At 66.3% G+C, this 54883-nt stretch carries 62 protein-coding genes, 1 tRNA gene and 2 pseudogenes (2 of these 65 running past the window's edge); 32 read left to right on the top strand and 33 right to left on the bottom strand.

The features are described 5' to 3' along the window. The 4 genes in view from DA075_RS07990 to DA075_RS07975 are tightly spaced (at most 20 nt apart) and all read left to right on the top strand, a layout consistent with a single transcriptional unit that may run on beyond the window. Window positions 1–1688, top strand: the 3' portion of a protein-coding gene (locus DA075_RS07990) for a cytochrome c oxidase subunit I (RefSeq protein ID WP_099952748.1). 79 nt of this gene lie to the left of the window's left edge; the window shows 1688 of its 1767 coding nt (coding positions 80–1767); the start codon falls outside the window, past its left edge; its stop codon occupies window positions 1686–1688. Beyond that, the gene (locus tag DA075_RS07985; protein ID WP_099952747.1) at window positions 1685–2389 is read left to right on the top strand and encodes a cytochrome c oxidase subunit 3 family protein; all 705 of its coding nucleotides are present in this window, start codon (window positions 1685–1687) and stop codon (window positions 2387–2389) included. The genes DA075_RS07990 and DA075_RS07985 overlap by 4 nt, the downstream gene beginning before the upstream one ends. Before the next feature lie 20 nt (window positions 2390–2409). Beyond that, entirely contained in the window at window positions 2410–3132 is a 723-nt protein-coding gene (locus DA075_RS07980; RefSeq protein WP_099952746.1) for a heme-copper oxidase subunit III family protein, read from the top strand. Window positions 3133–3141: 9 nt separating this feature from the next. After that, a complete protein-coding gene (locus DA075_RS07975) occupies window positions 3142–3474 on the top strand; it encodes a cytochrome C oxidase subunit IV family protein (RefSeq protein WP_099952745.1) in 333 nt (110 codons plus the stop codon). 49 nt (window positions 3475–3523) lie between these two features. Here the strand turns inward: DA075_RS07975 and DA075_RS07970 are convergent. Continuing rightward, a pseudogene (locus DA075_RS07970) lies at window positions 3524–3938 on the bottom strand (IS5 family transposase); the annotation flags it as partial. Between the two features lie 86 nt (window positions 3939–4024). Between DA075_RS07970 and DA075_RS07965 the strand changes: the two are divergent. The 5 genes from DA075_RS07965 (at window position 4025) to DA075_RS07945 (ending at window position 6810) form a co-directional block, all read left to right on the top strand. Next, window positions 4025–4900 carry a tyrosine-type recombinase/integrase gene (locus DA075_RS07965; protein WP_099952744.1) on the top strand — a complete coding sequence of 292 codons (876 nt, stop codon included), beginning with the start codon at window positions 4025–4027 and terminating at the stop codon, window positions 4898–4900. Window positions 4901–5122: 222 nt separating this feature from the next. Beyond that, window positions 5123–5521: a hypothetical protein gene (locus tag DA075_RS07960; protein WP_099956485.1), complete on the top strand. Its 399-nt coding sequence runs from the start codon at window positions 5123–5125 to the stop codon at window positions 5519–5521. A gap of 52 nt (window positions 5522–5573) precedes the next feature. Continuing rightward, the gene (locus DA075_RS07955; protein ID WP_099952743.1) at window positions 5574–5777 is read left to right on the top strand and encodes a hypothetical protein; all 204 of its coding nucleotides are present in this window, start codon (window positions 5574–5576) and stop codon (window positions 5775–5777) included. Continuing rightward, window positions 5774–6568 carry a MucR family transcriptional regulator gene (locus DA075_RS07950; protein WP_099952742.1) on the top strand — a complete coding sequence of 265 codons (795 nt, stop codon included), beginning with the start codon at window positions 5774–5776 and terminating at the stop codon, window positions 6566–6568. The genes DA075_RS07955 and DA075_RS07950 overlap by 4 nt, the downstream gene beginning before the upstream one ends. Further along, complete coding sequence (locus DA075_RS07945; RefSeq protein WP_099952741.1) at window positions 6565–6810, top strand: hypothetical protein; 246 nt, start codon at window positions 6565–6567, stop codon at window positions 6808–6810. Before DA075_RS07950 ends, DA075_RS07945 begins: the two co-directional genes overlap by 4 nt. 30 nt (window positions 6811–6840) lie before the next feature. On the opposite strand, the pseudogene DA075_RS38495 reads toward DA075_RS07945, so the two are convergent. Then, window positions 6841–6951: pseudogene (locus DA075_RS38495) on the bottom strand (DUF6894 family protein); the annotation flags it as partial. Here DA075_RS38495 and DA075_RS07940 point away from each other — a divergent pair. Together DA075_RS07940 and DA075_RS36495 are read left to right on the top strand one after the other, a co-directional pair. Further along, window positions 6901–7095, top strand: a complete 195-nt coding sequence (locus tag DA075_RS07940) for a hypothetical protein (RefSeq protein ID WP_099952740.1) — start codon at window positions 6901–6903, stop codon at window positions 7093–7095. The pseudogene DA075_RS38495 and the gene DA075_RS07940 overlap by 51 nt on opposite strands. Before the next feature lie 273 nt (window positions 7096–7368). Beyond that, complete coding sequence (locus DA075_RS36495; RefSeq protein ID WP_164712254.1) at window positions 7369–7506, top strand: hypothetical protein; 138 nt, start codon at window positions 7369–7371, stop codon at window positions 7504–7506. 248 nt (window positions 7507–7754) lie between these two features. On the opposite strand, the gene DA075_RS07935 is transcribed toward DA075_RS36495, so the two are convergent. From DA075_RS07935 to DA075_RS07925, 3 genes are all read right to left on the bottom strand, one after another. Further along, window positions 7755–9629 (bottom strand): AIPR family protein, encoded by a 1875-nt coding sequence (locus tag DA075_RS07935; protein WP_164712251.1) that lies wholly within the window; start codon window positions 9627–9629, stop codon window positions 7755–7757. 67 nt (window positions 9630–9696) lie between these two features. After that, window positions 9697–10992: a Y-family DNA polymerase gene (locus DA075_RS07930; RefSeq protein WP_099952739.1), complete on the bottom strand. Its 1296-nt coding sequence runs from the start codon at window positions 10990–10992 to the stop codon at window positions 9697–9699. Beyond that, window positions 10989–11453, bottom strand: a complete 465-nt coding sequence (locus DA075_RS07925) for a LexA family protein (RefSeq protein ID WP_174800073.1) — start codon at window positions 11451–11453, stop codon at window positions 10989–10991. Before DA075_RS07925 ends, DA075_RS07930 begins: the two co-directional genes overlap by 4 nt. A gap of 109 nt (window positions 11454–11562) precedes the next feature. Here DA075_RS07925 and DA075_RS07920 point away from each other — a divergent pair, with 109 nt between their 5' ends. From DA075_RS07920 to DA075_RS36490, 3 genes are all read left to right on the top strand, one after another. Next, window positions 11563–11817, top strand: coding sequence for a hypothetical protein (locus DA075_RS07920; RefSeq protein ID WP_099952738.1), 255 nt, complete (start codon window positions 11563–11565; stop codon window positions 11815–11817). 157 nt (window positions 11818–11974) lie between these two features. After that, window positions 11975–12166, top strand: coding sequence for a hypothetical protein (locus tag DA075_RS07915; protein WP_099952737.1), 192 nt, complete (start codon window positions 11975–11977; stop codon window positions 12164–12166). A gap of 92 nt (window positions 12167–12258) precedes the next feature. Further along, window positions 12259–12417 carry a hypothetical protein gene (locus DA075_RS36490; protein WP_164712249.1) on the top strand — a complete coding sequence of 53 codons (159 nt, stop codon included), beginning with the start codon at window positions 12259–12261 and terminating at the stop codon, window positions 12415–12417. Window positions 12418–12474: 57 nt separating this feature from the next. Here the strand turns inward: DA075_RS36490 and DA075_RS07910 are convergent, their stop codons facing one another. Further along, window positions 12475–14160: a methyl-accepting chemotaxis protein gene (locus DA075_RS07910; protein ID WP_099952736.1), complete on the bottom strand. Its 1686-nt coding sequence runs from the start codon at window positions 14158–14160 to the stop codon at window positions 12475–12477. Between the two features lie 540 nt (window positions 14161–14700). Here DA075_RS07910 and DA075_RS07905 point away from each other — a divergent pair. Further along, a complete protein-coding gene (locus DA075_RS07905) occupies window positions 14701–15177 on the top strand; it encodes a Ros/MucR family transcriptional regulator (RefSeq protein ID WP_276330926.1) in 477 nt (158 codons plus the stop codon). A gap of 367 nt (window positions 15178–15544) precedes the next feature. After that, window positions 15545–16354, top strand: a complete 810-nt coding sequence (locus DA075_RS07900) for an IS5 family transposase (protein WP_099952734.1) — start codon at window positions 15545–15547, stop codon at window positions 16352–16354. Window positions 16355–17065: 711 nt separating this feature from the next. Here DA075_RS07900 and DA075_RS35825 read toward each other — a convergent pair. Then, window positions 17066–17839 (bottom strand): hypothetical protein, encoded by a 774-nt coding sequence (locus tag DA075_RS35825; protein ID WP_123834198.1) that lies wholly within the window; start codon window positions 17837–17839, stop codon window positions 17066–17068. Between the two features lie 811 nt (window positions 17840–18650). On the opposite strand from DA075_RS35825, the gene DA075_RS07890 reads away from it, so the two are divergent. From DA075_RS07890 to DA075_RS07880, 3 genes are read left to right on the top strand one after another with little or no spacing between them, the layout of a single operon-like run. Beyond that, entirely contained in the window at window positions 18651–19982 is a 1332-nt protein-coding gene (locus DA075_RS07890) for an ABC transporter substrate-binding protein (protein WP_099952732.1), read from the top strand. A gap of 54 nt (window positions 19983–20036) precedes the next feature. After that, window positions 20037–20972: a carbohydrate ABC transporter permease gene (locus tag DA075_RS07885; RefSeq protein WP_099952731.1), complete on the top strand. Its 936-nt coding sequence runs from the start codon at window positions 20037–20039 to the stop codon at window positions 20970–20972. 38 nt (window positions 20973–21010) lie between these two features. After that, window positions 21011–21874: a carbohydrate ABC transporter permease gene (locus tag DA075_RS07880; protein ID WP_338068006.1), complete on the top strand. Its 864-nt coding sequence runs from the start codon at window positions 21011–21013 to the stop codon at window positions 21872–21874. Between the two features lie 314 nt (window positions 21875–22188). Here DA075_RS07880 and DA075_RS07875 read toward each other — a convergent pair whose 3' ends face one another. The 12 genes from DA075_RS07875 to DA075_RS07820 form a co-directional block, all read right to left on the bottom strand. Then, window positions 22189–22518, bottom strand: a complete 330-nt coding sequence (locus DA075_RS07875; RefSeq protein ID WP_099952729.1) for a hypothetical protein — start codon at window positions 22516–22518, stop codon at window positions 22189–22191. 4 nt (window positions 22519–22522) lie between these two features. Continuing rightward, a complete protein-coding gene (locus DA075_RS07870) occupies window positions 22523–22792 on the bottom strand; it encodes a Pam3-gp28 family putative phage holin (protein ID WP_099952728.1) in 270 nt (89 codons plus the stop codon). Between the two features lie 45 nt (window positions 22793–22837). After that, window positions 22838–23413, bottom strand: coding sequence for a glycoside hydrolase family 108 protein (locus tag DA075_RS07865; protein ID WP_099952727.1), 576 nt, complete (start codon window positions 23411–23413; stop codon window positions 22838–22840). A gap of 98 nt (window positions 23414–23511) precedes the next feature. Next, window positions 23512–24132, bottom strand: coding sequence for a hypothetical protein (locus DA075_RS07860; protein ID WP_099952726.1), 621 nt, complete (start codon window positions 24130–24132; stop codon window positions 23512–23514). A 7-nt stretch (window positions 24133–24139) separates the two neighbouring features. Next, window positions 24140–25567 (bottom strand): hyaluronate lyase N-terminal domain-containing protein, encoded by a 1428-nt coding sequence (locus DA075_RS36485; RefSeq protein WP_164712246.1) that lies wholly within the window; start codon window positions 25565–25567, stop codon window positions 24140–24142. Next, a complete protein-coding gene (locus tag DA075_RS07850) occupies window positions 25561–26373 on the bottom strand; it encodes a hypothetical protein (RefSeq protein WP_099952725.1) in 813 nt (270 codons plus the stop codon). Before DA075_RS07850 ends, DA075_RS36485 begins: the two co-directional genes overlap by 7 nt. Window positions 26374–26378: 5 nt before the next feature. Continuing rightward, window positions 26379–26831, bottom strand: a complete 453-nt coding sequence (locus DA075_RS07845) for a hypothetical protein (RefSeq protein WP_099952724.1) — start codon at window positions 26829–26831, stop codon at window positions 26379–26381. Window positions 26832–26842: 11 nt separating this feature from the next. Next, the gene (locus tag DA075_RS07840) at window positions 26843–27148 is read right to left on the bottom strand and encodes a hypothetical protein (protein ID WP_099952723.1); all 306 of its coding nucleotides are present in this window, start codon (window positions 27146–27148) and stop codon (window positions 26843–26845) included. A gap of 54 nt (window positions 27149–27202) precedes the next feature. Further along, window positions 27203–28723, bottom strand: coding sequence for a hypothetical protein (locus DA075_RS07835; protein ID WP_099952722.1), 1521 nt, complete (start codon window positions 28721–28723; stop codon window positions 27203–27205). A 164-nt stretch (window positions 28724–28887) separates the two neighbouring features. Next, complete coding sequence (locus DA075_RS07830; RefSeq protein WP_099952721.1) at window positions 28888–29622, bottom strand: hypothetical protein; 735 nt, start codon at window positions 29620–29622, stop codon at window positions 28888–28890. Between the two features lie 486 nt (window positions 29623–30108). Continuing rightward, window positions 30109–31635, bottom strand: a complete 1527-nt coding sequence (terL, locus tag DA075_RS07825) for a phage terminase large subunit (protein WP_244936534.1) — start codon at window positions 31633–31635, stop codon at window positions 30109–30111. Next, on the bottom strand, window positions 31580–32200 hold the full coding sequence (locus tag DA075_RS07820) for a hypothetical protein (RefSeq protein WP_244936533.1): 621 nt from the start codon (window positions 32198–32200) through the stop codon (window positions 31580–31582). Before DA075_RS07820 ends, terL begins: the two co-directional genes overlap by 56 nt. Window positions 32201–32491: 291 nt before the next feature. On the opposite strand from DA075_RS07820, the gene DA075_RS07815 reads away from it, so the two are divergent. Next, window positions 32492–33100, top strand: a complete 609-nt coding sequence (locus tag DA075_RS07815; protein WP_099952720.1) for a hypothetical protein — start codon at window positions 32492–32494, stop codon at window positions 33098–33100. Window positions 33101–34153: 1053 nt separating this feature from the next. On the opposite strand, the gene DA075_RS35820 is transcribed toward DA075_RS07815, so the two are convergent. The 3 genes from DA075_RS35820 to DA075_RS07810 all read right to left on the bottom strand — a co-directional run bounded on the left by DA075_RS35820 (window position 34154) and on the right by DA075_RS07810 (window position 36800). Next, the gene (locus tag DA075_RS35820) at window positions 34154–35032 is read right to left on the bottom strand and encodes a hypothetical protein (protein ID WP_123834196.1); all 879 of its coding nucleotides are present in this window, start codon (window positions 35030–35032) and stop codon (window positions 34154–34156) included. Window positions 35033–35036: 4 nt separating this feature from the next. Further along, on the bottom strand, window positions 35037–35726 hold the full coding sequence (locus DA075_RS35815) for a hypothetical protein (RefSeq protein WP_123834194.1): 690 nt from the start codon (window positions 35724–35726) through the stop codon (window positions 35037–35039). A gap of 366 nt (window positions 35727–36092) precedes the next feature. Next, window positions 36093–36800, bottom strand: a complete 708-nt coding sequence (locus DA075_RS07810) for a hypothetical protein (protein ID WP_099952719.1) — start codon at window positions 36798–36800, stop codon at window positions 36093–36095. Window positions 36801–36865: 65 nt separating this feature from the next. Here DA075_RS07810 and DA075_RS07805 point away from each other — a divergent pair, with 65 nt between their 5' ends. Next, the gene (locus DA075_RS07805; protein WP_099952718.1) at window positions 36866–37465 is read left to right on the top strand and encodes a tyrosine-type recombinase/integrase; all 600 of its coding nucleotides are present in this window, start codon (window positions 36866–36868) and stop codon (window positions 37463–37465) included. A 99-nt stretch (window positions 37466–37564) separates the two neighbouring features. Here the strand turns inward: DA075_RS07805 and DA075_RS07800 are convergent. Continuing rightward, a tRNA-Gln gene (locus DA075_RS07800) sits at window positions 37565–37638 on the bottom strand. A gap of 480 nt (window positions 37639–38118) precedes the next feature. Between DA075_RS07800 and DA075_RS07795 the strand changes: the two genes are divergently transcribed. Genes DA075_RS07795 through DA075_RS07785 form a run of 4 tightly spaced genes read left to right on the top strand, consistent with a single transcriptional unit; the run spans window position 38119 to window position 39516 of the window. Next, window positions 38119–38652, top strand: a complete 534-nt coding sequence (locus DA075_RS07795; RefSeq protein WP_099952717.1) for a Ros/MucR family transcriptional regulator — start codon at window positions 38119–38121, stop codon at window positions 38650–38652. Between the two features lies 1 nt (window position 38653). After that, a complete protein-coding gene (locus DA075_RS36480) occupies window positions 38654–38800 on the top strand; it encodes a hypothetical protein (protein WP_164712244.1) in 147 nt (48 codons plus the stop codon). Beyond that, window positions 38797–39261, top strand: coding sequence for a lysozyme inhibitor LprI family protein (locus DA075_RS07790; protein WP_244936532.1), 465 nt, complete (start codon window positions 38797–38799; stop codon window positions 39259–39261). Before DA075_RS36480 ends, DA075_RS07790 begins: the two co-directional genes overlap by 4 nt. Before the next feature lie 27 nt (window positions 39262–39288). Next, window positions 39289–39516, top strand: coding sequence for a hypothetical protein (locus tag DA075_RS07785; RefSeq protein WP_099952715.1), 228 nt, complete (start codon window positions 39289–39291; stop codon window positions 39514–39516). A 292-nt stretch (window positions 39517–39808) separates the two neighbouring features. Here the strand turns inward: DA075_RS07785 and DA075_RS07780 are convergent, their stop codons facing one another. The 5 genes from DA075_RS07780 to DA075_RS07760 all read right to left on the bottom strand — a co-directional run bounded on the left by DA075_RS07780 (window position 39809) and on the right by DA075_RS07760 (window position 46121). Further along, on the bottom strand, window positions 39809–40357 hold the full coding sequence (locus DA075_RS07780; protein WP_174800071.1) for a hypothetical protein: 549 nt from the start codon (window positions 40355–40357) through the stop codon (window positions 39809–39811). Between the two features lie 802 nt (window positions 40358–41159). Next, window positions 41160–42575, bottom strand: a complete 1416-nt coding sequence (locus DA075_RS07775; RefSeq protein WP_099952714.1) for an amidase — start codon at window positions 42573–42575, stop codon at window positions 41160–41162. Window positions 42576–42610: 35 nt separating this feature from the next. Beyond that, entirely contained in the window at window positions 42611–43732 is a 1122-nt protein-coding gene (locus DA075_RS07770) for a glycosyltransferase family 2 protein (protein WP_099952713.1), read from the bottom strand. Continuing rightward, window positions 43729–44475 carry a lysophospholipid acyltransferase family protein gene (locus DA075_RS07765; protein WP_099952712.1) on the bottom strand — a complete coding sequence of 249 codons (747 nt, stop codon included), beginning with the start codon at window positions 44473–44475 and terminating at the stop codon, window positions 43729–43731. Before DA075_RS07765 ends, DA075_RS07770 begins: the two co-directional genes overlap by 4 nt. A gap of 113 nt (window positions 44476–44588) precedes the next feature. Continuing rightward, window positions 44589–46121 carry a phytoene desaturase family protein gene (locus DA075_RS07760; RefSeq protein WP_414468054.1) on the bottom strand — a complete coding sequence of 511 codons (1533 nt, stop codon included), beginning with the start codon at window positions 46119–46121 and terminating at the stop codon, window positions 44589–44591. Window positions 46122–46328: 207 nt separating this feature from the next. On the opposite strand from DA075_RS07760, the gene DA075_RS07755 reads away from it, so the two are divergent. From DA075_RS07755 to DA075_RS07740, 4 genes are all read left to right on the top strand, one after another. Next, entirely contained in the window at window positions 46329–46625 is a 297-nt protein-coding gene (locus tag DA075_RS07755) for a hypothetical protein (protein WP_099952710.1), read from the top strand. 183 nt (window positions 46626–46808) lie between these two features. Continuing rightward, entirely contained in the window at window positions 46809–46934 is a 126-nt protein-coding gene (gene ykgO / locus DA075_RS07750; RefSeq protein WP_012334921.1) for a type B 50S ribosomal protein L36, read from the top strand. Window positions 46935–47012: 78 nt separating this feature from the next. Further along, a complete protein-coding gene (locus DA075_RS07745; protein ID WP_099952709.1) occupies window positions 47013–47618 on the top strand; it encodes a tetratricopeptide repeat protein in 606 nt (201 codons plus the stop codon). A gap of 32 nt (window positions 47619–47650) precedes the next feature. Next, window positions 47651–48652, top strand: coding sequence for an alpha/beta fold hydrolase (locus DA075_RS07740; protein WP_420813152.1), 1002 nt, complete (start codon window positions 47651–47653; stop codon window positions 48650–48652). Between the two features lie 93 nt (window positions 48653–48745). Here DA075_RS07740 and DA075_RS07735 read toward each other — a convergent pair whose 3' ends face one another. Continuing rightward, entirely contained in the window at window positions 48746–49342 is a 597-nt protein-coding gene (locus DA075_RS07735; RefSeq protein WP_099952707.1) for a TetR/AcrR family transcriptional regulator, read from the bottom strand. Window positions 49343–49408: 66 nt separating this feature from the next. Between DA075_RS07735 and DA075_RS07730 the strand changes: the two genes are divergently transcribed. Beyond that, entirely contained in the window at window positions 49409–50323 is a 915-nt protein-coding gene (locus tag DA075_RS07730; RefSeq protein WP_099952706.1) for a DMT family transporter, read from the top strand. Window positions 50324–50461: 138 nt separating this feature from the next. Here DA075_RS07730 and pyk read toward each other — a convergent pair whose 3' ends face one another. Then, window positions 50462–51898, bottom strand: a complete 1437-nt coding sequence (gene pyk / locus DA075_RS07725) for a pyruvate kinase (protein WP_099952705.1) — start codon at window positions 51896–51898, stop codon at window positions 50462–50464. Window positions 51899–52063: 165 nt separating this feature from the next. Between pyk and DA075_RS07720 the strand changes: the two genes are divergently transcribed. Then, window positions 52064–52348 (top strand): BrnT family toxin, encoded by a 285-nt coding sequence (locus tag DA075_RS07720; protein WP_099952704.1) that lies wholly within the window; start codon window positions 52064–52066, stop codon window positions 52346–52348. Next, window positions 52326–52640: a BrnA antitoxin family protein gene (locus DA075_RS07715; protein WP_099952703.1), complete on the top strand. Its 315-nt coding sequence runs from the start codon at window positions 52326–52328 to the stop codon at window positions 52638–52640. The genes DA075_RS07720 and DA075_RS07715 overlap by 23 nt, the downstream gene beginning before the upstream one ends. A gap of 353 nt (window positions 52641–52993) precedes the next feature. Here DA075_RS07715 and DA075_RS07710 read toward each other — a convergent pair whose 3' ends face one another. The 3 genes from DA075_RS07710 to DA075_RS07700 form a co-directional block, all read right to left on the bottom strand. Further along, window positions 52994–53452, bottom strand: coding sequence for a DUF1036 domain-containing protein (locus DA075_RS07710; protein WP_164712243.1), 459 nt, complete (start codon window positions 53450–53452; stop codon window positions 52994–52996). Beyond that, window positions 53424–54734: a glycerate kinase type-2 family protein gene (locus DA075_RS07705; RefSeq protein WP_099952702.1), complete on the bottom strand. Its 1311-nt coding sequence runs from the start codon at window positions 54732–54734 to the stop codon at window positions 53424–53426. The genes DA075_RS07710 and DA075_RS07705 overlap by 29 nt, the downstream gene beginning before the upstream one ends. A 73-nt stretch (window positions 54735–54807) precedes the next feature. After that, a protein-coding gene (locus tag DA075_RS07700) for a DMT family transporter (RefSeq protein ID WP_099952701.1) crosses the window boundary here: on the bottom strand, window positions 54808–54883 show its 3' end. It continues 872 nt past the right edge of the window; 76 of the gene's 948 nt are visible here — the last part of the coding sequence; its start codon lies off the right edge, out of view — the gene reads right to left on this strand; it ends in the stop codon at window positions 54808–54810.

Genomic DNA, 54883 nt, shown 5'->3' with positions numbered 1-54883 from the left:
GCTGGCTGACCCGCTACGTCTTCAGCCAGGATGCCAAGGTCATCGCCATCCAGTACTCCGGCACCGCGCTGGCGATCGGCTTCGTCGCGCTCGTCCTGTCCTGGCTGATCCGGCTCCAGCTCGGATTTCCGGGCCTATTTCCGTTCCTCGGACCGGCCGAATACTATCAGATCATCACCATGCACGGGATGATCATGGTGGTTTACCTCCTCACCGCCGTGTTCCTCGGCGGCTTCGGCAATTACCTCATCCCGCTGATGATCGGCGCGCGGGACATGGTGTTTCCCTACGTGAACATGCTGAGCTACTGGATCTATCTGCTCGCCGTGCTGGTGCTGGTGGCGAGCTTCTTCGCGCCGGGCGGGCCGACCGGGGCCGGCTGGACCCTCTATCCGCCGCAGGCCATCCTCTCGGGCACCCCGGGCCAGGAATGGGGCATCGTGCTGATGCTCGCCTCGCTCATCCTGTTCATCATCGGCTTCACCATGGGGGGCGTGAACTACGTGGTGACCGTGCTGCAGGCGCGCGCGCCCGGCATGACGATGATGCGCATGCCCCTGACGATCTGGGGCATCTTCACTGCGACGGTCCTGGCGCTGCTCGCCTTTCCGGCGCTGTTCGTCGGGGCCGTCATGATGCTCCTCGATCGGCTGCTCGGCACGAGCTTCTTCATGCCGATGATCATCGAGGCCGGCCAGCGCCTGCACTACGGCGGCGGCACGCCAATCCTGTTCCAGCACCTGTTCTGGTTCTTCGGCCATCCGGAGGTCTACATCGTCGCGCTTCCCGCGTTCGGCATCGTCTCCGATCTGATCAGCACCCATGCGCGCAAGAACATATTTGGGTATCGCATGATGGTTTGGGCCATCATCGCCATCGGCGGGCTCAGCTTCGTGGTTTGGGCACACCATATGTACGTGAGCGGGATGAACCCGTACTTTGGGTTCTTCTTCGCGACCACGACCTTGGTCATCGCAGTGCCGACCGCTATCAAGGTCTACAACTGGGTGTTGACGCTCTGGCGCGGGGACATCCACCTGACGGTCCCGATGCTGTTCGCGATCGCCTTCATCGTCACCTTCCTGAACGGCGGCCTGACCGGCCTCTTCCTCGGCAACGTGGTGGTCGACGTGCCGTTGTCGGACACGCTGTTCGTCGTCGCCCATTTCCACATGGTCATGGGGGTCGCCCCGATCCTCGTGATCTTCGGCGGGATCTATCACTGGTACCCCAAGGTGACCGGCCGGATGCTCGACGAGCGGCTCGGCCTGTTGCACTTCTGGGTGACGTTCCTGGGCGCCTACCTGATCTTCTTTCCGATGCACTATCTCGGACTGCTCGGCGTTCCGCGGCGGTACTTCGAGATCACGGGGCTCGGCTTCATCCCGGCATCGGCCGCGTCCCTCAATGCCTTCATCAGCGTGGTGGCCTTCGTGGTCGGCGCGGTCCAAGTGGTGTTCGTGGCGAACCTGATCCGCAGCCTCCGCCACGGCGTGCCGGCCGGCGGCAATCCGTGGCACGCCACCACTCTGGAATGGCAAACGCCCGACACGCCGCCGCGGCACGGCAACTGGGGCGCCCGCCTGCCGGTCGTCTATCGCTGGCCCTACGATTACAGCGTGCCGGGGGCGGCGGAGGACTTCGTGCCCCAGAACCAGCCCGTCCACGCCGCGGGGGCTGCGCCGTGAGCCTCGTCCTCGTCTACCTCGCGGGCCTCGGCGCCCTTTCGGGGCGCTGGCTCGCCCGGCAGCACCTCGCCGCCAAGCCCTGGCTCAGCGCGGGCCCTCTCCTCAGCCGGCCGGCGGCTGGGGAAATCGAGCCGACGGCCAGGCTGGGCCTCGGGGCCTTTTTGGCGGTGGTCGGCTTGCTCTTCGCGCTGCTCGTCGCGGCCTACGGCATGCGCGTGCCGCCGGGCAGCGCCGGGGTCCCTCTCGACCCGCGCCTCCTCTGGCTCACAACCGGCTTTCTCGGGCTGGCGAGCTTGCTGCTCCACCGGGCCGAGCGGGCGGCGCGCCGAGGAGCGGAGGCGGACGCGCGCGCGAATCTGCTTGCCGCCGCCGCGGCGAGCCTCGTCTTCCTCGGTGGGCAGGGCCTCGCTTGGCGGTTGATCTGGGAGGCGGGGGCCGGCCGCACGGTCGATGCGGCCGGCTCCTTCTTCGTCCTGATCACGCTGCTGCATGGCTTGCACCTCGCGGGCGGGCTCGCGGCCCTCGCGCGGATCGCCTGCGGCGCGGCGCGGACGGGGTCGCCCGCAGGCCTCGTCCGGAGCATCGGGCTGTGTACCCTCTACTGGGATGCCCTTCTGGTGATCTGGCTCGTGGCCTTCGGCATCCTGTTCCGGACGCCGTGGTCGGGTCTGATCGATGTCCTGTGCCGGCCGCCGGCCTAACAACCTCGGGACGACGCATCATGACAGAGACCGTTCTGCGCCCCCTCCCGACCGCCGATGGTCCGCCGAGCCGATGGCGGCGCTTCTCCGGCGAATGGGCCGCCGACCGCCAGGCCTTCGCGGGGGCCTCGTGGCGCAAGGCCATGATGTGGATCTTCCTGCTCAGCGACACCTTCGTGTTCGGCTGCTTCCTGATCGGCTACATGACCGTGCGCATGTCGACGACGGTGCCCTGGCCGAACCCCAGCGAGGTCTTCGCCCTGGAGATCGGCGGCACCGAGCTGCCCCTGATCCTGATCGCGATCATGACCTTCGTTCTCATCTCGAGCAGCGGCACGATGGCCATGGCGGTCGCCCAAGCCTACAAGCGGAACCGCCGCGCCACGGCGCTGCTGATGCTCGCGACGGCTGTCCTGGGCGCGACCTTCGTCGGCATGCAGGCCTTCGAGTGGACGAAGCTGATCCGCGAGGGCGTCCGGCCCTGGACGAATCCCTGGGGGGCGCACCAGTTCGGTTCGACCTTCTTCATGATCACCGGCTTCCACGGGACCCACGTCACCATCGGGGTCATCGTCCTGGCCATCATCGCCCGCAAGGTCTGGCGGGGCGATTTCGACGTGGGACGGCGCGGTTTCTTCACCAGCCAGCGCGGACGATACGAGAACGTCGAGATCGCAGGCCTCTACTGGCACTTCGTCGATCTCGTCTGGGTTTTTATCTTTGCGTTGTTCTATCTCTGGTAGGAGGACGGTATGCACCCCGTCGCGAGCCAAGGGACCGACCACGGCCACTCGATTCGACTCTACCTGCTCGTCTGGGGCTGGCTGTTCGTGCTGAGTGCTTGCTCCTACCTCGTCGACTATTTTCACGTTCAGGGCGCCCTGCGCTGGTCGCTGATCCTGCTGTTCATGGTCGTCAAGGCGGGACTGATCGTGGCGGTGTTCATGCATCTCGCTTGGGAGCGGCTGGCCCTGATCTACGCGATCCTGGCCCCGCCGATCGCGATCCTAATCTTCGCCGCGATCATGACCGCGGAGGCGAGCTATACACTCCTCACCCGATTGAATGTGCTCGCGGGCCAGTGATCCACTTCGCCAACGCCCGTCCAGTCGACCGTGAGGACGACGATCTCCGGATCCCTTGGCTCCCGATCACGTCGGTGAGGACATGGATCTTGGTGGTCGGGCCCGCTCGCGAGAGGCCGATCGCCTGCTCACGCCCCCCCTTTTGCGCCGTGGGCGGCGCGCTGGGCTTTGACGTCGGTCGCATCGAGGGCAGCCGCTTCGCCCGACCATCCGGCCTTGGCCAGGGCTTCCAGCATGCCGGTCCAGAAGCGGCGGCGCGACAATCTGTTGAAGCGGTTGTAGACGGTGGTGGGGGGACCGTACTCGCACGGAGAGTCTTTCCAGCGGCAGCCGGACTTGATGACGTGCAGGATGCCCGACAGGATGGTGCGGTCGTCCTTGCGACGAGCGCCGGGCTGGTTGGTGGGCATGAACGGCGCGATCGCCTGCCACTGCTCGTCAGACAGCCAGAACAGCTCTGCCATATCCTCCTCCCGGGAGGTGTTTGGAATCACATTTCTCTCATCATTGCCATGCCTTGAACGGTTTTAGACCCTAAGCCTATGACCGGGTGACGGGCACGCGACTCACGCCGCCGCACGCTCTCGGCTCGCCGGAATGGTGGCAGGCCCTGCAGGAAGCCCGGGCACGGATTGCGGGGGAACCGGCGGAGCGGCCCGGCACCTGGGGTGCGCTGGTGACCTCCTACCGGGCGAGCCCTCGCTTCCCAAAGGACCTCGCGCCGCGCACGCGCAAGGACTACCAGGCCGTGCTCGACTACCTGGCGCCGCTCCACGACGTGGTGCTGACGCGCTGGAGCCGCTCCTTCGTGGCCGGCCTGCGCGACAAGGCGCAGACGCAGAAGGGCCGCCGCTTCGCCAACTACGTGCTGTCGGTGGTCTCCGTCGTCTTCGCGCACGGGATCGAGTTCGAGCTGGCCGCCACGAACCCGGTGCGGGATGTGCGCAAGCTGCGCCGCCCGAAGGGCGAGGCGCTGGCCGCCGGGCGCGACAGCTGGAACCGGACGGCCGGCACGCGGACCCGGATCTCGGCGAAATCGGGGAAGGTGGTGGTGGTCAAGGCGCCCGAGGTGGTGGTGGCAGCCCTGCATCGCCTGCCGGCGCACGCCGCCGCGACCTTGCTGGTCAACAGCCGCGGGGAGCCCTGGGCCGAGAACGGCTTTCGCGGCTCGTTCTTCCGGCTGATCCGGACGCTGGAGGCCGCGGGCCGGGTGGCGGACGGCCTCACCTTCCACGGTCTGCGCCACACTGCCGCGACGCAGATGCGCCGGCTCGGCTTCGACACGCGCACGATCGCCGACATGCTCGGTCAGGAGACCGAGGGCATGGCGGCGCATTACTCACGGGAGGCCGACCTCGAGCCGAAGCTGCGCGGCGTGGTGACCAAACTGGATGAGGAGAACAGGAAGCGCGAGGGGAGTGTCTAACCGTGCAGGCAGGTTTGTCTAACCGCTTGCCAACCCGGTTGAAGATCGAGCGCTAAGTTCCTGAAGAATAAGGTGGCTGGGGGACGTGGATTCGAACCACGACTAACGGAGTCAGAGTCCGCCAACAAAATGTTTAAAATCAATCACTTAGGCATTCAAAATAGCGTCTAGATGGTCATTGAACCAACTCCCTTTTTTCGGCTTCCTGTCTAGATGGATGGCATGCCCGAAGCCACGGTCCCACCCGCCGTTCTCGAATGGTCTCGCGGCCTCGCCAGCCTCTCCCCCGGCATGCCTCCCTGTCCCGGCCTCCGCCCCGATGAATGGGCCGAGACGCACCTGCGCTGCCAGGAGTTCGTCGAGCGGTGGGGCATGCAGGCGCACGCCGCGGGCTGGGACACGCTCCGGCTGTTCGGCGTCGGCCCGACGACCGGCACGGTGCGGGGCGATTTTTGCGGGATCCTCATGCCCCTCTCGGTCGACGTGCACGAGGTCACGCCCGAGTGGATTAAGCTCGGGAAGTGGACCGCCTATCGGCATGAGCCGGTGAAGATGCTGGGCATGGTGGCGGTGTGGGAGGTCGGGAAAAAAGCGCTTGCATCGCCCAATAGAGCGTCCTAATTTCAGGACATATGAAGGGAACGGCCCCGCCGGGATGGGTAGGAGACCCGCTATGATCAAGACCGAAGCTGCCACCATCTTCCACTACACCGTCGAGCAGACCGAGACCGGCATCGTCCTCTATGACGGCCCGGCCATGTCGGAAGCCGACGCCCTCGACTGCATGGCGCGAGACGCCGGATACGCGGACTTCGCCAGCATCCCGGCCGAGATCGGCGGCGCCGACACCCTGCGTGTCACCCGGTCCGCGGCGTGACGCTCGACGACCTCAAGCCCTTCCAGACGCGCGAGGCGGTTGAGGACTACCTGTCCGGCGACCGCCTCAAGTGCCTGCTGTGCGGCAAGGCGTTCCGCGGCCTCGGTCACCATCTCCCGCGGGCGCACGGCGTTTCGGTCGAGGCCTACCAGGATGCACTCGGCTTGCCGCGCTCGCGAGGCCTCGTCGGCTCGGACACCCGGGCTCGGTTTTCGGCCTCCGTCACCAAGACGCGAGAGGCGGGCAAGCTGGAAGAGGCACAGCGCTCTCTGGTCGTCGGCGCCCAAGAGGCATCGCGAGCCAGCGCTCGGGTCGAGCGCCGCCCCTACCATAGGGCGATGATGCGAGAGCACGCGCTGGCCCTCAGCGGGCGTGAGACACCGATCACTGATGACGAGGTGACGGCCGTCATCCGGCACGTCGAGGCTGGCGCTACCGCCTACCGAGCGTGCCGAGAGGTCGGAATTTCTCACACAGCCTTCTACGCGGCGATGCGATCGCGTCCTGACCTGCGCTGCGCGTTCGACGCGGTGCGTCAAAACCAGAACACGGGTGACAGCATGAACGAGACGCTGCGTCGGGTCGGTGCCGCCCTGTACGGCACACAATGGCAGAGCGACCTCGCCCGAGCGCTCAACATCTCGGATCGCCAGGTGCGGCGGTGGGCGAGCGGCGAAGGCAGGGTGCCGGCGGGTGTGTGGTCCGACATCGCTGCGCTGTGCGAAGCCAGGATGGTCGAGATCGCCGACGTGCGAGACCGCATCCGGGCCGAGGCGGCTGTCGTATCATGACCGCCGGCGAGGCCTACCGAGCCAAGCTCCTGACCGACGACGCGCTCGACGCAGCGATCGCGGCCTACCTCGCCGACCCATCGCAGCCGGCGATGCTGGAGATCGGCGACAAGCGCCTCGACGTCGCCGCGGCCGTCCTGGCGAACGCCTACAGCACGGAGGTGCTGGCGCAGGACGGTGCAACCGGGCCGCAGCGGCGGAACGCGGTGACGACGGCGATTTTGCTGGCGCCGGTCGGATGAGCCTCAGCGACCAAGGACGAGTCCGCTGAACTACAAGGCGGCGGTGTAGACCGGTTGTCGGATCTCATCGGTGACCAGGATCGAGATCATATGATGATCACCGTCACGTGCGACGTGTCGGAGGGCTATTGCGGGCAGTGTCTGCTTCGCCTGTCGGCAAGCCTCCTCGACGTTAGCGCACTCAGTCCCCTCGTGGTCACGGCTCTACTCTCCGTCGTGGATATAGAAGAAGAAGCGGGGCATGCGACTTCCGATCGCTGGGGCGCCATGATGGTGGCTGTCTGAGATGCCGCGAAAGCAGATCGCTCAACGCGTCGCGCATTTCGATGTCAAAAGATGGAGAGAGGGGCGAACCACAATGTTGCTCGCGAAGTGTGTCTCAGGCGCATCATGAAGGGTCGAGACGAACCTAAGTCGTGCGGTGTATGGTCAAGACGGGCGGCGAGTGGTGAGGAAAAACCTTGTCCGAAGAAGCCCCGTGACGATTCCCACTGGCCGGTTATGATTTCTGCCGGTTGGGCGCCTGACCACGCGGGGCGCGACCCGGGAGAATGCGCGATGTCGATCAGCTACGACGAACTCTGGCCCCCCGGACCAGAAGGTCGCTCTCACGTCCGGCGGGTCTACCGCGGCGGCGAGAGCATCGGCCGTGTGCGCCGGCGGCCTGAGGAGCCGGGCGAGCTGACCGGCGAGTGATTCGCAGCCGAGCGGAAGAAGGGGGACTTCTATGTGCCGATTGAGGGCACACATGCAACCTTTGAATGCGATGGTGACGATGCAGGCTGGCGCGGGCAGGGCCTGATGCACTCCCGCGCCGCCATTTACGAGGCTAAGCAGCCCCCCCGCTATGATTGCAGTATTTTCATAAAGAAAAATACGATCCTCTGCTGAACATTGCTCGATTTATACCATAGATTTTTTCCTCAGTTAAGATTTGTCTGGAACTACATAGCGAATTGAGCTTCAATATCTCGAGACAACGCTCTACATTTAGTAACATTTTTGAACAGACTTGCTACATAGTTATCAGGGAATTTCGCCTCTATGCACGATATCAAAAATTCTATTACTTGCTTGACTGTTTTTTCAACCTCGTCATCTCTTAGGTTTTCTAAGGACGGCTTACCCGAAATTTCCTGTAATCTCTTGTAGGCACCATGAGCAATAAATCTATTCCCATGCGTAATAATGTTGGCGCTCTTTCCGCTTCTGGCTATTTCTTGTGTCGTTATTTGTTTATCAATACGTCTAAAAGCAAGTACTTTGCTCCATATTTCTTCGCTTGTCGTCCTTGAATTGAAAAGAGTTTTGTACGGCGGACGACCAATGTCTTCCCAAAGCTTTCCGATTTCTCTCTTTGCTTGAACCGCGAGATCAACTTCGTGTCGCGTGCATGCCAGTGCAAGCGTTGCCTCAACCAGACCTAACCTTGAAGGGCCAGAATTTTCGATTTCACCTTGCCTAAATTCATAGTCTACTTTATCTATGGCAAATTCACTTCGAAGTCGCTCTTGGTTTTGATCTAACGCAACGAAATTTCTTGCATCAATGCGATTTTGCGTGTTGTTTGTTCTCGTTACTGCAGGTACAAAGCCCTCAGGGGCTCCTTCAGTAGAGACAACTCTGAAAGGGACGCGCGCATTTTGTAGTTGGCCAGCCATTTTTTGGTTTGCGGCGGCCAATGAACCAATAGTCTGAGCTCCATTCACGATTGTTAGTCCATCGCAATCGAATGTACCTGCAGTGCGAGACCCGCCACCAGCCAGTCGCCGTTTAACAGTTGATGCAAGGGCTGTAATTCCATTGTTGTAAAACCAAAACAGTTCAGGGTTCGTAGCTACAGTCTCCTGGATGCCATTATTGACTTGCGTTGAGTCGCCCAGAAACATTCGTATGTTTCTTGAAAAGAGGCGATGGCCGAATTTTCCATGCAAATCAGCAAGATCACTCGCTGCGATTTGCCCATAAAATGCTTTGACTGGCTCTCTTACCTCGCCCCACTCGAACAGAGTTATAGGTGAAGAGATACTTGCGCCTGCAGCTCCTTGCTGTAGCATGGAATATAACTGCGACTGATTTATAACCTGGGACGACAGCAGTTCCCGTGTCTCATCTACTTCATCAATAAAACTATCGATTGCGGATCTGCTTTCTTCAGAAAAATTAGCGGATCCCGAATAAACGACCACAGCAACAACTTTGCTTGCTTGATTTATAGCAATATCAATTTCTTTGCTTCTTTTCTTAACTTTATCATTAAATTCAATAAATCTACTGCTCAATAGATCTTTACATCCTTTGATAAATTTTAGTATATCGCCTAACTCCACCGATCCAGCGTGCTTAGTGTTCCACTTCGATTGCACTACATACAATATCTGTTCATTCTTATCGTAATAAATCGCATCGACGCCATTATCGCCGAACCCATCGGTTATGGATGACCCTGCAGTTACAGGATCAGCTCCAGTGAGATAGGCAATAGCATATGCAGCTACTCCTCTACTTAATTTGTTAATCTCCAGATCTTCACCTACACTTTTTATATCGGAGACATCAATATTTGGTATATATATAGATTTAATATTGTCACAAATTTGTCTATGTTGAATTACCGCCATATGTCTATTCCTTTCTTTCAAGTTACCGTCTGATGGGATGGATTTCTGATCCCGGAAAAAATTGATTCGATCGATTATAAAATTAATCCGTGCAACGATCAAGCCAGCAATCCACACTTGGAATCCGACGTAATTCGCCTCGCTTTGACATGGATCGCCCCCCCCCCGACGCTGTTGCCTTACCGTGTCACGGAACATGAGGATGCGATGGAAAGTGCAAGCTGGCCGATGATTGTGCGCGTAAGATGGAGCTTGTCCTTTGCGCTCACTGCATCGCCGACACATTCGGCACCTCGCTCAACCGCGTCGTGAACCGCGGCGAGCGCATCTCGAACTTCGTCGACCAGGTGCGCTTCTCAACCAGCCCCGCCCGCGCCGGTACCACGGCGCCACGCCCGAACCGGCTGTTGCAGGTGTCCATCGCTGCCATGAGCTTGCCGGACTTCTCCCGGTCGAGAGCGTCGAACAGCGGGCGCGGGGCCTCGTCGAGCGGCACGAGGTCGGTCGTGACGAGCCCGGCCTTGCTGTAGCGCCAGGGCGTCGGCCCCTGCTCCTTCCAGGTCTTCGCCACGCCATGAAGGGCAGCCTGGATGAGGTGGCGGCTGTCGTTCGTCGCTTCGGGCAGGTGCACGACGGTCGAGACCGAGCGCATCGAGTCACCGCGGTCGTGTTCGCTGGTGTGGTAGAAGACCGTCACGGCCGAGACCGCGAGCCCGTCGCGCCGCAGCTTCTCGCCCAGCCGCGTGGCATGCGCCGCCACTGCCTGTTCGAGCACCGTCCGCTCCATGATGCGGGACGAGAACGAGCGGGTCACCGCGCAGCCCTTGCGCCTGGCCGGTACGATCTCGAGCGGCAAGCAGGCGCGGCCGCGCAGCTCATGGATGATCCGCTCGCCCACCACCGTGAGCGACTGGCGGGCCGGCCGGGGATCGAGGTCGCGCAGGTCCGCCACCGTGTCGACGCCCATGGCGGTCAGCCGGGCCAGCGAGGCGCGCCCGATCCCCCAGACCTCCCCGACCGAGATCCCGACCATCCAGGCGGCGCGCTCGGCCTCGTCCGAGAGGTCGCACACGCCGCCGAGCTCTGGGATGGTCTTGGCGATGTAGTTGGCGAGCTTGGCGAGCGTCTTCGTCGGCCCGATGCCGACGCAGGTCGGCAGGCCGGTCCACTGGCGCACCGTGGAGCGGAGATCCCGCGCCAGCGCAACCCGGTCACGCTCGCGCACGTCCGAGAGATCCAGAAAGCTCTCGTCGATGGAGTAGATCTCCACGTCCGGCGCGAACTGCCGGTAGACCGTGTTGGCCCTCGCGCTCATGTCGCCGTAGAGGGCATAGTTTGAGGAGAAGACGCGCACGTTCTTCTGGCGGCACAGGTTGCGGATCTTGAAGAAGGGCTCGCCCATCTTGATCCCAAGCGCCTTGGCCTCGGCGGTCCGCGCGATGGCGCAGCCGTCGTTGTTCGAGAGCACGATCACCGGCACGCCCGTGAGCTTCGGATCGAACACGCGCTCGCAGGAGCAGTAGAAGCTGTTGCCGTCGATCAGCGCGATCGCCCGGCTCATCGCTTGAGGCTCGCCCGAGCCTTCACGTGGTGCCAGCGCACCGAGAGCAGCAGCACGCCCCAGAGCAGGCCTTCCTCGAGATCCTCGACGGCGAAGTCCTGATCCATCTCCGGGTTGTCGAACGTGAGCGCCAGCCGGTTGCCGGTCATCACCAGGCGCTTGAGGCTCATTTCGCCGTTGACCACTGCGACCACAACCGCACCGGAGGAGGGCGAGAGCGAGCGGTCGACCACGGCCAGATCCTCGTCGTGGATGCCGGCGCCCTTCATGCACCAGCCGCGCACGCGCCAGATGAAGGTGGCGGGCGGGTTCGGCACGAGCCAGCGCGGCAGCTCCAGCGCGCCCTCGATGAAGTCCTCGGCCGGGCTCGGGAAGCCAGCGCACAGGGTCGGGAGCATGAACGGAATCCGCACGAGCCCGCCCGCATCCGCCGCCTCTGCACCGACCCGATAGAGACTCACGCGCGCCCTCCGTGTTAGAACACAAAGAGAACAAACAGGCCGGAGGTTCCCGGTCAAGGCCGAGCTTCGAGCCTGTGCGGAGCGGGGACTGCAGGATCAGGAGATCGTGATGGGCATGTGGACGACGTTCATGGTGCAGACGTTCGAGATCCACCGGAAGCGGCTGCGGCCGGGCAACCGGGATGTGGCGCCGACGGAGAATGGAGCGCTCAAACGCGCCGAGGCGATCGCCGGGCGGATGCCGGGAGCAGCGGCCCTGCGCATCGTGGCGGATGACGAGACGGGTGAGCTGGAGAGCGTCGCGATCCTCGGTCAGTTCGGCGAGGTGCCGGAGGACTTCGCGGAGCAGGTGAGCGGCGGGTAGTCGCCTAGAACGCCGCGCCGGCGTCACCACGCTTGATCTGGATGGGTTGCGAAAAATGATGGGCTCAGCGCCCGGCAAGGTTGGGGGGTCGTGGTGCGCGCACGATCGCGGGTTGCTCCAAGCTACCGTATGCTCGGCACCGAACAGGAGGACGAGCTTGTACAAGGTGACAGGAACAGACCCGACCGGCCGCACACTGGCCTTCGCATGCGGCACGGACTTGCAGGCGCTGGATAAAATCCGGGAGCTGATGTCACGAGGCTTCCGCGACATCTCGGTTGCCGATCCGAAAGGGCAGCAGCAGAGCGGGGCTGCGTTCGAGCGAACGATCGGTTCAGAGTACGGCTGAAACCATTTGAGCCCAAAGATGCCCGAGGCGGACCACACCGCGGCCACCCTGCCTGGCCATAGCTGCGCTCCGATCAATCCAGGGCTTCACCCATGCAGAACCTGCGCGCCGCGATCCTGACCGTTGTCGGCATCGCCCTTATCGCCCTCGCCATGGCCGCGGTGGCAGAGCGGGACATGCAGGCGCGCCTGGAGCGCGCCCTGCTGCCCGCGGCTGTGGTTCAGACGGTGAGCAGCGTGTCGGGAGCGTAGTAGCGCTCCACGTCCTGCGCGCTGCCTGTCGTGGCAGACAGCGCGCACGGGTCGGTTTTAGGCGGCCCTGACGGTGGCGAGGAAGCGGGCGACCTCCGCGCCGAGATACTCGGACTGGCGCGAAAGCTCGGAGGCCGAGGCCAGCACTTGGCTCGCCGCCGCCCCAGTCTCCTCCGCCGCGCCCGCCACCCCGGCGATATTGCCCGTCACCTCGCCGGTGCCGGCCGCCGCCTGGCTCACGTTACGCACGATCTCACGGGTTGCCGCGCCCTGCTCCTCCACGGCCGCCGCAATTGAGGTCGCGACCCCAGAGATCTCCTCGATCCGGGCGGTGATCTGGCCGATCGCTCCCGCCGCCTGACCCGTCGAGGCCTGGATCGCCGCGATCTGGCTGGTGATCTCCTCGGTGGCCTTCGCGGTCTGGCCAGCGAGTTCCTTCACTTCGGCGGCCACCACCGCGAAGCCGCGCCCCGCCGCCCCGGCGCGGGCCGCCTCGATCGTGGCGTTGAGCGCCAGGAGGTTGGTCTGCGCGGCGATCGACGAGATCAGCCCGACCACGTCGCCAATGCGGGCAGTAGCCTCGGTCAACGCACGGACCTGATGCACGGTCTGCCCGGCTTCGGTCACAGCCGCCTGAGCGAGCCGCGCGGAGCCGTCGACTTGGCGGCCGATCTCGCTCACCGAGGCGCCGAGCTCCTCCGCCGCCGCCGCTACCGTGCCCACGTTCGACGAAGCCTCTTCCGCCGCGGCCGCCACGGCGGTGGACTGCGCGGCCGTTTGGGTCGCGGTCGCAGTCATGGTCTGAGCGGTGGCCTGGAGCTCGGTTGCAGAGGCTGAGACCTGGCCGACGATGCCGCCGACGGCCCGCTCGAAGGCATCCGCCATCTGGCGCATGCCGGCGCGGCGCTGCTCCTCGGCCGAGGCACGGGCCAGAGCGGTTTCCTCTTCGAGCCGGCGGGTATGGATGAGATTGTCCTTGAACACCTGCACAGCAGCGGCCATCGCGCCGATCTCGTCGCGCCGGTCGGCACCATGAACCGCAACTGTCGTGTCGCCGGCCGCGAGCGTGCTCATCGTTGCCGTCATCCGGGTAATCGGCTGCGAGACTCGCAGCAGGCTGAACAGCATCGAACCTAATGCAGCAATCAGCGCGATGGCCATGGCGAGATAGGTAACCCGAGTCGCACCATCCGCGCTCGCCACGGTCGCGTCGGCTTCATTCTGCGCGCCCTGCCGGTTCAGAGTGATGGCTTGTCCGATAATATCAGCCAGTGCGGTGTAGATCTTCACGACATCCTGGCTCGTAATCTCAGCTAACGCTTCGGTTTGACGACCTGAATCCATCAGCTGCACGGCGCGTTTGCCGACGGCATCGAACTGGGTCCAGGTTTGCACGAAGCGGTCATACAGAGCACGCTCCTCAGGCGAGGAGATCAGAAGCTCGTAACGCTTGCGTGCCGCGGCAAGCATCACGTCCGTATCCAGATATTGCTTTTTGTGTACAGCGAGTTGCTCGGCATCTCGCGTCGCAGCTACTAGCCGGTACTGCTTCACGCGCGCGCCATCCACTCCCGACTTCAGTTCACCGAGCATCTGCACAGAGGGCAGCCAGTTGCCTGCAACTTCGGTCGCGCTTAGGCGGATGGCGCTGAGCTTGATCAGCGTGAGGGCGCTCTCGCCCACGACGATGACCACCAGCAAGCCAAAAAGGCCGGTGAGTGCGGCCTTGATCGAGATACGCATCAGAAATCCGAGGAGGCTAAACGCTAACGCTGGATCTCATAAAATCCACCGTTGGTTACTGGGCCGCTAACTTCTCTGCCTAGAATTCCTCATACGGCCCTTTTGTTGTTTAATGCGGCCTTCTCGAGAGCGGTGACACTCCCTGGCAGGCTTGCCCTTCTCGCAATATCAATTGTTTCTGGTCCAATACCTCACGCAACGGACGCGTTGTGTGTGGGCGGCGGCGCCAAGCTCTAAGGTCGTGCGGCGAAATCGATCGTCGGCACCCGCGCCGCGCCGCACCTCGGCGCGCGACTCTCTAGCCTCTCAACACCATGACGGTATCCGTTGGGCGGGTGTTTCTGTGCAGTCGAAACTGATGGCGACTCGCCCCTCGTTTGGGCGTCTCTTCATATGTTCTTGATATGTGCCTGCATCGACGATGCTGCGCCGGTCCGGTGCGAATTTATATCGCTTGACCTCGTGAAAGACAGACCGCATCACGAGCATGTCTCAAAAATGGAAAATAATATGGACGACGCGGCCTCTATCATATCTCCCATGATCGAGCTGACGAGCGATATCGTCGGCGCTTACGTCTCGAAGAACAACGTCCCGATGGCAGAGCTGCCCGGCCTGATCGCCTCCATTCATGCGTCGCTTGCCGGGCTCAACAAGCCGCAAGCCGCACCGGAGGAGGATCACAAGGTCACCGCCGCGCAGATCCGGAAGTCGGTCACGCCCGACGCAATCACGAGCTTCTTGGACGGCAAGCCGTACAAGAGCCTTAAGCGGCACCTCACGACCCGTGGGCTCACCCCGGAGGAGTATCGACAGAAGTTCGGCCTACCCTTCGACTACCCGATGGTCGCGGCCAGCTACGCGGCCCAGCGCTCCGAGCTCGCCAAGAGCCTGGGGCTCGGCCAGATCCGGCGTGACCAGGCGGCCGGGCGGAAGGCTGAGGTCGAGGCGAAGGCGGCCGAACCCACGCCGGTCCGCCGCGGTCGGCCCAAAAAGGTCGAGGCCGCCGCCGAGTGACATCAATCTAGTAGTCATATTACCTAGTGCATCCCGCTAAAATCCCGCCGCTTCGATGCTAATTTTATCGGAATTGGATGTGGCTGGTCTTTGAGCGGGATGCGCAATAGCTTAGCCGACGTGCGCTATGACAAAAAATTGTAGTTACCAACCATCATTTCCGGTCAGCAATATTAATGATTGCCGCGGAGATGAGCCCAGCCTCTGCGCATTTGATATTTATGGCTGCAGAAGAGATGCTTAGGTCAATCGTGCCGCGAGAGGGCATCCATCTACCCCTAGATATTGCCAATTAGATCAATACAGACAATGCAAAATAGTTTAGAGCGTGTTATGAACTTATGAGGTAGCGTGGGTGTTGAGGGGTATGAGCGCCGATCGCCCCGCCTACCCGTCCGACGTGTCCGATGAAGAATGGGCGCTGGTCGCCCCCTATCTGGCGCTGCTGCGCGAGGACTCGGGCCAGCGCGACCACGACCTGCGCGAGGTGTTCAACGGGCTGCGCTACATCGTCAAGACGGGTGCGCCGTGGCGCTTCATGCCCCACGACCTGCCGCCCTGGGCGGCGGTCTACCAGCAGACCCAGCGCTGGTTGGCGGCTGACTGCTTTGGCGAGGTGGCGGGTGATCTGCGGGCCGTGCTGCGGCAGGCGGCGGAACGCGAGCCAGAGCCCTCAGCCGTCATCCTGGACAGCCGCACCCTGCGCTCGTCGCCTGAGAGCGGCGAGCGGGCGGGCTACGATGGCGCCAAGCGCAAGCGCGGCTCCAAGCTGCATCTGGCGGTCGACACGCCGGGCCATATCGTGGCGCTGCACGTCACGCCCGCTGACGTCGACGACCGCAGCCAGGTCGGTGCGTTGACGTGCGCGGTGCAGGCGGAGACGGATGGCAGCGTGAAGAAGGCGTTCGTCGATCAGGGCTACACGGGCGAGAAGCCGGCGCGGGCGGCGGAAGCGAACGGGGTCGCCCTGGAGGTGGTCCGTGCACCCGAGGCCAAGCGCGGCTTCGTTCTGTTGCCGCGCCGCTGGGTGGTGGAGCGCTCGTTGGCCTGGGCGACGCGCTGCCGCCGGCTGGTCAAGGATTATGAGCGCTATGCCAGCACGCTGGCCGGCCTGCACATGGTCGCTTTCGTCTGCGACATGCTCAGCAAGATCGAGCGCATAATAATCAGTTCATAACACGCTCTAGAACTATACGGAGAGTCAATTATAATTGATTCAAGCATACGTATAATAATGCTATGGCATCCTTTGATAATATATCAATTGATCAAATTTCAGAGACCAACGAATTTCAAACGATGGCCAATCGGCATCTGACGCGCAAAAGTACGCTGGCGGAGTCGGCGATTGCTAAGCTGGATAAGCACCGAAGGAACCAGATGGAGCGGGCGCCGACGCACAGCTAGGATCGAAACCCTTTGAGCCTGGCCGTGTGACGGGCCGCTGCCGACCGAGGGTGTGTGAAAACGCAGAGCCTGTAGAAGGATCTTCCCCCCCGCACTCTGGGAAGCGTCCGCAAAGGCATGCTGACGGCATATCGGCTGCCACCCAGGATGCTAGGGTCAAAACCCAATCAGCTTGACCGTGCGAGGGGTTGCCCAGGGCGAAGGACCGCTCGGGGTGGGAAGCGGACCCTGGCACCTTGCCCTAGAGCGGACGTATCGCTCTTGAGCCCATTCGACCAGACCGAAACAAGTTTGTCCGTCTCGGCAATCCGTGCGGATCAAAGCAAGACAGTCGCCGTAGGTCGATGGCGAAGCAGCGAGCGGGGCGCTAAGGCGGCAAAGGCAACATGATTACCGTAGCCAGCCTCTCGGCCTCTGCTCCGGATAGTTGCTTCTACCGCCTTATCGTTGATCGACCATCATTGATTATGCGATACTTCAACTACTCTGGTAAATATATCTTTCGATGATACGCTGGATAGGATATAACAGCCACGAGTTCTGATTTACTATCAAAAAAACGAGAAATTTGCGGCCCATCAGCAATAAATTTAACGTGCTTGGCCTTCTTATGATCCTGAACAGTGGTATGTACGACCTCGGTCACTTGGTCGACCTTATAGACGCGGTAAAAATCTGGATGTCGCGCAGAGTAGACGTGTGGCTCGGCATGTGCCCAGTTGCCGATACCGCGGTCGTACCCGACATCGAATTCAATCCTATCACCCTTTTCTGATCGGATCAGCCACTGCTCGGTCACCGCCGTCACGGCGTCGCCTTCCGATCGGGACGATTTTGTCATCGTGAACGAGGCCGGCGCGTACAGGTCGTAAGCGCCGGGTGCGGTGCTTGCGTTCGATACAAACCCGCCACTCACCATAAACCCTGGCTCTCCGGTCTTGTCGTTCGTTGCCGGAATGCCGAGGACGGCCGTCTTGCCTTGATGCAAGATCGGTTTTCCCTCTGCATCGCTTCCTGCCAAGGCTTCAATAAGTACAATGACAAAATTTGCATCCTTCAACGGACCGACATTCCGCGCAGGGCTCCAGCCGGCAGGAAGAGTATTCTTGATCTTTGCGTCATCGGATTTGATGAATAAATAAGTTCGCTGCTCCGTGGCGGACTGGACTAAACGCTCGGCATGTGTAACACTCGGGAAATTGACGATGGAGGCGAAGAGGCACCCACAGAAGGTGATGTGATGTAGAAAATTCATCTGATTTCCTCCTCTACCGGAATTTTTGATTGTAATTCCTAGGGAGGCTCAGTTCCAGAAGCGGTATCGTAACCTGCGGGTTAAACCCGAAAGCAGACCTCCCAAGAGCCCGCAACGGGTCGCAAGCAGTCCCCTGCATGGTCAAGCTGATTGGGTTTTGACCCTAGAATGGCAGCAGCGTGGAAGATTGCTCTACAATTTCATGACCCGCCCGAGTTTTCACACCGCCTAGACCCTAATTGGACATTCCAGCGGCGCTCGCGCAATCCATACTGTTGACCTAAGGCGACCCCTTGCAAGCTGAGTCAGAAATGTCCGATTGCGACGAATTTCCCGAAACTTGAATTCATGACATGCTAGCCTGGCATTGGCCGTTATCTCGTGCTCTCGAATCGAACGCATGAACCATCACCGACCGGGAATGTACAAAATACGGCTCTTTTCTGTACACTCATTATGGTCAGGCTAGCGGCAGCTGCGGGTGGGCCGTGGTGTTCATTTAAGCCGTCGGAATAGGCTACTCCTCCAATGGGAGTAAATCGCAATAAGGCGGCACTCTGGATCGTCCGCACTTTGCGCTCAAAATACGCCCTCGCGAACGTCAATAGTGCAATATTTTACTGTTAAAAGGCACTGTCAGTCACAGCTTGCTCAAGCAGGAATGTGTTTCGACTTGCCAAGCGCTCGGAAATGAAACATTCTAGCCCGATAAAATTTGTCGATAAATATAATAACGCCATGAATTTATATAACTAAAAAGCCTTTTCTCAGGCATGACAGTCAATATCTGTCGAGTACCGGGGAGAAATGCATGGCTGGAACACAACTCACGCGCCGTCGTTTCATGCATGCGACAGCGGCGGCCGCCGTATCAGCACCGTTCGTGCGCGGCGCGCAGGCCGCCGGCAGCCTCTCCGTCGGCTTCTGGGATCACTGGGTCCCCGGTGCCAACAAGGCTACTGAAGAAATTGTCCGCGCCTGGGCCGACAAGGAGAAGGTCGCCGTCAAGATGGACTTTATCACGTCACAGGGAAACAAAAACCTGCTGACGATCGCCGCTGAAGCGCAGGCAAAGTCCGGCCACGACATCTTCGCCCTTCCGACCTGGTACCCTCAGGATTATGCCGAACACCTTGAACCCGTAAACGACGTCATGGACGTGTTGATCCAGCAGAACGGCGACGTCAACGGCACGGTCTCTTACCTAGGGAGAACGAAGGACCGATGGCTCGCCGTGCCGGCGACCGTGGGCAGCCAGATCAAGGGGCCTTGCTCCCGCATTGACCTCATGAGGCAACACGCGGGCATCGATGTGCAAGCGATGTACCCGGCAGGCGGTCCTCCGCAGGCCGACGCGTGGACGCTGGAGGCGTTCCTGAAGGCCGCGGAGGCGTGTCACAGGGGTGGCGTGCCCTTCGGGATCGGCCTCGGCCAAACGAGCGATTCGGTCGATACCGCCGGCGCGATCTTCCAGTCGTTTGGTGCCGCCCTCGTCGACCAGGCCGGGAACGTGACGGTTAAGTCAGATCCAGTCCGCCAAGCGTTAGAGTATTACAAGAAGCTCGCGACGTTCCTTCCGCCCGACGCGCCCGCATGGGACGACGCGTCGAACAACAAGTGGCTGGTCTCGGGTCGCGGCGCTCTCATCTGCAACCCCCCTAGTGCCTGGGCCGTGGCCAAGCGCGACGCACCGAACGTCGCGCAGCAGTGCTGGCTACACGGCATGCCAGCCGGCCCGCGCGGGCGGTTCGCACCCTTCCTGCCCTTCTTCTGGGGGATCTGGGCGTTCTCGCGGAACAAGCCCGCGGCCAAGAGCCTACTCCTGGCCCTGTCGACGCACGACGCAGTGGCCAAGATGGTCGATGTGAGCGGAGGCTACGATCTTCCGGCCTGGGCGAAGCTCACCACGCTGCCGACCTGGGCCGAGGCTGAACCGCCCAAGGGCGTGCTCTACCACTACCCGAACCCTCACCACCATCAGACGCTGTCGATTGCGGCGGCTCCAGCGCCGCCGGCCGTGGCCAATCAGATCTACAACCAGGCCACCATGACGAAGATGGTCGTCCGGTACCTGCAGGGAGAGCCGCTCGACGCCACCCTTAGCTGGGCCGAGCGCGAGGTTGAGGGCTTCACCCGGGGATAACGGGGCTGCGCCCCAACATGCCGTCGTCTGCGATCCACGCGAGGAAGGTTACCCATGCCAGACGGGGTCATCTCAGCGCAGCCTGACGCAACCGCTGCCAAATTCCAGTTCGGCGCCGCGCGGAATTTCTTCCGGCAGCGGTCGACGGTGGGGTTCCTCTTCACCCTGCCATTGATCCTGCTGATCCTAATTTTGGTGATCTACCCTTCGTTCTACGCCGCCTACCTCTCTACCCTCAACAAGCGCATGACGAGCTTCGTCGGCCTCGCGAACTTTGCTTTTCTGTTCACCCGCGAGACCTTCTGGATGGTCGTGAAGCAATCCTGCCTCTTCGCGGTGACCGCCGTGTTCCTCAAAGCCGTCATCGGCTTCGTCGTCGCCCACCTCGTCAACGCGACCCCCGCCCGGGGGCAGCGCAAGTGGCGCGGCATGCTGCTCGTGCCCTGGGTGATGCCTCCGGCTCTCTCCACCCTCACGTGGCTGTGGCTGTTCGATCCCTCCTACTCCGCCCTGAACTGGCTCCTCGCGCTGGTCGGTCTCGGGCCGGTACCCTGGACCGGGGACGCGGCCTGGGCGCGGCTGTCCGTCATCGTAGTCAATGTCTGGTACGGGGCTCCCTTCTTCATGATCATGTATCTGGCCGCGCTCAAATCGGTGCCGGCCGAACTCTACGAAGTCGCCGCGATTGACGGTGCGGGCTGGTGGCAGCGGCTCTGGTACATCACCCTGCCCATGATGCGAAACATCATCGCGATCACGACGTTGTTCTCGCTGATCGTGACCTTCGCGAACTTCGACATAGTGTGGATCCTGACCGCCGGCGGGCCTGTGGACCGCACGCATGTCTTCGCGACGTGGGCCTTTCGGCTCGGCATTCAGGGTGGCGACATCCCGCTGGGGGCTTCAGTCTCGCTGTTCATGGTCCCGATCTTAGCGGTCGCGGCCATCTTCATCCTGCGGGACGTGAACAAGCGCGCGGAGCGGATCTGAGGGTCACCGTGATGCGCACGCGACCGAGATCGGATTTGATGGATGCGCCCGCGGGCGGGCGACGATGGGCCCTGGTCTGGGCCTACATCTTCCTCGGGTTGTTCGCGGCGTTCGCACTCATGCCGCCCGTCTACATGCTGATCACAGCCCTCAAAACGTCGAGCGAGATCTCGGCAGCCACCAGTCCGTGGTGGGTTCATCATCCTACGCTCGACAATTTCGTCGAGCTGCTAACCTCGGCACAGTTTCTAATATTTTTTAAGAATTCAGTTATTGTTGCCGGATGCGTCGTAATCGTAACGATGCTCATTAGCGTTCCGGCGGCCTTTGCCCTATCGAGGATGAAATTCTGGGGATCTGGCGCACTCGCAACCGGTGTCTTCCTGACCTATTTGGTTCCAGATACGCTACTTTTTATTCCTTTATTCAAGATTTTTGCTGCATTTCGAGATTTGACGGGGATTGAGCTTATCAATCATTGGTACGTTCTTGTAATTGTCTATCCGACCCTCACAGTGCCTTTTTGCACGTGGATCATGATCGGCTATTTCGCCTCCATTCCAAGGGAACTCGACGAAGCGGCCCTGGTGGATGGTGCGAGCTGGACGCAGACGCTCATCAGGGTCTTCATTCCTGTAGCACTCCCCGGCGTCATTGCGGCGATGATCTTCGCCTTCACAGTGGCCTGGGCCCAGTTCCTATACCCGCTCGCCTTTACGACCTCCCAGGATCAGCTCGTACTGAGCGTCGGCATCGCCACGACCCTCATCAAGTCGGACGTATTTAACTGGGGTCAGATCATGGCAGGCGGATTGCTTGGAGCCGCGCCGCCATTGATCATCTATGCGTTTTTAATGGACTACTATATTGCGGGGCTCACGGCGGGAGCCACGAAAGGCTGATGTAAAGATAGTATGGTGAGGCTGGTGTCGAGTCCGCCAGAACCTCTCGGGCCTGTCGCGAACTCGGAACCGAAGTGCGCGGAATGTGGGACAGCTTCTCACGTCCCACACGCCTCCTTTATGCGAGCGGGTGGAGGATGCAGCAGGACGGATAACATCGAAAGGTCCGCTGTCGGATGGCGAGCGGCCATCCGGGCATTTTAAACCGGAGGTTCGGAATTGGCGCGATCCTGCGGTTTAGCATCCACCTATTGAACCGCCGCTACCCACCCTGAACAGCCCATCGCACGATCAAGCGAACAGGGCACCTTTCTCTAGCGCCGGGCGGGCGGACGGATCTCCTGCCGGATCTCGCGCAGGAGGTCGGTCGCGATCCGCACCTGCTCCTCCAGGCGCACCAGCCGGTCGCGGTCACGCTCCAGGCTTTCGAGGCGGCCGATGACGAGGCCGTAGCGCTCGTCGTCGCGCTTGGCCTGACGCTGGTCGGAGGCAGCCAGCTCCTCGAGGCGGGCGTCGATTTTGGCCGCGTAGGATCCAATCCAGAGGAGTTGCCCGGCCAGCCCCACCACCAGGGTCGCCATGGCCCAGAATGAGGTCCGGCGCGGCAGGATGATGACGCCCTCGGCGTCGTCGGGAGGAGGCACCCGGCTACTCCGCCGGCTGGACCTTGGCGCTCGGGATCGCGTGCGCGGTCGCCGGGTCGGCCAGGATCGTCCTCACGTCCGGCACCGCAGCCGCGGAAGCCACGAGGCCGGCATTGCGCCGCACGTAGAGGCCCCAGCCGGTGACGGCGATCGTCACCAGCGCGCCCGTCAGCGCGGTGGCGGTGTCGGCATCGATCCAGCCGCGCCCGACGGCGATCCCGCCGCCGAACTGCAGCAGGGTGCGCAGCAACGTGGTGAGCTGTTCCTGGTTCATGGCGATCTTCCTCTGAAAGCCGGTAAGCCGGGGGTATGAAGGGGGTCAGGCCGCGATACGCTTGCCGCAGGTGGGGCACACGGACGGCGCGGTGGCTCCGTCCGGGGCGGCCTGGAAGCCGAGGGCCGCGGCCCGCACCTCCTCGACCCGCCGCGCCCAGCCGCGGCCGAAGCGCGGCCAGGTCGAGAGCGCCCGCAGGAACGACAGCCGCCCGTCGCTCAGGGCATCGATCAGCCCCGGCCCGTCCCGGCTCTCGAGCGCCGCCAGCGTCACCGGGCCGAGCCGCCCGTCGTCGGCGAGCCCGAGCACCCGTTGCAGCCCGATCACGGCCCGCTTCGGCCCGCTGTTCACCGCGAAGTCGAACAGCGCGTAGTCGAGCCCCGCCGGCAGCGCATCGCCCTGGATCGCGTCCCAGAACCGGCGACGGTAGAGCGGCGCCACGCTCGCCGGCGTCAGCGCCCGTACCTCCGCCCGCGTCGCCGGCCGGCCGAGCCACAGGCTCAACGTGCCGATCGTCACCCCGAGGTTGGTGGCACCGCCCGGGTCGGCCGGGTCGTCCGACCATCCGCCTTCATGAATCAGGACGAGCGAAAGCGCCCGCTCGAACGTCGTCGCGGTCATGGGTCTCTCCGGATTGTGCAGGGTGGTGCGGCGGCGCCGGCCGGTCGGCCCGGGCGCGGATCAGGCCGAAGTTGGCCTTTGTCTGCAGAGGGTGGCCGTCACAGGCTGGCCGCCTCGTGCCACAGTGCGTCCAGCGCCGCCGCGTCGTAGCCGAGCGCAGCGCCGAGCCGCGCCACCATCGGGTGCCCGCGCTCGAACGTCGTCGCGCCGGACACCAGCATCCGGGCGGCGAAGCGCTCCGCCTCCGGCAGGCCCGCCACCGCCGCCTCGATCCGCGCCGGAAGCCGGCCGGTCATCACCGCCGCCAGTGCCTCGTCGGGCGTGATCGCCCCGGCCTGCGCCAGGGCCTGGAAGAACTGCCGGTCGGAGACGACCAGGGGGTCGGAGACGACGAGGGGCGACGCCGGAACGGCCCGGCCCTGGAGCGCCGCCAGCTCGGCCGCCAGGGCGTCGCGCTCCTGACGGGCCGCCGCTGCCTCGGCCAGGGCCGCGTCCCGCCCCGCGAGCGCTGCCGCGTCGATCCCCGCCAGCACCGTCGACAGCGGGAACCCCGCCGCTTCGGCCTGAGCTGGGGTCAGCGCTCCACTGGAAACGAACTGGGGCTCGCTCGCCCCCGGCGGCGTCACGTGCTGGCCGAGCACCACGTGCCAGGCCGGCGCCTCGGCCGATCCCGCCGGCCGGCCGCGATACAGGAACTCGTAGAGGTAGGGATCGCTCATCGCACCCTCATGCCGCCACAGGGGTTTCATCGGAGAGGCGCCGCCAGGCGCCGTTGGAGAAGCAGGCAAGCACGCCCGTGCCAGAGCCCGCCGCCTCGCCTGCCTTGCGAGCGTTGCTCACGTAGACCAACCCTCCGGCCGCGCCGGCCGGCACCGTCGCCACCGTGTAGGAACCTGGGCGTATTGAGCCGTTCACCGTCAGATGACCAGCACCGCTCAGCGTCGCGATGTTTGACAGGCCGGCATACCACTTGAAGGATTGCGTTGCCGATGGGACGCTGTTCCAGATCGCTCCAACTTCAATGCCTAGTGCATAATCGATCGAGCTTTGGTTGACGGGATAGAGGACTATTTTTGTTCCAGCCGAGCGGGCCGTGAGCGAAGGAGGCGCATAGCCACTGTCCGAAAACATCAAGCTATTGCTTGCGGCATTGTTGAGCGTCAGGGCCCCTCCGCCGACTGTGGCGTTTCCCGAGAGAGTGAGGTCCGCAAAGGTCGGGGCGCTGCCCGTCCCGAGCCCCAACGCGGTCGCGCCGGCCGCCGCACCGGCCGCCGTCAGGAGCGCGCGCCCGGTGGCAGTGCTGTCGGTGATGTCGGCGGAGGCCGGGCCGGTCACCGGCTTGCCGGAGGCGCGCACGAAGTCGCGCACCGTCCAGTTACCCGAGGCGTCGGAGGTCGCGAGCGCCGTGTCGCCGGCGGCGGTGACGAGGGTCGCGCGACCCGGCAGGACCAGGCTGGCGGGGTTATGGGTGAGCGTCGCTGCACCGGTGAAGCGCAGGAGCCGCACCCGGTTCGGGCTGGGGCCGAAGCTGGTGACGGTGCCGGCGCCGGTGAGCGCCACCTTGAGGGCGGGCAGCGCCCCGAGGTCGACCGTGGCGGCGACCGGGGCCGAAACCTCCGCCGCCGTGAGGTCGAGGCCGCCGGTGGCGCGGTCGATCCGCAGGGCCTCGCGCCAGGTGCTGCCGTCGGGCGAGACCTTCACCCGCAGGTCGTCGTCGCCGGTCAGGCCCAGCTCCGCCCGGCCGGAATAGCCGGACTGGAGCAGCAGCGACAGGGTGTTGCCGGAGGCCTCCTTGTTGAGGGTGTACCGGAGGTCCCCACTGCCGCCCTCGCCATTGGTCAGGGCGGTCCAGAGCGCCGTGTTGAGCTTGGCGGCGAACGGGTTCTGCGCGTCGGCGGTGGTGCCGAGGCCGAGGAGGGTCACGGTCTGGAGCGTCTTGAGGTCCGCCGCGGTCACGGTGGGGAAGCCGCCCGGGGTGGTGCCGTCATGCACGACCAAGCGGTTGTTGGTCGTGTCGACCGCGACCTCGCCGGGGCGGCCGGTGAAAGTGCGCAGGAACGCCCACGCCTCGCGCAGGAACTGCAGACGGATGGCGTTGGTGTCGACCGAGTAGTTCGGCACCGTCGCCAGCATGACCTCGATCCCGGTCAGCACGGAGGCACCACGCTGGCGTATTGCTGGAGCACCGGGCGCACGAAGTCCGGCACGGCGGCGATGCGGTAGGACACCGTCTCCTGGCCGCCGAGGCTCTTGGATTGCAGCCCGACGCGCTCGGCATAGGCCTGGCGCTCCAGGATCCACTCCCGGGCGGCGTTGGCGAGGTCGGCCGGGACGTAGCCGTAGGTGAGTGCCACCGGTCGGCCGGCATCCGCCGCCGCGAAAGTGTAGCCGCCCGCGCCATCGACGGCGTACTGGCCGGCGGCCGGAGCGGAGGCGACGCGGGTCAGGGCGGAGCCGCCGGCATCGGTCACGCCGCCATCGCTCGCCCAGGCGCCGTAGGGCTGGAACGCCACGACGGCCCCGTCCGGAGGCACCAGGGCGGCTTCCGCCGTGACCTGGTAGCCGGCCGTGTAGGTCACCGTAGCCCAGGCGCCGCCGAAGCCGAACGGCGTGCCGGTGCCGAAGCGCAGCATCTGCGGCCGGCCCGGGGGCGCCTCGTCGGCGGGGTCGATCTCGTAGCCCGCGAGCAAGCCCGACCCTGGCACCAACGGACGCACGCTCACACCGGCCACCTCGACCGCATCCACCCGGGTCACCGGATAGGCGCGCAGGAGCAGGCCGTTGCGACCCACCTCGCGCGTCTCGGTATAGGACCGCGGCAGGATCGACGGGCGGTTGATCGCGCTCAGGATCGTCCGGCTCACCGCCGTGATCAGCCGCTGCAAGGCCGGATCGGTGTCAGGGTCTGGCACCGCGCGCAGGTCGGCGAGCCGCACGAGATCGGAGGGATTCGGCGCCACCGCGATCAGCCCGACAGCGCCGCCCGCGCCTTCTCGCGCAGGACCTCGTTGGTGATCGGAGGCACGGCCGGCACACCCTTCAGCTTCAGGAAGGCGAAGAGCTCGGGCCGGGTCATCGCGTCGATGGCCTCGGGCGTCACGGCAGCCGGGTCGAGGTTCGACGCGCCGTCCTGCTCCCGCTGCTGCGCCGCCCGCGCCTCGGCCAGCATCGCGTCGAGCTCGTCGTCGGTCATGGCGTCGAGCCGGTCGGAGAACAGCCCGATCAGGACCTGCTTGCGCAGGTCGAGCGGGCGCGCGGGGGCGGGCGCCGGGCCGGCCTCGTCCTCCGCCAGGAAGCCGTGGGCTTCGAAATCGGGGCGAAAGCGGGGATCGACCCGGGCGACACCGTCGCGGATCTCGACGGGAAAGCCCTGATGGGTGAAGCCGGTCAGCCCCTCGGGGGCGCGCATCGTGATCATGGCGGCGCTCCTCAGACCGCGTTGCCGTTGAGGGGATCGCGCCAGGTCTGGCCGTCGAACACGATCAGCTTGCCCAGGCTCTCGTCGAAGAACTGCGCGCCGCGGTGGGCGGCGTAGAGGCCGGTCTTGCCGGCTGGCCGGGCGCTCGTCGGGCCGGACGGCGCGATATAGGTCCAGCCGTTCGCCTGAAGCATCTGGCCGTCCTGCTCCGGCACGCTGACGACGGTGCCGGGCACGCCCGAATAGGTCCGCCGGTTGACGATGCGGGTCTGGTCCCGGGCCGTGATGGGCGGGAAGAGGCGCCAGTTCATCGGCATGATGTGCCCTCGCAGCAAAAAAGGAAGCGGGGCGCCGCCGCCCCGGACGACAGGTCAGCCGTTGCCGACGTTGGTTAGGATCGCCATCGACGGCGGGAAGTAGTGCTGCAGCACCTCGTCGGCGTAGACGCCGTACTCGTACTTGCGCGAGCGCAGCGGCCACTCGATCTGGTAGTAGTCCTGCCGCGTCCTGATCTGCATGACGTTGCCGATATTGTTGACCGGATACGGCAGCGCCGCGGTGGTGAACAGGATGGTGCCGGCCGGCAGGTTCGGGTGCACCCGGATGTCGAGGACGGAGCCGCCCTGCATCGAGAACCGGTTGAGGTACTTGCGGATCATGATGCCGCCGCCGAGCGCGTCCTGGGCGGCGGAGAACTCGAATTTGAAGGCCGAGTTCGCCGAGCCCTGCAGGATCTTGCGCGAGAGGTTGAGCCCTTCCTGGCTGTTGACCCAGATCGTATCCGGGCTCAGCCGGTAGAGGTCCCACATCTGCTTGAGGACGGCGTCGATCTCGACGATGCCGCCCGCGCCGTCGGCGGTGAGCGGGGTGCCGACGCCCGGGGTGCCGGTCGGCATCGTGACGATCGTGGCGCCAGAGCCGGCCTTGAGCGCCTGGGTGAGCAGGCCGTCGAAGGCGAGCGCGTTGGTCGAGCGGTCCGCGGCGCCGAGCGAGGCGGCCGTCTGGGTGCCCGCAGCCGCGCCCGTGATGACGACCGAGTTGATCGGGGTGATGGCGCCCAGCACCTCGGCCCCGGCCGCGCCCCAGAACCAGGCGTAGCCGAGCGCGCCCGGCACGGCCGCGACCGAGGCCGCGACGGAACCGGTCGGGCCGGTGACAGCGACCGTGGCCGCCGCGGACTTCGCCGCCGCGCCGCCGCCGAAGATGTCGGTCGAGCCGTCCGCGTTGGTGCGGGTGATGGTCGACTGGATGCCGCCGGCGAGCGAGCCGTTGATCACGCCATCGAGCGCGAGCGCCACGCAGATCACCGACAGGGTGCCGTTGGCGAAGCTGCCGCCGGACGACGAGGCCGAAAGCGTCGGGGTCGGGGTGGTGCCCAGGGCGAGGCTGGTGTTGCCGCCCAGGATCATCGCCTCCTCGCCGAGCATCAGGCTCTGCAGGCCGGTGCGGGCCGCGATGGCGCGGACGTCGTCGAACCCTTGCGCGGCGTACTGGGCCTCGAAGTCGACGTTCGACTCGATACCGATCCCTTTGTAGGAGGCGGTGTAGTCGGCGGTCGAGACGACCTGCACGCCGCCGCGGTTGCCGCCCGAGACGCCGATGCGCATCCCCGACACGTTGATGCCGGTGATGGCACGCCAGGCGGCCTGGATCCCGCCGCGGCCCGGCACGCGCGGGATGACGTTCCGCAGCGGCGTCAGCACCGGGTAGAGCGACTTCGCCCCGAGCTCGAGGTCGTAGAAGGTGAGGCCGCTCGTCGGCGAGACGCCCTGCGAGAAGGTGGCCTTCTCCAGACCGGCGAGGCCGGGCTGGGCGAGGATCGGGTCGTTGAGCGGAATCGCCTGGGCCTTCTTCAGGGCCTCCAGGGCGGCAGCGGGGTTGTCCTGATACATGGGAGCGTGATCCGGATCGGGAGGCACGGCAGCGGGCGCGCACGCCCCGTTCCCGGAGCGCGGCGTGGCGGACGTCGTGAGGGATGGGCCGTCGGGCCCGGCGGGTGAGGTCGAGGCCGGCCCGTCTCCGGGCGGCTCAGCCTCCGTGTTCAGATCCCGGCGCGTCAGCGCGCCGCCGGGAGAAGCTGCTGGGGGTTGGCTTGCGAGACCTTGATGAGCAGGGTGGCGCGCTCGTCGGGACTCATCCTGGCGAGCAGCTGCAGCGCTTGCTCGTCGGTGACCGGCTCAGGCCCGCCCTCGGCGCCCTTGGTCACGGCCCGGCCGACGAGGTGGCGCGGCACCGGCTGATCGCCGATCATCTTCTGCAGGGTGGCGATCGCCGGCATGATCTGGTCCGTGACGGCCTTCTGCAGGGCGTCGCGCTCGTTCGTGACCTTGGCGAGCTCGGCGCGCACGACCTCGACGAGCTCCGCGCCCTTCGCCAGCGCATCGCCGCCCGCCGCCTTCCCGGCCCCGCAGGTCGCCCCGAGCGCCACGGCGTGATCGTGCACGCCCTGGATCTTCTCGAGGTCCGACCGGCTGTTGCGCGCCCCGACCTTGGCCAGCGCCCGGCCGCCCGGGCTGTCCGCCGGCACGGCCTTGCGGAGCGCGCCCCAGGCGTCGTCGCTCAAGCGGCCGGCGGCGAGCGCCATGGTGGCGTCGTCGGCGCTGCCCGCGAGGTCGTCCATCTCGCTCTGCACGATCGCGACCAGGAGCGAGAGGCCCTGCGAGGCCCAGGCCCGGATGCGGGCCGGCACGTCGGTCTGGGCGCCCGCATAGGCCGCATCGAAGGCGAAGGAGGACTGGAGATCCTTCACCTCGCCGATCAGGGAGCGTGCCGAGCCCGCGCGCCGCGACAACGGCCTCGTCACGGATACGGGCGAGCGCATCCGCAAGTCGCCCCGTGATCGCCCGGATGGCCCGGCGCGTGGCCGGACGGTCGAAAGGGACGGGGTCCGGCCGCCTCCACCGCTTGGTGAAGCCGGCCGGAGCCAGCTTGCCGGTCGCCACCCGAAGCGCCGCGACCCTGTCGTGCCAGGCGCCTCGCAGGCGCTCGATCTCCGCGAGCACCGCCTCGCGCACGTCCTCGCCGAAATCGCCGTGCGCCTCTGCGACGTCCCGGCTCACCTCGTCGAGCGCGGCATCCACCACGGCGCCGAGTTGCCGGCGCAGATCCCGGGCGAGGCCGGGCTCAGCCTCGTCGTGCAGCTTGCCGAGGCCAGTCGCGTTGAGCAGCCCGCCCAGGGCAGCCTTGGCCTCGCTGGCGTCGAACCCGGCCCGCGCCAGGATGTGGCGCGCCGTCGTCTCCAGGGCGCTGCTGAGCAGCGAATCCGCGATATGCGTGGTCACCGCGACGGCGGCCGGTGCATCGACCAGCCGTGCTCCGGGGTGGGGATAGCGGGCACGGCCTCCGCAGCCCGCCGGTAGAACTCCAGGATGCCCTCGCCGCCCTTCACGCCAGCAAGCTCGTTGAAGGCGTCGCTCGCGGCGTCTACCTGATCGTCGTGCGAGCCGGACGGGAACATGCCGAGCTCCTGCAGGAAGGTGTCGTTCCAGGGCGCCCGGACCAGCTTCACGTGGCCCTGCTCGACCTGGGCGGCGAGCGGCCGGGCCCGGGTGTCCTTGGCGCCGGTGACCGGCAGGGCGGTGACGATGTAGCCGGCGAGCGCCGCGACGAGGTCCTGCGCCTGCGCCTTGCCGGCCTGGCCCGGGTCCTGCGGCAGCCGGATCGCGACATCGCCGCCATCCTGGCGCGCGGTGTCGAACAGCAGCGTGCGGACGGCACCCGGGGTCTTCTGCACCCGCCTCACGTCGAGGACGTAGAACGCTCCATCCTCGCCCCGCCCGATCTTCACCCCCGCTGTCCAGTCGCCGCCCTTGGTCGTTCCTGCGAGGTCCCAGGCCCGCACCCTTTTCGTGATGCGGGGGACCGCGTCCACGATCTCGATCTTACCGACCTGGAACAGGCCGCCGTGCCGCGGCGCCGGCCGCTGCTGGAACTGGCCGGCGACGGCGTAGGCGCCGAGCGGGATCTTGTCGCGCTCCACCACCTCGCGCGGGAAGCGGGCAGGGAACAGCAAGTCGCCGTCCTCGGTCCGGGGATCCCGGAACCCGATGCTCGTCACACACCGGCGCTCCGGCTCGAACTCCATCGGCAGCATCAGGTGCTCGTAGCCGAGGGCCTTGGACAGGATCACGCCCGAGACGTCGCGCTCGTGCAGGCGCTGCATCACCACCACGATCGCGGACCGCTTCGGGTCGGTGAGGCGGGTCGGGACCGATTCCAGGAACGTCGTGGTCACGCTGCTGCGCTCGGCTTCGCTCTCGGCCCCGTCCACCGAGTGGGGATCGTCGATCACCACCCGGTCGCCGCGCGAGCCCGTGAGGCTGCGGAAGGCCATGGCGTCGCGAAAGCCCGTGGCCGTGTTCTCGAAGCGGGTCTTCGCGTTCTGGTCGCCGGTGAGCACCACCCGGTCGCCCCAGAGCGCCCGGTACCAGTCCGAGGTGACCAGCCGCCGGGCCTTGAGGTTGTCGCGCACCGCGAGCGGGATGCTGTGCGAGGTCGCCACCACCCGCGTCGCGGGCCGGTTCTTCGGCCCCCATTCCCAGGTCGGCCAGAACACGCCGACCATCAGGCTCTTCATGGTGCCGGGCGGCACGTTGATCAGGAGCCGGGTGATCTGCCCGGCGCTCACCGCCTCCAGGTGCTCGGCGACCGCGTCGATGTGCCAGCCGTGGACATAGGGCGCGGCCGGCTCGACGACGTGCCAGGCCCGCCGCACGTAGCCGACCAGGCTCTCCTCGCTGTCGAGGCGGTCAAGCTCCCGCAGCAGGGCTGCCGGATCGGCCAGCAAGGCACTCGGCAATGTCACGCAGCTGGTCCCGTTGGCCCTGGTCGAGGCGGTTGAGCGCAGCTCGGAGATCCGACCGGGTCGCCGGTTCGAGGCCGGCCGGATCGGCATCAAGGTTGTGGGCCTGACGCTCGAGCGGGATCAGGCGGGCAGTGACACGGGACAGCTTCTCCAGCAGGTCGCCGGGGCTCTCCCGGTCCCCCAGCAGCGGACCGTCTGGCTGTCCGCCCTGGAGGTGCGTGGCGAGGCGGTCGGCCAGGACGCGCTTCAGGCCGTGGAGCTGCTGGAGGTCCCGCCGGTGAGAGGTGACGACGTCGAACCCGATCTGGGCCGAGGCTTCGATGATCTGCGCATCGGTGCGCGTGCGATGGGGCTGCGAACCGGCCTGCGAACCGTCACTGCGAACCAGCTTCTCGCGGATCGCGTCGCGCACCTTGTCGGCGAGGGCGCGGGTCCAGCCCTCGGCCTTGGCCCGCTTCCGGATCGCGGTGTCGCTGACGTCGTGCTGTTTCGCGATCTCGCGGATGGAGAGCTGCCCGGCGCGGTAGGCGGCCTCGATCGCTTCCCAATCGGTTTTCGCGGGCATGAGGGTGGCGCCAGGAGTTTGGGAGCCGGGGAGGGCTCGAAGCCTTTGATGGGGCAGGGGACTGCTGGTGGGCGGGCCTCAGTAGGCCACGTCGCATCAGGCCCACTCCTGCGAAATCCCCCACCGACTAATGTGAACACCGTTTACCATGATCGGGACTACTGATGCGTGTGATTTTTTCATCACATAGTTGTGGACTCCCGCCACACCCTTCGATCCCGTCATTGCGCGGCGCCCGAGCCGGCATCACAACCCTGGTAATGCCGAAGATAAGGCATGCAGGGGGTCTAGATGAGGCTACTGAAGTTCGGCGCCGCGGCTGTCATGGCCGCGTGTCTTGGCGCGTGCGTCGCACACCAGATCCGTGACCGCGATGATTTTCTCGCCGAGGGAGTTCGTACCTATCAAGGTGAGACGCGCGAGCGTGTGCTGCAGGCTGCTCGAACAGTGCTGCAGATTTCAGATCCGGATGACTTTGAGTTTCGCGATACGCTCACTGGCTTCACTGGCCTTCGCCGCTATGTGATTTACGCCGTGCTCGCTGCGTCACAGGGGCGCGAGAAGTGGGAGATGCAGACCGAGAGCGACGGCCGAGCCCTGCGCGCCGCAATCTCGGTCTCGGAAGCCGGTGTCTCCACGGGCGGCTACAGCACCACCCCGTATGAGGGACGCATGGCGAGCATCCCGCTCTACCGGCTGTTCTGGGATCGCGTGGACTACATGCTCGGCCGGCGACCGGATTGGGTGTCGTGCGAACAGGCTGAGGCGGCGCTGGCGGCGAGCAAGACAGGTTCAGCGTCGCTCGGCGGATTGTGCGGGCCCACGAGCGATGGCCGGAATGCACCGGCACCCCAACCTCTCCCACCGCTGGCCAAGGGCGGCCGTCAGCCGCGCGCGTAAGGGTTCCTCGGGCGGCCTCGTCTGGGGAACGTGTCAAACGCTAATGCTCAGGGGCAACCAACGGCTACGGTTGCCACATCTGCCCTCTGATCAACCGCCGCAGGGGGTAGATGGCGGGTTGGGCTGTAGGTGACACGAGCCCAGCCCGTCTCAGCAAAGGCTTCGGGGGGGCCGGAAGAAAGTAGGGATTTGGCAAAGCTACGCCGGCTGCCTCGCCATGGTGCTGTGCACCTCCGCGGGCCGGGTCCAAGCTGCCGATCCTCTGATCGGGCGAGCCCCAACCGGGGCGCGTCTTAAGCGACGGGAAGGCCCCGCGCGCTGAAGCTGGATTGCCTTGAGTGGGAACCTTACAGAAGCTGGTTGGCTTTGACAAGGTATCAAACGATAGGGTTTGATAGAGCCGCGGCAAGCAGCATCTGCCGCCGTATAGGAAATTCATCAATTGCACATTCGCAATGCATTTGCTGCAACCCTATCCAAAAAACGCGAAGATAAATAGTGGAGCCTTATTTATTATACCGGTAATAATAATAATTGAACTATATGTGCGTCCCTCAAGTTACATAAATATTATGGCGTCTGCGGAATATTTGTAGTGTCATTAATAATAAATAATGTGCAACAACACTGTGATACTCTTACAATTAAATATAATATAACAAAATATCACATGGAAGCGCGAATTTCATTTCTATAATTTGATGTTTATGAGCTGATAAATGGATCAAGAATGCCGGAGCATCATTCAACGCTGTTTAGGAAATTTGTTCCATGCCCTTGACAAGCCGCACGGATCAGCCATCTATGGGGCACGGCTCCACACGGGCGCAACCGATCAAACATGGTCGGCCTAGCCTCTAGCGAACGCCGCCTCAGGAGGTGCTTAACTGAAGCGGCTTGCCTTAAAATCGAGATCCACAAACTGGCTCGGCAGAGTCCTTGTGGTTGGGTTTCTAGGCATAAGATGTGGGTGAGGCAAACAGCCTCGGAAGCCTAGCATGATTGCGATATTGGCATGGGGGCGACAACAAATCGTTGTCGCTCTTTTGCTATCTAGGTGCGAATAAAATCGTTTGGATAGACATTCATGTGAGGATTTCCCTTATTATTGCTGTCATCGTCGTGGCAATTTGGGAAATTTCCCGAATAAGATTTTCCATCTTTTGTGCAATCATAATGAAATCCGTCTTGGTACGCGCCGCCTGATCGCAAATGGGCATTTAGGAAGCATCTCACCGTATGCGGTGGCGCAGCGACTTTCGCCCGGCAGCCGTGCATATCGGCGCGCCCGGGAGACACAAAATCGATCTTATTGTTGTTGGTGAATTTTCCTTGACGCTTACCGATTTTTTCAAAAGCATATTTTTGTTCGAATTTTTTGCACTCTAACTGGATAACCTCAGCAGGATCAGGCGATGTAGCCAAATTCCTGCCAAGATGGTCGAGCATGCCAGATAGCTCAGATGCATTGAAATGACGCTCTGGCAAAAGAATCGGCGTCCTTCGCAGCCTCTGCATGAATTCTATATTAATTGCTCTAAGCGCCTTAAGAGAGCTTCTTGCCACACTTGTAAGACTATCAGCATAAAGGTTGGCACTCACTCTTGCGCCGGTGCCAGTTTGGATTAGATCAGCACCAATGCTCAATGATCTGTACAAACTAAACGGGCGGAAGATGTCATAGAAGATGTCCTGCTCCCAAGGACGAAGGGCGAGAAGAACACACAATCCGCTCTCTAGAGCTGATTGACGCCCTTCAATATATCGCATAAGAGTTTCGAGCAACTCCTCGCAATATGAATATGTAACGACATAAGAGCCTGACGAATTTTTTCTTAAAGGAAGACCAGTGAATTCATGCTGGATCTCATTAGCAGCTCTTGTTGAAAATCTATCGAAGTAAATCTCGGGCACCCCACCGACAAGCAGCATGATATTATCGCTTCATTAGTTTCATTACTATATCTAGGGGAATTGAAATTCTTGCCAGATCCGCTTCTGATAATGATGAAAAATCTATTTTTGCGAATTCAATTTTTGTTTCGCGATGAGATTCAACTTTCGAAGATTGCTGCATAAAATATCGTTCGATTTCAACACTATTTCTTGCGCACCATTCTTTGATTTTATTCAGTACAGCTCTATCGTAATCATCAGAACTCAGAAGATCTGTCTCGACTAAATCAGATGGAAGGACTTCAATCCAAGATAATTCAGGAATGTTATTTGTTTGGAGGTTTATAAAAGATCCGTCATTAGTAATAAATCTACGCTCTCCATCCTGCATTTGCTTAATAAATGCGGTCCAGAAAGCTCTTTTGAATCGAGGTACTTTTCCGTTCTGAGTTACTTCCTTATCGAAAAGTGAGGCCAAATCTAAACCGCTTATATCGACTGATGCAGGCAGGACGCCCCAAACAAGTGGCTCCTTAGGATGATTCACAAGCTTTAGTTCCTGTCCACCAGTAATAGATAGCACCTCCCGCAATCCCCGGCCTGATAATAACGGCTTATAATCAAGACCATGTCTTGCAATGATATTCGGAATTTTCGCAAGATTTAACGCTCGGCGATGGTTCCACTCGGATTGGGCTGCGGCCACAATGATATTAAGCCAATCCGACATCAATCCACCTTCATTCCTACTACACACGACGCCCACACGGTGGCTATTGTATTATTTACTTCCCGGCCTTGCGGCGACCCCAAGATTGCTAGCCGGTGAGAGGCTAGGGTGCCATATTATGCTGACCGGCTCGCAATGTCGCAAGTGCTTTGACTCGACCATTGCATCTGTGCCCGCCTAGTCACACACACTTACCCAATGAGGCTTCGGAGGCATTATAACTCGTAAATCCTGTTTAAAATCACGGTTCACCAAATTTTTAAGCAAAATATCGCAGTAAAACATTCGATATATTTTTTTATATTAATATCTATACCGTCGAATTGCGCGAACGTTACGTTTTATCCCATTGGGGCATATCGACATTTAATACGCCTCAAGTTGCCTCTCTTCACACGGCACCTGAGTGGATCGACCGAACACGCTGACGCCCACCGTGTAGCGGTCAGTCTCTGGATCGAGCCCCTGTATGACGCCTGGGAACGACGCGAATGGCCCGACAGTGACCTTCACCCGGTCGCCTGGCCGGAACATGAACAACAGCGCCAATAGGTCCACCTCGGCCGTGACGTGCGACACGCCATTGCGGGCGTCGTACCGCTTGAAACCGATGACGTGATCCGCGAATTCCTGCATGGCCGCGCCTGAGATGAACGGCATGTTGCGGTCGCCTAGGATCTCCGCCTCGAACAACGCCTGGCGGTAGTGCTCGCGCGGCACCCAATCGAGACCGCCGACCGTAATAGAGAACACGCGCCGGACGTGTCGGCACTCCTCGATCAGCCGCATGTCGGACCAGCTATGAAGCCCAACGAAGAGCACCCGACGCATCACCGGCACCATGGCGACGCGGGCAGGGCGGCCGTCGCGCTCCTCGCGGACCTTCTCCCGAGCCTCGAACACCGGGAGGCCGGCGGCCTTTAGCGCGGTAGCGCAGCGAGCGCCGCTGGCGGGTAGCGCCTCGACGGCGAGCCATTCCCGGCCGGCCGGCAGGATCACCCGCTCACGGGTCCGCAGGCGGCGCTTGATGGCCTTCTCGCGGTCATGGCGCGCCGCGGTCTGGGCGTGCTTCACGGACTGCTGACGACGGGCTTTGCGGCGGGCTCCTGAAGGAAAATCCGGTCGAGCACGTCGAGAAGGTGCGCAAGGTCACCGGGGAGAAGAACCTCAACCGGCCCTGGACGCTGGCCGAGCGGGATGCCGTGCTGGCGGCGCTTCCGGCGCCGCTGCGCGGCCCCTTCGCGATGATGCGCTACCTCGGCGTGCGGCTCGGCGACGTGCGGGGGATGAGGCGCGACGCCTACCAGGACGGGATGATCTCGTTCGTGACCGGCAAGGGAGCGGTCGACGTGACGGTGCCGTGCCCGGAGCCGCTCGCTCGGATCCTCGATGCGCAGCCGGCACACGGCACGCACCTGTTCAGCAGCTCGGACGGCTCGCCGTGGTCCGAGGGCGGCTTCCACGCGAGCTGGCGCCGGGTGCGGGTGAAGCTCGAGGAGAAAGGCGCGATCAAGCCGGGCCTGACGCCGCACGGGCTCCGGCACTCGGTCGCGACGGACCTGCGCGAGCTCGGCAAGACGGACCGGGAGATCGCCGACATCCTCGGTCAGAAGACAACCTATGCCGTGCCGACCTATGCGCGAAACGCAGACATGCGGCGCTCGAACAAGCGCGTGATCGACGATCTGTACGGAGGGAAGAAGGGGCCGGGCGGGGAGGGGGACGGAGCCGATCCGTGAACAGGAAGGCCGGCCGGGTGTCTAGAGCGTGTGTCTAGAACAGCGCTGCAAGGCTCCAGAGAAGGAGCACATCAGTCGCTAAGTGCTTGAGAAGAAAGGTGGCTGGGGGACGTGGATTCGAACCACGACTAACGGAGTCAGAGTCCGCTGTTCTACCGTTAAACTATCCCCCAACGAGGCGTTGCGCGCTGTGGAGCAGAGGAGGGATCCGTCTGTCCGGGGTGGCGCGTCACCGCCTCGGGTGCGGTGCTGATAGGCTGGTTCGCCGAACCGGTCAAGGCCTTCCTGCGGGGTGAGTGCAGGACGCCGCCGATGCGGAGGCCTGGGCGTCGGCCGCGCGCCGGATCAATCCGGTACGGCCCCGGTCCCCGGAAGGTTTCGGCGGACCGGCGCCCGGCCGTGCCGGTCTCGCTGTCCGGTCGCGAAGGCTGAGGCGGCGGCGGGGGCGGTGCAACAGGCCGAGCGTGCGGCGCGTGACCAACGACGCGACCGCCGACGGCCGGGCGAAGACCGGTGAGGAGAACCCAGAGCCCGGCTGCGATACACAGGTTTTCCTTCAAGATGACGTGGTTTCACTTGATGAAGGCGCATCGCGCCCGATATGCCTGGACGACTCGGAACGTACCGGGTTGCTCAGATCGGGATGGAACCTCGTGTCGGACGTCAACCTGGAGCAGCAGTCTGAGTTCGTCGGCCTCGCGGCCGACATCGTCTCGTCCTATGTCGCGAACAACAATCTTCAGGTCGCCGAGCTGCCGGGATTGATCGCGTCGGTGCACGCGTCGCTGACGGCGCTCGGCCAGCCGGCGGCGCCGGCGGTCGAGGAGACCCGGGCGACCCCGGCGCAGATCCGCAAGTCGGTCACGCCCGACCACCTGATCAGCTTCATCGACGGCAAGCCGTACCGTTCGCTGAAGCGCCATCTCACTTCGCAGGGCCTGACCCCCGCCGAGTACCGCCAGAAGTTCGGCCTGCCGCACGATTACCCGATGGTCGCGGCGAGCTACGCCGCCCAGCGCTCGGCGCTGGCCAAGAGCCTCGGCCTCGGGCAGCGCCGGCGCGATGCCGCTGCGGCCGCCCAGGCCGCCGCGGCGGAGCCCGCACCCGCGGAACCGGCTCGCGCGGCGGAGGTCCCGGCGGAGAAGCCCGCTCCGCGGCGCCGCGCGCGCAAAGCCGCGGCCGAGTAGGATGGCGCTGGCCAATCCCTGGCGGCACGCGCGCGGGCGCCGCCTGCCGTCGCGCGAGACGATGCTGCTGCTCCTGACGGGAGCGGCCATCGCGACGGTCGGCGTCGCGCTGGCCGGCCGCGACTGGCTGGGGCATTGGCCCGGATGAGGCGCGGATCGTGCGCGACGGGCCTCGTCCTCATCATGGCCGTCCTGTCGGCCTCCGCCCCGGCCCGGGCGGCCGCTCCCCGGGACAAGCCCGTCTCCGCGGCGGCGGCGCTCAGGGCCTGCACCGGTAAGGCACTGCCGGAATACCGGAAGGGGGCGTGCCTGGACGATGCCGCCAAGGCGCTGCGGGAGCGCCTCGGGGCGCTGGTGGAGCGCAAGCTCGCCGCCATCGCGGCGGTCGCCACCCGGACTCCGAGCCCCGGCAGCCTGGCCGGGCGCGAGGATGCGGAGAACTGGCGCAAGGCCTTCCTGGCGGCGCAAGCGGCCTGGGAGGAGTATTTCCGGCGCCACTGCGACAGTCTCTACGACTTCGACTACCATGGCGGCTCGGCGGCAGGGCAGCTCGCCTCGTCGTGCAAGATCCGGCTCCTCGGAGCGCGGATCGCGGAGTTGCAGGAGTGAGGCCGTGAGCCAGCGGGGGAATCGCCGATGAGCGCGCCGCTCACCTTCGAGGACGACATCGAGGCGCGCCTGGGCGCCCTGGAGCTGATCGTGGCCGCCCTCCTGCGCGAGCGGGCGGAGCGCGATCCGCAGGCGCGGGAGGCGGTGCTGGAGGCGCTGCGTCGTGAAGCCCAGGTGCCGGCCCCGCCGACGCCGAAGACCGAGGCCGCCCTGGCCAAGGCCGTGGCGCTGGCGGAAATCATCCTGGCGCCCTGACAGACGCGATCCGGAGCGCCGGTCGCCTTGCGCTCAGGCCCCGCGACCGGCTCGGTCGCCGTGACGGTGCCCGGCGCAATCCGGGCAGGGCTCGCCCTGGAGCCGGCCCTGTCCGGCGCAGCGCGGGCACAGGTTCTCGCCGGTTTCCAGCGTGCCGGGATCCGGCCTTGTCTCCCGGATTGCGGCCTTCCGGCTGGATGACTCGACCGTGGCGCCCCTCCGTGTGGTTTGACCGTGGACCGGGCGCAAGCGCCCGGCCCCGTCTCATGCGGCGAACACGCCGCGGCGCGCGTCAGTAGCCGTAGCCGTAGGAGACGCAGGTGCCGTAGACGTCATCGTAATAGGCGTAGGGGCCGCAGCCGCCATAATAGCCACCGTATCCGCCATAGTAGCCGACGGTGGAGAGGCCGTAGCCGAGGCCCAGACCGAGGCCGACCCCGGCGAGGCCGTAGCCGAGGCCGCGCCCGTAGCCACCACGATAGCCGTAGCCGCGATAACCCCCGTAGCCGCCCCGGTAGCCGCCGAACCCGACGCCGCGATACCCGCCGAGGCCGCCCCGGTACCCACCCCCGAAGCCGACGCCGCGATAGCCCGCGCCGAGGCCGGCCCCGCGGAAGCCGCCACCGAAACCGCCGCCCCGGAAACCAGCCCCGCCGAGGCCGCCGCCATGGAAGCCGCCGCCATGGAAGCCACCGCCATGGAAGCCACCGCCATGGAAGCCGCCACCGCCGAAACCACCGCCCCGGAAGCCGCCACCGCCGAAGCCGCGAGCGTCGGCCCCGGCCGTCGACAGGGCGAGGGCGCCGGCGGCGAGCGCCGATGCGAGAACGAGATGCCTCATGGCACCATCTCCTGATCGTGAAGGAAGGTTTACTTTAGGGTCGAACAACGCCGGTGGAGGTGGGCGGTTCGGGGCTTGCGGGCCGGATGCCGCTCAATCGCGGCTTCGTGAGAGGCCGGCGGTCGGCGTGTCTCAGCGGGACCCGGCGGGGAGGGCGGGTTCGCTGCCGCGACGTCGTCGACGGCATGATGCGCACTTGCCTGAGCCGGAGTCTTGCCTGAGCCGGAGTCTTGCCTGAGCCGAAACCCGGCCTGAGCCGGAACGGCGTCGTCTTGGCGCCGATGCCGAGCGCGGGAGGCCTGCGGTGAGCGCCGCTCCCGGGCGAGAGACGGGCCGGGACCGCTTCGGCTCGGGAGGAGGCGCTCGGCCGTCCCGCCCGCCTGCCCCGCGAGACGGCCGAGCGCGCGGCAACCGACCGGCTCTTCTTGCACAGGCTGGCCGCCCGGCGGGACGTGCCTGACGAAAGGGGCGCCCGCGTCCCACGCTGGTGCTGCCGGAAGGCAGCGCTGGGCGGCGGACGACCCGGCGCTCCACCGCGAAGCGGACGAAACGTTGGCCTGCCAGCGCTTCGTCCGCTTATACCCTCGCGCCTTGGCATCGACACGTCGATGCCAAGGCGTCCGGCGCATCAGCGCCGACGCCCGTTCGGGCTTAGCCAGCGCCTTCGAACGGACCCGTTCGAAGGCGCGGCGGTATTGGAGCTATTGTTTCGTCGCAGACTCGTGTCGCAAAACCGGCAACCGCTTCTGCGAAATCTGCTTCGGCCGCACCGCTTGACGGGCCGCGGCCGGCGCGGTCACCCTCATCCCCGATGCGTCACATGCGGCTCCGCCAGGACCGGCCAGGGCTGAGCCGCCTCGAAGGCGCGCGACGCCGCGAGCACCCGCGCATCAGCCCCCATCGGTCCGACGATCTGCAGGCCGACCGGCAGGCCGGCCTCCGTCAGTCCGCAGGGCACGGTCGCGGCCGGCTGGCCGGTGAGGTTGAAGGGGTAGGAGAACGGGGTCCAGCTCAGCCAGTCGTCGCCGAAGCGCCCGTCCGGCGGCGTCAGATGGCCGGCCGCGAAGGCGGGGGTGGCGAGGGAAGGGGTGAGGAGCAGATCGTAGCGGCAGTGGAACCGCGCCATGGCGGTGAACAGCGCGCCGCGGGCGTTGAGGGCGGCGACGAAATCCGGCGCCGTGATCTCCCGCCCGCGCTCGGCCGCCGCCCTTAAGGACGGCTCGACGAGGCCGCGCCTGTCCTCCGGGATTCCCCGCAGCACGCACCAGGCGCCGACGAGCCAGATCCCGTTCAGGGTCTCGATTGGGTCGGGGAAACCCGGATCAGCCTCCTCCACGATCGCGCCGAGATCGGCGAAGCGCTGGGCCGCCGCCTCGGTCAGGCGCGCCACCTCGGGGTCGATGGTCGTGGCGAAGCCGAGACGCGGGCTCCAGGCGACGCGCAGGCCCCGCACGCCGCCCTCCAGCCCGGCGAGATAGTCCGGCGGCTCGGTGAGGGAGGCCGCCATGTCGCGGGGATCGGGCCGGGCGATGGCCTGCATCATCAGCGCGGCATCGCGCACGCCCCGGGTCATCGGCCCGAGATGCGCCACCGGCCCGAAGGGCGAGGGCGGAAAGGCCGGGACCCGGCCGAAGCTGGGTTTGAGCCCGAAGACCCCGCAGAAGGCGGCCGGGATGCGGATCGAGCCCGCCCCGTCGGTGCCGATATGCAGCAGGCCGAGATTGAGCGCCGCCGCCGCCGCGGCCCCGGCCGAGGAGCCGCCGGTCGTCGTCCGCGTGTCCCAGGGGTTGCGGGTCGAGCCCGTGTGGCTCGAATCGCCGAGGCCCTTCCAGCCGAATTCCGGCATCGTGGTCTTGGCGAGGGGAATCGCGCCGGCCTCCAGGAGCCGGTCGACGATGGGGGCGTTCTCGGTGGCGGGCGTGTCGGAGGTGGTGAGCGAGCCGCGGCGCATCGGGTGGCCGGCCCAGGCGATGTTGTCCTTGATCGTGAAGGTCACGCCGTCGAGGGGGCCGAGGGGTTGTCCGGAAGCCCAGCGGGCCTCGGAGGCCGCTGCCGCTTCAAGCGCGCCGGCATGGTCGACCAGCACGAAGGCGTCGAGATCCGGGCCGAACCGGTCGATCCGCGCGAGGGCATCCGCCACCACCTCCCGCGGCGAGAGGGTGCGGTCGCGATAGGCTGCAAGCGTCGCTGTGCCGTCGAGGTCGCGGATCTCGGTCATGCTGTCTCCCTCTCGAACTCCCCGGCCGGGCCCACTCACTGAGCCGCCGGGTAGGTACGCCCCTTCCAAGTGGCGACCCCGGCCCGGCGCGGGCGCAGGAGCGCGTTCCATTGCAAGGCCAGCGCCAGCGCCACGGTGAGGGGATGGAGGGGAATCGTCCAGGGGTCCTCGCTCGTGGCGAGCGTGATCGCCGCCCTTGTGCCGAGGGAGAGGGCGAGGGCTGCCCCGGCAAGCGGCAGCGGGCCGGCGCCCAGCAGGGCGGCGATCACGAGGAGCAGGGGCAGGACGTGGCCGCCGCCGAGCAGGAGCGTCCAGACCGGCAGGGCGCGGGGCGTCGCCAGACCCTCGTGCGCGTTCTTCGAGAAGCCGGCCCAGGCCTGGGAAAAATCCGTGTACATCCGGCAGGTCGCGAGGCTGGAAGCCGCCACGAGGTCGGTCGTGAGGCCGGCGCGGCGGAAGACCCGGGGCAGCCGCACGCCGTCATGCAGGCTTCCGCGGATCGCCCCGTGGCCGCCGATCCGGCGGTAGCTCTCCGCCTCCACCATCACCAGCTGGCCGCAGGCCGCCCCGAGGGCGGGATCCTGGAGGCGGCGCATCAGCGGGATCGGCAGGTAGCCGAGGAGCAGGAAGTTGATCATCGGGACGGTCAGGCGCTCGCCCCACGTCCCGGTGACCTGCCGCGGCACGCCGCTGACGAGGGCCGCGCCGGCCGCCGCGGCGGCGGCGGCCAGGGACACGGCACCATGGGGAGCGAGGCGCACGTCGGCGTCGATGAAGAGCAGGTGGCGCCCGGTCGCGACCTCCCCGAGGACGTGGCAGGCGTGGTTCTTGCCGGTCCACCCTGCGGGCAGGGGCGGCACTGCGATCAGGCGCAGACGCGGGTCGTGGGCGGCGAACTCGGCGACGATCGCCGCCGTCCCGTCGGTCGAGTGGTCGTCGGCGACGATCACCTCGATCGGGATTCCGGTGCTGGCGAGCGCCGCCGCCAGGGTCGGACGGATGTTGGCGGCCTCGTTGCGGGCCGGGATCAGGATCGAGACCAGGCCGTCCGGCGCCGGCGCTCCGGTCGCCCGCCGCCGCAGGGCCCCCAGGTTGGCGAGGGCCAGGGCCGCCGGCAGCAGCGCGAGGGCGAGGGCGAGGGCAGCCAGGACGGTCACGGCGCCCGCCCCTCGCGGTGGCCGGCGACGAAGCGGCGCCCGGTGAGGGCCGCGACCAGCCGGTGCCAGGCGTCGTAGACGCCGCCGACGCCGCGCCGGCCGTCCAGCAGGGAGGCGAAGCGGGCGGGGTCGCGGCTCCGCACGTCGGCGCCGAGGCGATCGAGGGTGGCGGTCAGGTCGGCCTCCAGGCGGGCGAGGCGGTCCGGGCGGGGCAGGGCGAGGAGGTCGCGGGCGGGAATCCCCGGTCCGAAGGCGGCGCAGGCTTCCGCGCCGCGCTCGTCCCAGAAGGCGTAATCCAGGGCGAGCGGCACGAACAGGGCATCGGGCGCCAGTTCGGCGAGCCGCGCGACGCCGGGGCGCAAGGCCAGCGGCCGCTCGCGCACGTCGCTGAAGCGCCCCTGCGCGGTGATCCACATCACCCGCCCCGGCCGCTCCAGGATCTTTCGGGACGCGGCCATGAAGGAGGCGGCGCCCCGGGGGCTGTCGAGATCGACCCCGAAGGCGCCCATCCGGGCGAAGATGCGGTAGCGGGCGAGCATCGCGGCGTCGAACGGCGCGTAGCTCTCGGCGGCGGGGAAGAAGCGCTGTGCGAGCAGGATGATGACCGCGGCGTCCCACCAGGCCGGATGGTTGCAGTAGATCACCACCGGGCCGGCGGCGGGCGCCGACGGAGGCTGGCCCCACTTCGCCAGCCGGAGCGCATTGAGGTGGCGCCTCACGTAGCGGGCGAAGTACACGCCCATGAAGCGCCAGATGGCGGGGGAGCGGGCCGCGACCGGATCCGGGGGCAGGTCCCGCGCCGGGGAGCCGGCCCGCCCGGAGGGGCTCGCCCGTCCGGGAGGGCTTGGTCGCCCGCTCACGAGGCCGCCTTCAGGTCCTCGGCGGTGCCGCTGGCGTCCCGGTCGAGGGCGTCGGCGGCGATCCAGCCCGACATCATCACCATCGGCATGCCGGGCCCCGGATGCGCGGCGCCGCCGGCGAGGTAGAGGCCGCGCACCTCCCGCGAGCGGTTGCCGGGCTTGAACGCCCCCATGATCCGGCCGTGCGACGCCAGCCCATAGATCGCGCCGTTCAGCACCTTGTAACGCGAATGGATGTCGGCCGGGGTCAGGTGGCGCTCGACCACGATGCGCTCCTCGATGTCGGGCATCCCGGCGGTGCGCTTCAGCTTGTCGAGGATTTTTTGGCGGTAGGCCGGCAGCATCTGCGACCAGTCGTGGTGCGGGCGCAGATACGGCGTGTGGACCAGCACGTAGAGCGCCTCGCCGCCCTCCGGCGCCACCGACGGGTCGGTGCTGCTCGGCGCGGCCAGGTAGGCGGTCGGGTCCGGCGCCGGCTCGCCCTTGCGGTAGATCGCGTCGAACTCCTCCTCGGGGTCGCGCGAGAACACGAAGTCGTGGTGGGCGAGATGGTCGTAGCGCTTGTTGAGGCCGAGATACAGCACCACCCCCGAGCAGGCCGGCTCGAAGTTGCGCTTCTCGTAGGTCCGGCCGACCTCGCCGCCGACGAGCTCCCGGTAGGTGCGGACCGCGTCCATGTTGGAGATGACACGATCGTAGGGCACGACCGCCCCCCCGACCCGCACGCCCTTCACCGCGCCGTTCTCGATCGCGACGCCCTCGACCTCGCTGTCGGCCTTGAGGGTGGCGCCGAGGTCGCCGGCGAGCTTCATCAGCCCCTCGGCCACCGCCCGCGTGCCGCCCATCGGGTACCAGACCCCGTCGGCGGTCTGCATGTGGGCGATGGCGCAGAGCACCGCCGGCGCGCCGTAGGGCGAGGAGCCGACATATTGCACGAAGTGGTCGAGCATCTGGGCGAGGCGCGCATCGCGCACCTTGCCCCGGATGGTGCCGGCGACCGAGGCGTGCATGCGCAGGGAGAGCACGTCGCGCAGGGTGCCGGGATTGAGGTTGGCGCGGATGTCGATCGTGTCGAACAGGTCCTGCACCGGCTTCCAGAAGAAGAACTTTTCCGAGACGCCGTGCAGGTGCTCGGAGAGGGCGAGGAAGCGCCGGTAGCCCTCGCCGGCACCCTGGCCGGGGGCGAAGCGGTCCATCTCGGCCGCCATCGTGGCGACGTTCTCCATCAGGTCGATGCGGCTGCCGTCGTCGAAGAAGCAGCGCCATTGCGGGTCGAGGCGGCGCAGGTCCATGTAGTCGTGCACCGAGCGGCCGGATTCGGCGAAGATGCGCTCCAGGACGCGGGGGACCGTCAGGATGGTCGGCCCCATGTCGAACCGGAAGCCGCCCTCGTGCAGCACCGCGGCCTTGCCGCCGATCCAGGCATTCTTGTCGTAGAGGGTGACGTCGTGCCCCCGGGACGCGGCCACGCAGGCCGCCGCCAGACCGCCCAACCCGCCGCCGACCACTGCGACCGAGGTCCCCGCCATCACGCCTCTCCCGAGCGGGCGAAGCGCCCGTTCCCGACAAGCTAGGCTCGGGGCGAGACCGGTCAACGCGGGAAGAGCGGCACACGTTGCCGCGCCGGGGGCATGCCTCGCCGCGCCGCAGGCATGCTTCGCGGTCGGGGACCCGGGCCCGTCCCCGGCGGGTTGACCCCGCAGCACGCGGCCCCGCCGCAACGGAGACACGCCACCATGAAGACGATGCTCGCCGTCATCGGCCTCCTCGGCCTCGCCCTCGCCGGCCCGGCCTCGGCCCAGGAGGCCCTCGACATCACCGTCAGCCCCCGCGCGACGACCCCGATCGACCCCCCGGTCACCGGCAGCGTCCGGAAGGTGCGGCCGAACCCGAACGTCACCCCGAGCAACCCGATGGGCGTCGTCGGCTTCGACGGACCGCCCGGCGGCACCACCAGCGTGATCGGCGACGACGAGCCGCTCAGCCCCGGCTCGCCGGCCGCGACCGCGGACGCGCCCTTCGCCAGACCCTGACGCCGCGACCTTTTCGCCCCGGTCCGGTTGACTTTGCGGGCCCCCGCCGGGTAAGTCACGCGCCTCCGCACGGGCGGTGCTCCGCATCGCCCGGCGTCGGCGTTCGTCTTGTCGGCGTTCGCCGCGAGCCCGTTTCCCCATCCGCGCCCGGGCGTTCCGGCGCACCGACGTGAGACCAGACCGATGAAGATCCGCAACTCGCTGAAGTCGCTTCGCGGCCGGCACCGTGACAACCAGCTCGTGCGCCGCAAGGGCCGGGTCTACGTCATCAACAAGACCCAGAAGCGCTACAAGGCCCGCCAGGGCTAAAGGGCGCGGGGCTTGCCCGCCCGAACCGCGGCAAGCCATCGCGTTGACGGGACCGCGCCGGCGCCGGACAGTGCCGGCATGCGCCGTCTCTCTCTTCCGATCTGCATGATGGCCGGCCTCCTCGGAGCGCCGGCTTTCGTCGTTTCGGCGATCGCTCCAGTGGTCGCAGCGCCGAAGGAGGCGCCCAAGGAAGCTCCCCGGGCGCCCGTCACCCTCGACGACCTGTTCGCCCGGCTGAAGGCGGCCAAGGACGATGCCGAGGCCCGCGGCGTCGCCCAGCTGATCGAGCGCCGCCTCGACCGCTCCGGCAGCGACACCGTCGACCTCTTGGCGAGCCGCGCCGCGGAGGCGATGCAGGCCAAGGATTACCCGCTCGCCATCGAGCTCCTCGACCGGGTGACCGTGCTGGAGCCGGGCTGGGCCGAGGGCTGGAGCCGGCGCGCCACCGCCTTCTTCCTGCTCGAGGACCAGGCGAGCGCGCTCGCCGACCTGCACAAGACCCTGACCCTCGAGCCGCGCCACTTCGAGGCCTGGGCGGCGCTCGCCCATATCTACATGGCGAGCGACGACAAGAGCCGGGCGCTCGCCGCCTTCCGCCGCGCCGAGGCGATCTATCCCCGCATGGGCAAGGTGCACGAGGCGATCGAGCGCCTCGCCCCCGACGTCGACGGCCGCGACCTGTGACCGGCCGGCCGTTGCGCCGGCTCGCAAGACGGATCTCCCGCGTGCTGACCCTGATCGCCGGCCTCCTGGCCGGATTCGTGCTGGCGCTCGCCGCCGCAGGCCTCGTCGCGACATGGATCATCACGATGGTGGTCGAGGCGCGCTATCCCCCGGCGGGCCGGCGTGTGGCGGTGGAGGGCGGGCACCTCGCGGTGCTGGAGGCCGGACCCGGCGAGGGGGCGCCCAGCCGCGGCACCGTCGTGCTGCTTCACGGGGCCTCGGCCAACGCCATGGACCCGATGCAGGCGATCGGCCGGCGGCTCGCCGGCGACGGCTTCCGGGTGCTCTCCTTCGACCGGCCCGGCTTCGGCTACAGCGACCGCATCGCCCCGGACGCCGCCTCGCCGGCGGTGCAGGCGCGGCTGATCAGCGAGGCGCTAGCTGCCCTCAAGGTCGGCCCGGCGCTGATCGTCGGCCATTCCTGGTCCGGCGCGCTCGCCACGGCACTCGCCCTCGACCACCCCGAGCGCGTCGCCGGCCTGGCGCTCCTCGCCCCCGTCAGCCATCCCTGGCCGGGCGGATCGGTCGGGGGCTACGCCGCCTGGTACCGCTCGCTGCCCGGGCGGATGCTGCTCACGCTCGCCACCTACACGGTCGCGGCGCCGCTGGGCTTCGTCTATCTCGACCGCTTCGCCGACGTGGTCTTCCGCCCGCAAGGCCTGCCCGAGGGTTATCTCGACGGCGCCCGGGTGCCGCTGGTCTTGCGCCCCTCGACCTTCGCGGCGAACCTGCGCGATCTCGACGGGCTCTACGCCTTCCTCGAGCGCCAGAGCCCGCGCTACCCCACGATCACCGCGCCGACCGTGATCGTCGCCGGCGACATCGACCCGGTGGTGAAGACCGACGTGCACGCCGCGGCGCTCGCCCGCGAGGTGCCGGGGGCGAAGCTCGTGGTGCTGCCGGGCGTCGGCCACATGCTCCAATACGTCGCCGCCGACACGGTGGTGGCGGAGATCGAGGCGCTGGCGGCGCGGGAGCGGGCGGGGGTGGAGTAGGGGGCTCCGGGCCCGGTCGGTTCGATCGTCGGACGGCCGGCGGGATCGGGGGCCGAGATGTCGGCGTGACCTGCGCGGAGGACCGGCAGGCCTCTATCGTTCAAGCGCCCTCAGGAGGTCGCCCAATCCGGCCAGAGCGGCATCGGCGGAGGGCGGGCTCAGCTGAGCGTTGACGGCCGCTCCATCGAGGGCGACGGTGGCGGCCCACGCGATGGCGGGCGCGGCGTCGGCCGCCGGCAGAAGCGCCGCAATCGCCTCACAGACCTCCTGCTTGTGCCGCGCCGCGATGCCGGTGATCCCGGACAGGGCCGGCCCCGCCTCCGCGATCGTGTTGGCGAAGGCACAGCCTCGAAAGTCGGCGCTGGCGAACCAGGCCCGCGCCGCGTCGAGGACGGGCGCCAAGGGGGCCGTCCGGCGCTCCTCCTCGGTCTGAGCGGCGCGTGAGCTGTGCAAGGCGTCCCGGAACCACGCCGTCCAGGTCGTGTGTCGTTGCTCGAGAGAGGCGCGGATCAGATCGTCCTTCGACGGGAAGTGCCGGTAGAAGGTCACCTTCGTCACGCCCGCCTCGGCGATGATGCGGTCGATGCCCGTCCCGCGGATGCCGTGCTGATAGAACAGCGCCTGCGCGGTGTGCAGGATGCGGTCACGCGCGGAGGGGCGTGCGGGGGCCGGGCAGGGCGAGTCACACATCGTCCCGATGTAGACAGGTCGTCCTACGCGTGCCAAGGTAGACAGGTCAGTCTACCGGAGGCCGTCGTGACGACCGCACCACCCGCCGTATTTCGTGCCGAGCGTTCCGCCGCTCCGTCGACCATCGGCCTGTTCGCGTTCGTGGTGGTGGCCTGGAGCCTGAACTGGGTCATCATGAAGCTGGCGGTGCGGGAGGTGACGCCGCTCTGGGCGGTCGCCATCCGCACCGGCATGGCTGCCGTGGTTCTCTTCCCGGCGCTGGCCGCGAGCCGCCAGCTCGTACGACCACCCCGCGTCGACATTCCGGTTCTCCTCGTGATCGCCCTCTGTCACATGGTCGGTTTCGCGGCGCTCATGACGGCGGGCCTGACCCTCGTCCCGGCCAGCCGCGCCATCGTGCTGGGCTACACCACCCCGCTCTGGGTCGCCCCCGGCGCTCGTCTCCTGCTCGGCGAGCGCGTCGCCGCGCGACAAGCGATCGGCATCGGGATCGGCGTGGCGGGCTTGCTGCTGCTGTTCAGGCCGGGCAGCCCGGACTGGAACGACCGGACGGCTCTCCTCGGCAGCGGATTGGCGATCCTGGCCGCCCTCTGCTGGTCGGTCAGCATCGTCTACACCCGCGCCCATCGCTGGACGGCCACGCCGCTCCAGCTCATGCCGTGGCAATGCCTTCTCGCCACCCTCGTCCTCGTGGTTCCGGCCTTCCTCATCGAAGGAAGCCCACCGTCACGGATCACCGCGCCCGCCCTGGTCGCCCTGGCCTATAACGGCGTGGTCGGCACGGCGCTCGGCTTCTGGGCGATGACGGTGGTGAACCGTCGCGTACCGGCCACCACCGCGTCACTCGGCGTCCTCGCCACACCCGTCCTGGGAATCGGTCTCTCGGCCGTCATCCTCGGCGAAGGCCTGGACCCGCTCCTGATCCTCTCGGCACTCGCCATCCTGACCGGAATCGGTCTCGGCATGAAACGGCACGCATGACCGAAGAGCGGTTCGTGTCAGCAGGAGAGCCGCCCGCGACGTCGATCCCGGTCATCCGGCGATCGGCACAGGACGGGGCGCATCGCCGATCCGCCTGGACGTCGTGGCACCGTCATCCTCTCGAACGCGACCAGAACCTCACGCCTTCGCCGCATGCTCCGGCGTCACCGTGGCGATGCGCACGAGGTTCGTCGCGCCCGGCGTGCCGAAGGGCAGGCCCGCCACCACGATCACCCGGTCGCCGATGCCGGCGAAGGCTTCGCGCACCGCGAACTTGCAGGCGCGGAACGACATGTCGTCGATGTCGCTGGCGTCGTTGGTGACGATCGGGTGGGTACCCCAGGCGAGGGCGAGGCGTCGCGCGGTCTCGCGCTTCGGGGTCAGCGCGATCACGGTGGCGTCGGGCCGGGCGCGGGCGAGCCGCAGGGCGGTCGAGCCGGAGGCGGTCCAGGCCATCACCGCGTTGAGCCCGAGCGTGTCGGCGATCTGGTGGGCGGCCGCCGCGATGGCGTCCGAGGCGGTCGATTCGGGCTGGTTGCGCTGCGCCGCGATGATCGACCAATAGATCCCGTCGCGCTCGACCTGCTCGGCGATGCGGTTCATGGTCGAGACCGCCTCGACCGGGAACGCGCCCGACGCACTCTCGGCCGAGAGCATCACGGCGTCCGCCCCCTCATAGACCGCGGTCGCCACGTCCGAGACCTCGGCCCGGGTCGGCACCGGGGCGGTGATCATCGACTCGAGCATTTGCGTGGCTACCACCACCGGCTTGCCGAGGCGGCGCGCACCGCGGGTGATGCGCTTCTGCACGCCCGGCACCTGCTCCAGCGGCATCTCGACCCCGAGGTCGCCGCGGGCGACCATCAGCCCGTCGGCCACCGCCATGATCGCGTCGAGGGCGGCGACCGCCTGCGGCTTCTCGATCTTGGCCATCACCAGGGCCTTGCCCTGCGCCACCGCCTTGACCTCGGCGACATCCTCCGGGCGCTGCACGAACGACACCGCGATCCAGTCGGCACCGGCGGCGAGGCCGGCCTCGAGGTCGAGGCGGTCCTTCTCGGTCATCGCCGCGACGGGGATCGTGGTGTCGGGCAGGGACACGCCCTTGCGGTTCGAGATCTTTCCGCCGGTCACCACCCGGGTCACCGCCCGGCCGGGCCCGACCTCGGTCACGACGAGGCGCAGCTTGCCGTCGTCGACGATCACCGCGTGGCCGGGCTCCAGCGCCGAAAGGATCTCGGGATGGGGCAGGTGGACCCGGGTCGCGTCGCCCGGCGTCGGGTCGTCGTCGAGGACGAAGCTCTGGCCGTTCTCGATCATCGCCGCGTCGTCGGCGAAGCGCCCGACCCGGAGCTTCGGCCCCTGCAGGTCGACCAGCACGGCGATCGGCCGTTTCAGCTTCTGCTCGATGCCCCGGATCGTCGCCACCCGCTCGCTCAGCCGCTCGCGGGGCAGGTGGCTCATGTTGATGCGGAACACGTCGGCGCCGGCCGCGAACAGCGCCTCGATCACCGCCGGATCCTCGGAGGCCGGGCCGAGGGTCGCGACGATCTTGGTGCGGCGGGCGCGCTTCATGAGGGTGTCGTCCGGGGTGAGACCAATCGCGCTACGCAAAGCCGGTCGGCGCGCCCGGGTCAATTGGCGTTTTGGCGCCGGGACGGTTGCGGGTGATCGGGGAGGGTCGGGCGCGCAGTCTCGCACCCGCTCTTGAATGGTTCAATTTTTGTAGATACAAAAACCATGAAGATCGGTTTTGATAAACCGAAGCGGCAGCGGAACCGGGAGAAGCACGGCTTCGACTTCGCCGATTTCAAGCGCTGCTTCGACCGTGACACGGCGCTGGTGCCGCCAGCCCGGCCAGGCCGCACGCGCCGCACCCGCGACCTCCTCATCGGCCTCTGGAACGGGGACGTCGTCGCGCTCGCGGTGGTGTCGCCTCTCGGCAGCGAGGCATTGTCCCTCGTCGGCCTTCGCCGCGCGGACGAACAGGAAAGGGAAGCCTATGACCGGCACGTCGAAACCTGAGCGGCCTTCTCTCCTGACCTCCGAAGAGGATTGGGACATTGATGGCGAGATCCCGCCTCCGACGGCTGAGGAACTGGCCCAGCTGCGTCCCGCCCGCAAGGTCTTGCCGCCCGAGGTCTATGCGGCGCCGCCGAGCCGCGGCGGCCGGCCGAGAGCCGAGCGGCCCAAGCAGCTCGTGAGCCTGCGCCTGGACCCGGACGTGGTTGAGACCTTCAAGGCGACCGGACCGGGCTGGCAGACGCGGATGAACGAGGTGCTGGCCGAGGCGGCGCGCAAGTTGCGGGCGGCCTGATCTTCTCGATCTCAAGTCTCGTCCCGGTGAGCGTCGGCCTCCACCTTCTGGCCCCCCCTTCTCAAGGGCTCACGCCGTGACCGACATCCAGATCGTCGCCGTCATCGTCACGCCGCTGACGGCGCTCCGCTCGCCGTCGGTTGCGGCGTCGCCTGCTGGGCCCGGCCCGCGAATGGATGATCTTGGCTGTCTACGGCCACGTCGTGCCGCCACTCATCGTCCTCGCTATGGGCTATGGGGCGATGCGCCTCGACGAGCGCGAGACACGGTCCGGCCCGGCCGAGCGGTAGACGCGACCAGCCATTGGTCCGCACCTGCTTCCGGTCGCCTCAGCCGACCCCGTCCATCCCCCCTCACGGCCCCGCCCGCCCCGGATCCGTCAGCTGGATCGTCCAGCTCTTCTGCTCCCCCGTATCGACCTCGAAGAAGCCGTTGCGGTCGTAGCCGCGGGCCAAACAGTCCTCGACGCCCCGGATGGTGAATTCGCGGTCGCGGGTGCACATCAGCGAGCGGCCGCTCCACTCGCCGCCGCGGTCGTAATCGACCGCGAAGACGTAGTAGTAGCGGGCGGCGAGCGCACCCTTGAGCAGCGTCTCGCAGCCCTTGGCCGAGAGGTTCCACCAGCCCTCCGTCACCCAGCCGCCGGAATCCCGGTAGCCGAGGGCGATGCCGATGCGGCTGCCGGTCATGTTGCACATCCGCAGGTCCGCCCGCGCCGGCCCGGCGCCCAGGAGGGCGAGAGGCAGGGCCAGGAGCAGGGCGGCGCGGCGGAGGGGAAGGAAGTCAGCCAACCAGGATGATGCGGAGGTCATTGACGTTGGTGCGGGTGGGCCCGGGCCGGACGAGGTCGCCGAGCCGGTCGAAGAACGGTGTCGAGTCGTTCTCTCCCAAGCTTGCCCGCGCGTCGAGCCCCGCCGCCGCCGCACGGGCCAGCGTCGTCGGGTCGATCATCGCCCCGGCCGGGTCGGTGGCCTCGCCGCGGCCGCCATCGGTGCCGTCGGTATCGGCCGAGAGGGCGGCGATGCCGGGGGCGCCGTCGAGGGCGAGCGCGAGCGCGAGCGCGTATTCCTGGTTCGGCCCGCCCTGGCCCTCGCCCCGGATGGTCACGGTCAGTTCGCCGCCGGAGATCAGCGCGGCCTTTCGTCCGGCGGCGGCCATCTCGCGGGCGAGGCCCGCCTGCGCGGCCGCCACCTCGCGGGCCTCGCCCTCGAGGTCGGCGCCGAGCAGAACCGGCTCGTAGCCGGCGGCCTGCGCGGCGGCGGCGGCGGCGTTCAGGGCGTCGACCGGCCGGGCGATGATGCGGAACTCGCTATGGGCGAAGGCCGGGTCGCCGGGCTTCGGGCTCTCGTTGGCGGGGTCGTTCAGCAGCGCCTCGGCGGAGGACGGCAGCGGGATGCCCCGGCGGGCGCAGATCGCCCGGGCATCCGCCAGCGTGGTCGGGTCCGGCACCGTCGGACCCGAGGCGATCACCGCCGGGTCGTCCCGCGGCACGTCGGAGATCGCGAGCGTCAGGATCCGGCCGGCATGGCGGGCAGCCCCTGCCAGGCGCCCGCCCTTGATGCGCGAGAGGTGCTTGCGCACGCAGTTGATCTCGTCGATCGCGGCGCCCGAGCGCAGCAGCGCCCGGGTGATGCCCTGCTTCTCGGGAAGCGTCAGGGCGCCGGCCGGCGCGATCCAGTTCGCCGAGCCGCCGCCGGAGAGGAGCACCAGCACGAGATCGTCCGGGCCGGCGGAGGCCGCGAGATCGAGGGCGCGTCGCGTCGCCGCGATCCCGGCCTCGTCCGGCACCGGGTGGCCGGCCTCCACCACCTCGATCACCCCGGCCGGCTCGCCGTAGCCGTGGCGGGCCACCGCGAGGCCGGCGATGCGGGCAGGATCGACCCCTTGCGCCCGGTAATGCCGCTCGGCGAGCGCCGCCATGCTGGCCCCGGCCTTGCCGGCACCGAGGATCACCAGCCGCCCGGCCGGCACCGGAGGCAGGTGCGGCACCAGGCAGCCGCGCGGGTGGGCGGCCGTGACGCCCGCATCGAGCAGGCGCAGCAGCAGGGCGCGGGTCTCCGAGGAAGAGGTCTCCGGGGTTGAGGCATCGGTCACGGGGCGGCTCCTCTGAACGGTATGGTCACGCTTCGGGCCGGCTTCGTGCCGGTCTCGTTCCAGTCTGTTAGAGCTAAGCTGTCCGGGCGGACCGCCGGGGCCGCGCGACCGCGATGCCGGCCAGGATCAGGCCGCCGCCGAGCACCTGG

The organism is Methylobacterium currus, assembly GCF_003058325.1.
GTDB lineage: Bacteria > Pseudomonadota > Alphaproteobacteria > Rhizobiales > Beijerinckiaceae > Methylobacterium > Methylobacterium currus.
Note: the sequence above shows the minus strand (reverse complement) of the source record. Positions and strands in the feature narration are given on the sequence as shown.

Coding starts and splice junctions, on each gene's coding strand:
- DA075_RS07980 (WP_099952746.1), top strand. CDS start 2,410: ATGACAGAGACCGTTCTGCGCCCCCTCCCGACCGCCGATGGTCCGCCG.
- DA075_RS07975 (WP_099952745.1), top strand. CDS start 3,142: ATGCACCCCGTCGCGAGCCAAGGGACCGACCACGGCCACTCGATTCGA.
- DA075_RS07960 (WP_099956485.1), top strand. CDS start 5,123: ATGCCCGAAGCCACGGTCCCACCCGCCGTTCTCGAATGGTCTCGCGGC.
- DA075_RS07955 (WP_099952743.1), top strand. CDS start 5,574: ATGATCAAGACCGAAGCTGCCACCATCTTCCACTACACCGTCGAGCAG.
- DA075_RS07945 (WP_099952741.1), top strand. CDS start 6,565: ATGACCGCCGGCGAGGCCTACCGAGCCAAGCTCCTGACCGACGACGCG.
- DA075_RS07940 (WP_099952740.1), top strand. CDS start 6,901: ATGATGATCACCGTCACGTGCGACGTGTCGGAGGGCTATTGCGGGCAG.
- DA075_RS36495 (WP_164712254.1), top strand. CDS start 7,369: ATGTCGATCAGCTACGACGAACTCTGGCCCCCCGGACCAGAAGGTCGC.
- DA075_RS07935 (WP_164712251.1), bottom strand. CDS start 9,629: ATGTTCCGTGACACGGTAAGGCAACAGCGTCGGGGGGGGGGCGATCCA.
- DA075_RS07930 (WP_099952739.1), bottom strand. CDS start 10,992: ATGAGCCGGGCGATCGCGCTGATCGACGGCAACAGCTTCTACTGCTCC.
- DA075_RS07920 (WP_099952738.1), top strand. CDS start 11,563: ATGGGCATGTGGACGACGTTCATGGTGCAGACGTTCGAGATCCACCGG.
- DA075_RS36490 (WP_164712249.1), top strand. CDS start 12,259: ATGCAGAACCTGCGCGCCGCGATCCTGACCGTTGTCGGCATCGCCCTT.
- DA075_RS07910 (WP_099952736.1), bottom strand. CDS start 14,160: ATGCGTATCTCGATCAAGGCCGCACTCACCGGCCTTTTTGGCTTGCTG.
- DA075_RS07905 (WP_276330926.1), top strand. CDS start 14,701: ATGATCGAGCTGACGAGCGATATCGTCGGCGCTTACGTCTCGAAGAAC.
- DA075_RS07900 (WP_099952734.1), top strand. CDS start 15,545: ATGAGCGCCGATCGCCCCGCCTACCCGTCCGACGTGTCCGATGAAGAA.
- DA075_RS35825 (WP_123834198.1), bottom strand. CDS start 17,839: ATGAATTTTCTACATCACATCACCTTCTGTGGGTGCCTCTTCGCCTCC.
- DA075_RS07890 (WP_099952732.1), top strand. CDS start 18,651: ATGGCTGGAACACAACTCACGCGCCGTCGTTTCATGCATGCGACAGCG.
- DA075_RS07885 (WP_099952731.1), top strand. CDS start 20,037: ATGCCAGACGGGGTCATCTCAGCGCAGCCTGACGCAACCGCTGCCAAA.
- DA075_RS07880 (WP_338068006.1), top strand. CDS start 21,011: ATGGATGCGCCCGCGGGCGGGCGACGATGGGCCCTGGTCTGGGCCTAC.
- DA075_RS07870 (WP_099952728.1), bottom strand. CDS start 22,792: ATGAACCAGGAACAGCTCACCACGTTGCTGCGCACCCTGCTGCAGTTC.
- DA075_RS07865 (WP_099952727.1), bottom strand. CDS start 23,413: ATGACCGCGACGACGTTCGAGCGGGCGCTTTCGCTCGTCCTGATTCAT.
- DA075_RS07860 (WP_099952726.1), bottom strand. CDS start 24,132: ATGAGCGATCCCTACCTCTACGAGTTCCTGTATCGCGGCCGGCCGGCG.
- DA075_RS07845 (WP_099952724.1), bottom strand. CDS start 26,831: ATGATCACGATGCGCGCCCCCGAGGGGCTGACCGGCTTCACCCATCAG.
- DA075_RS07840 (WP_099952723.1), bottom strand. CDS start 27,148: ATGCCGATGAACTGGCGCCTCTTCCCGCCCATCACGGCCCGGGACCAG.
- DA075_RS07835 (WP_099952722.1), bottom strand. CDS start 28,723: ATGTATCAGGACAACCCCGCTGCCGCCCTGGAGGCCCTGAAGAAGGCC.
- DA075_RS07820 (WP_244936533.1), bottom strand. CDS start 32,200: ATGCCCGCGAAAACCGATTGGGAAGCGATCGAGGCCGCCTACCGCGCC.
- DA075_RS07815 (WP_099952720.1), top strand. CDS start 32,492: ATGAGGCTACTGAAGTTCGGCGCCGCGGCTGTCATGGCCGCGTGTCTT.
- DA075_RS35820 (WP_123834196.1), bottom strand. CDS start 35,032: ATGCTGCTTGTCGGTGGGGTGCCCGAGATTTACTTCGATAGATTTTCA.
- DA075_RS35815 (WP_123834194.1), bottom strand. CDS start 35,726: ATGTCGGATTGGCTTAATATCATTGTGGCCGCAGCCCAATCCGAGTGG.
- DA075_RS36480 (WP_164712244.1), top strand. CDS start 38,654: ATGGCGCTGGCCAATCCCTGGCGGCACGCGCGCGGGCGCCGCCTGCCG.
- DA075_RS07790 (WP_244936532.1), top strand. CDS start 38,797: ATGAGGCGCGGATCGTGCGCGACGGGCCTCGTCCTCATCATGGCCGTC.
- DA075_RS07785 (WP_099952715.1), top strand. CDS start 39,289: ATGAGCGCGCCGCTCACCTTCGAGGACGACATCGAGGCGCGCCTGGGC.
- DA075_RS07780 (WP_174800071.1), bottom strand. CDS start 40,357: ATGAGGCATCTCGTTCTCGCATCGGCGCTCGCCGCCGGCGCCCTCGCC.
- DA075_RS07775 (WP_099952714.1), bottom strand. CDS start 42,575: ATGACCGAGATCCGCGACCTCGACGGCACAGCGACGCTTGCAGCCTAT.
- DA075_RS07765 (WP_099952712.1), bottom strand. CDS start 44,475: ATGGGCGTGTACTTCGCCCGCTACGTGAGGCGCCACCTCAATGCGCTC.
- DA075_RS07760 (WP_414468054.1), bottom strand. CDS start 46,121: ATGGCGGGGACCTCGGTCGCAGTGGTCGGCGGCGGGTTGGGCGGTCTG.
- DA075_RS07755 (WP_099952710.1), top strand. CDS start 46,329: ATGAAGACGATGCTCGCCGTCATCGGCCTCCTCGGCCTCGCCCTCGCC.
- ykgO (WP_012334921.1), top strand. CDS start 46,809: ATGAAGATCCGCAACTCGCTGAAGTCGCTTCGCGGCCGGCACCGTGAC.
- DA075_RS07745 (WP_099952709.1), top strand. CDS start 47,013: ATGCGCCGTCTCTCTCTTCCGATCTGCATGATGGCCGGCCTCCTCGGA.
- DA075_RS07735 (WP_099952707.1), bottom strand. CDS start 49,342: ATGTGTGACTCGCCCTGCCCGGCCCCCGCACGCCCCTCCGCGCGTGAC.
- pyk (WP_099952705.1), bottom strand. CDS start 51,898: ATGAAGCGCGCCCGCCGCACCAAGATCGTCGCGACCCTCGGCCCGGCC.
- DA075_RS07720 (WP_099952704.1), top strand. CDS start 52,064: ATGAAGATCGGTTTTGATAAACCGAAGCGGCAGCGGAACCGGGAGAAG.
- DA075_RS07715 (WP_099952703.1), top strand. CDS start 52,326: ATGACCGGCACGTCGAAACCTGAGCGGCCTTCTCTCCTGACCTCCGAA.
- DA075_RS07710 (WP_164712243.1), bottom strand. CDS start 53,452: ATGACCTCCGCATCATCCTGGTTGGCTGACTTCCTTCCCCTCCGCCGC.